37 protein-coding genes and 1 tRNA gene are annotated in these 42,610 nt (G+C 74.7%); 19 read left to right on the forward strand and 19 right to left on the reverse strand.

Annotation, left to right across the window (positions count from 1 at the left end; genetic code table 11):
• Nucleotides 1–1,071: 1,071 nt before the first annotated feature.
• From O4J56_RS19590 to O4J56_RS19600, 3 genes are all read left to right on the forward strand, one after another.
• Complete coding sequence (locus O4J56_RS19590) at nucleotides 1,072–2,538, forward strand: FGGY-family carbohydrate kinase (RefSeq protein ID WP_270687565.1); 1,467 nt, start codon at nucleotides 1,072–1,074, stop codon at nucleotides 2,536–2,538.
• 365 nt (nucleotides 2,539–2,903) lie between these two features.
• Nucleotides 2,904–3,191: a metal-sensitive transcriptional regulator gene (locus tag O4J56_RS19595; RefSeq protein ID WP_017541090.1), complete on the forward strand. Its 288-nt coding sequence runs from the start codon at nucleotides 2,904–2,906 to the stop codon at nucleotides 3,189–3,191.
• A gap of 31 nt (nucleotides 3,192–3,222) precedes the next feature.
• Nucleotides 3,223–3,429, forward strand: coding sequence for a heavy-metal-associated domain-containing protein (locus tag O4J56_RS19600; RefSeq protein WP_270687567.1), 207 nt, complete (start codon nucleotides 3,223–3,225; stop codon nucleotides 3,427–3,429).
• Nucleotides 3,430–3,536: 107 nt separating this feature from the next.
• On the opposite strand, the gene O4J56_RS19605 is transcribed toward O4J56_RS19600, so the two are convergent.
• Nucleotides 3,537–4,886 carry an NAD(P)/FAD-dependent oxidoreductase gene (locus O4J56_RS19605; protein WP_270687568.1) on the reverse strand — a complete coding sequence of 450 codons (1,350 nt, stop codon included), beginning with the start codon at nucleotides 4,884–4,886 and terminating at the stop codon, nucleotides 3,537–3,539.
• 267 nt (nucleotides 4,887–5,153) lie between these two features.
• Between O4J56_RS19605 and O4J56_RS19610 the strand changes: the two genes are divergently transcribed.
• The gene (locus O4J56_RS19610) at nucleotides 5,154–5,666 is read left to right on the forward strand and encodes a hypothetical protein (protein ID WP_270687569.1); all 513 of its coding nucleotides are present in this window, start codon (nucleotides 5,154–5,156) and stop codon (nucleotides 5,664–5,666) included.
• 315 nt (nucleotides 5,667–5,981) lie between these two features.
• On the opposite strand, the gene O4J56_RS19615 is transcribed toward O4J56_RS19610, so the two are convergent.
• On the reverse strand, nucleotides 5,982–6,563 hold the full coding sequence (locus tag O4J56_RS19615; protein ID WP_270687571.1) for an SACE_7040 family transcriptional regulator: 582 nt from the start codon (nucleotides 6,561–6,563) through the stop codon (nucleotides 5,982–5,984).
• A 144-nt stretch (nucleotides 6,564–6,707) separates the two neighbouring features.
• Here O4J56_RS19615 and O4J56_RS19620 point away from each other — a divergent pair, with 144 nt between their 5' ends.
• The 3 genes from O4J56_RS19620 to O4J56_RS19630 are packed head-to-tail and all read left to right on the forward strand — an operon-like array spanning nucleotide 6,708 to nucleotide 11,707.
• Complete coding sequence (locus O4J56_RS19620; RefSeq protein ID WP_270687611.1) at nucleotides 6,708–8,318, forward strand: carboxyl transferase domain-containing protein; 1,611 nt, start codon at nucleotides 6,708–6,710, stop codon at nucleotides 8,316–8,318.
• A 27-nt stretch (nucleotides 8,319–8,345) separates the two neighbouring features.
• On the forward strand, nucleotides 8,346–10,526 hold the full coding sequence (locus O4J56_RS19625) for an acetyl/propionyl/methylcrotonyl-CoA carboxylase subunit alpha (protein WP_270687573.1): 2,181 nt from the start codon (nucleotides 8,346–8,348) through the stop codon (nucleotides 10,524–10,526).
• A gap of 5 nt (nucleotides 10,527–10,531) precedes the next feature.
• Nucleotides 10,532–11,707, forward strand: coding sequence for an acyl-CoA dehydrogenase family protein (locus O4J56_RS19630; RefSeq protein ID WP_270687574.1), 1,176 nt, complete (start codon nucleotides 10,532–10,534; stop codon nucleotides 11,705–11,707).
• 174 nt (nucleotides 11,708–11,881) lie between these two features.
• On the opposite strand, the gene O4J56_RS19635 is transcribed toward O4J56_RS19630, so the two are convergent.
• The gene (locus O4J56_RS19635; RefSeq protein WP_270687576.1) at nucleotides 11,882–12,250 is read right to left on the reverse strand and encodes a hypothetical protein; all 369 of its coding nucleotides are present in this window, start codon (nucleotides 12,248–12,250) and stop codon (nucleotides 11,882–11,884) included.
• 200 nt (nucleotides 12,251–12,450) lie between these two features.
• Here O4J56_RS19635 and O4J56_RS19640 point away from each other — a divergent pair, with 200 nt between their 5' ends.
• Complete coding sequence (locus O4J56_RS19640) at nucleotides 12,451–13,311, forward strand: alpha/beta fold hydrolase (protein ID WP_270687578.1); 861 nt, start codon at nucleotides 12,451–12,453, stop codon at nucleotides 13,309–13,311.
• Between the two features lie 4 nt (nucleotides 13,312–13,315).
• Here the strand turns inward: O4J56_RS19640 and O4J56_RS19645 are convergent, their stop codons facing one another.
• The 9 genes from O4J56_RS19645 to O4J56_RS19685 all read right to left on the reverse strand — a co-directional run bounded on the left by O4J56_RS19645 (nucleotide 13,316) and on the right by O4J56_RS19685 (nucleotide 23,835).
• A complete protein-coding gene (locus O4J56_RS19645) occupies nucleotides 13,316–13,798 on the reverse strand; it encodes a GNAT family N-acetyltransferase (RefSeq protein ID WP_270687580.1) in 483 nt (160 codons plus the stop codon).
• A 43-nt stretch (nucleotides 13,799–13,841) separates the two neighbouring features.
• Nucleotides 13,842–15,653, reverse strand: a complete 1,812-nt coding sequence (locus O4J56_RS19650; RefSeq protein WP_270687581.1) for a vWA domain-containing protein — start codon at nucleotides 15,651–15,653, stop codon at nucleotides 13,842–13,844.
• Entirely contained in the window at nucleotides 15,650–16,711 is a 1,062-nt protein-coding gene (locus tag O4J56_RS19655; RefSeq protein ID WP_270687583.1) for an ATP-binding protein, read from the reverse strand. Before O4J56_RS19655 ends, O4J56_RS19650 begins: the two co-directional genes overlap by 4 nt.
• A gap of 286 nt (nucleotides 16,712–16,997) precedes the next feature.
• Nucleotides 16,998–17,783, reverse strand: coding sequence for a class I SAM-dependent methyltransferase (locus O4J56_RS19660; protein WP_270687584.1), 786 nt, complete (start codon nucleotides 17,781–17,783; stop codon nucleotides 16,998–17,000).
• Nucleotides 17,784–18,013: 230 nt separating this feature from the next.
• Complete coding sequence (phnE, locus tag O4J56_RS19665; RefSeq protein ID WP_270687586.1) at nucleotides 18,014–19,801, reverse strand: phosphonate ABC transporter, permease protein PhnE; 1,788 nt, start codon at nucleotides 19,799–19,801, stop codon at nucleotides 18,014–18,016.
• Nucleotides 19,802–19,815: 14 nt separating this feature from the next.
• Nucleotides 19,816–20,622 (reverse strand): phosphonate ABC transporter ATP-binding protein, encoded by an 807-nt coding sequence (gene phnC, locus O4J56_RS19670; protein WP_270687588.1) that lies wholly within the window; start codon nucleotides 20,620–20,622, stop codon nucleotides 19,816–19,818.
• A gap of 218 nt (nucleotides 20,623–20,840) precedes the next feature.
• Nucleotides 20,841–21,794, reverse strand: coding sequence for a phosphate/phosphite/phosphonate ABC transporter substrate-binding protein (locus tag O4J56_RS19675; protein WP_270687589.1), 954 nt, complete (start codon nucleotides 21,792–21,794; stop codon nucleotides 20,841–20,843).
• 395 nt (nucleotides 21,795–22,189) lie between these two features.
• Nucleotides 22,190–23,089: an SDR family oxidoreductase gene (locus tag O4J56_RS19680; RefSeq protein ID WP_270687590.1), complete on the reverse strand. Its 900-nt coding sequence runs from the start codon at nucleotides 23,087–23,089 to the stop codon at nucleotides 22,190–22,192.
• Nucleotides 23,086–23,835, reverse strand: a complete 750-nt coding sequence (locus O4J56_RS19685; RefSeq protein ID WP_270687591.1) for an SDR family oxidoreductase — start codon at nucleotides 23,833–23,835, stop codon at nucleotides 23,086–23,088. The genes O4J56_RS19680 and O4J56_RS19685 overlap by 4 nt, the downstream gene beginning before the upstream one ends.
• Nucleotides 23,836–23,906: 71 nt before the next feature.
• Here O4J56_RS19685 and O4J56_RS19690 point away from each other — a divergent pair, with 71 nt between their 5' ends.
• The 5 genes from O4J56_RS19690 (at nucleotide 23,907) to O4J56_RS19710 (ending at nucleotide 28,009) form a co-directional block, all read left to right on the forward strand.
• On the forward strand, nucleotides 23,907–24,671 hold the full coding sequence (locus O4J56_RS19690; RefSeq protein ID WP_270687592.1) for an enoyl-CoA hydratase family protein: 765 nt from the start codon (nucleotides 23,907–23,909) through the stop codon (nucleotides 24,669–24,671).
• A gap of 323 nt (nucleotides 24,672–24,994) precedes the next feature.
• Nucleotides 24,995–25,828, forward strand: a complete 834-nt coding sequence (locus tag O4J56_RS19695; protein WP_270687593.1) for a CoA transferase subunit A — start codon at nucleotides 24,995–24,997, stop codon at nucleotides 25,826–25,828.
• The gene (locus tag O4J56_RS19700; protein WP_270687594.1) at nucleotides 25,825–26,562 is read left to right on the forward strand and encodes a CoA-transferase subunit beta; all 738 of its coding nucleotides are present in this window, start codon (nucleotides 25,825–25,827) and stop codon (nucleotides 26,560–26,562) included. Before O4J56_RS19695 ends, O4J56_RS19700 begins: the two co-directional genes overlap by 4 nt.
• Nucleotides 26,559–27,668: an NAD(P)H-dependent flavin oxidoreductase gene (locus tag O4J56_RS19705; protein WP_270687595.1), complete on the forward strand. Its 1,110-nt coding sequence runs from the start codon at nucleotides 26,559–26,561 to the stop codon at nucleotides 27,666–27,668. The genes O4J56_RS19700 and O4J56_RS19705 overlap by 4 nt, the downstream gene beginning before the upstream one ends.
• A gap of 35 nt (nucleotides 27,669–27,703) precedes the next feature.
• Entirely contained in the window at nucleotides 27,704–28,009 is a 306-nt protein-coding gene (locus tag O4J56_RS19710) for a DUF6247 family protein (protein WP_270687596.1), read from the forward strand.
• Nucleotides 28,010–28,424: 415 nt separating this feature from the next.
• On the opposite strand, the gene O4J56_RS19715 is transcribed toward O4J56_RS19710, so the two are convergent.
• The 3 genes from O4J56_RS19715 to O4J56_RS19725 form a co-directional block, all read right to left on the reverse strand.
• Nucleotides 28,425–29,648: an acetyl-CoA C-acetyltransferase gene (locus O4J56_RS19715; RefSeq protein ID WP_270687597.1), complete on the reverse strand. Its 1,224-nt coding sequence runs from the start codon at nucleotides 29,646–29,648 to the stop codon at nucleotides 28,425–28,427.
• Between the two features lie 36 nt (nucleotides 29,649–29,684).
• Nucleotides 29,685–30,308, reverse strand: a complete 624-nt coding sequence (locus O4J56_RS19720; protein WP_270687598.1) for a TetR/AcrR family transcriptional regulator — start codon at nucleotides 30,306–30,308, stop codon at nucleotides 29,685–29,687.
• Nucleotides 30,309–30,428: 120 nt separating this feature from the next.
• Nucleotides 30,429–31,238: an SDR family oxidoreductase gene (locus tag O4J56_RS19725; protein ID WP_270687599.1), complete on the reverse strand. Its 810-nt coding sequence runs from the start codon at nucleotides 31,236–31,238 to the stop codon at nucleotides 30,429–30,431.
• Between the two features lie 87 nt (nucleotides 31,239–31,325).
• Here O4J56_RS19725 and O4J56_RS19730 point away from each other — a divergent pair, with 87 nt between their 5' ends.
• Together O4J56_RS19730 and O4J56_RS19735 are read left to right on the forward strand one after the other, a co-directional pair.
• Nucleotides 31,326–32,528 (forward strand): acyl-CoA dehydrogenase family protein, encoded by a 1,203-nt coding sequence (locus tag O4J56_RS19730; protein WP_270687613.1) that lies wholly within the window; start codon nucleotides 31,326–31,328, stop codon nucleotides 32,526–32,528.
• On the forward strand, nucleotides 32,528–33,592 hold the full coding sequence (locus O4J56_RS19735; protein ID WP_270687600.1) for an acyl-CoA dehydrogenase family protein: 1,065 nt from the start codon (nucleotides 32,528–32,530) through the stop codon (nucleotides 33,590–33,592). The genes O4J56_RS19730 and O4J56_RS19735 overlap by 1 nt, the downstream gene beginning before the upstream one ends.
• 79 nt (nucleotides 33,593–33,671) lie before the next feature.
• Here the strand turns inward: O4J56_RS19735 and O4J56_RS19740 are convergent, their stop codons facing one another.
• A complete protein-coding gene (locus O4J56_RS19740; RefSeq protein ID WP_270687602.1) occupies nucleotides 33,672–34,910 on the reverse strand; it encodes a phospholipase D-like domain-containing protein in 1,239 nt (412 codons plus the stop codon).
• Between the two features lie 146 nt (nucleotides 34,911–35,056).
• Entirely contained in the window at nucleotides 35,057–37,030 is a 1,974-nt protein-coding gene (thrS, locus tag O4J56_RS19745; protein WP_270687603.1) for a threonine--tRNA ligase, read from the reverse strand.
• Between the two features lie 228 nt (nucleotides 37,031–37,258).
• Here thrS and O4J56_RS19750 point away from each other — a divergent pair, with 228 nt between their 5' ends.
• Nucleotides 37,259–38,416, forward strand: a complete 1,158-nt coding sequence (locus tag O4J56_RS19750; RefSeq protein WP_270687604.1) for an FAD-dependent monooxygenase — start codon at nucleotides 37,259–37,261, stop codon at nucleotides 38,414–38,416.
• 224 nt (nucleotides 38,417–38,640) lie between these two features.
• Nucleotides 38,641–39,030, forward strand: coding sequence for a PGPGW domain-containing protein (locus O4J56_RS19755; RefSeq protein ID WP_333563814.1), 390 nt, complete (start codon nucleotides 38,641–38,643; stop codon nucleotides 39,028–39,030).
• A gap of 401 nt (nucleotides 39,031–39,431) precedes the next feature.
• Here the strand turns inward: O4J56_RS19755 and O4J56_RS19760 are convergent.
• Nucleotides 39,432–39,505 (reverse strand) — tRNA-Val (locus O4J56_RS19760).
• Nucleotides 39,506–39,948: 443 nt separating this feature from the next.
• On the opposite strand from O4J56_RS19760, the gene O4J56_RS19765 reads away from it, so the two are divergent.
• Nucleotides 39,949–40,368, forward strand: coding sequence for an SsgA family sporulation/cell division regulator (locus O4J56_RS19765; RefSeq protein WP_270687606.1), 420 nt, complete (start codon nucleotides 39,949–39,951; stop codon nucleotides 40,366–40,368).
• A 231-nt stretch (nucleotides 40,369–40,599) separates the two neighbouring features.
• On the opposite strand, the gene O4J56_RS19770 is transcribed toward O4J56_RS19765, so the two are convergent.
• Nucleotides 40,600–41,442, reverse strand: a complete 843-nt coding sequence (locus tag O4J56_RS19770; RefSeq protein ID WP_270687608.1) for an aminotransferase class IV — start codon at nucleotides 41,440–41,442, stop codon at nucleotides 40,600–40,602.
• A 398-nt stretch (nucleotides 41,443–41,840) separates the two neighbouring features.
• Here O4J56_RS19770 and O4J56_RS19775 point away from each other — a divergent pair, with 398 nt between their 5' ends.
• A complete protein-coding gene (locus O4J56_RS19775) occupies nucleotides 41,841–42,272 on the forward strand; it encodes a roadblock/LC7 domain-containing protein (RefSeq protein WP_270687609.1) in 432 nt (143 codons plus the stop codon).
• Nucleotides 42,273–42,610 lie beyond the last annotated feature (338 nt).

Raw genomic sequence — 42,610 nt, forward strand, 5'->3', positions numbered from 1 at the left:
TCGGGGAACCCGGGGTTAAACCGGACACGATAAGCCCGACTTCCCCGAGATCAACGACAGCGCGCCCCCGCACCGCTACCCCCTCGTTGATCTCGGGAGAAACGACGCTAAAGCCGGCCCGGTAGGGGCGTTTTTCCCGAGATCAACGAGGGGACGGCACCGGGGGTGCGGGCGCCACGAGCGCGGGCGGGCACGCGCCTCCAGTGCCGCGCTGCCGCCCGGACCGCGAGCGACCCGGCGGACGGCAGGCAGGGCCAGGGAACCGCCCGGCTCTGGCCGTCGCTGCCCATCACGGTCACCATGCACACGCGCCGCGCCCGACAGCGCTGCGGTACGGGCCGCTGACCTTCGTCGTCGCCGCCCTCCACCTCACACCCCGGCGGCCCGCCGCCCGGCCGGGGCCCGTAAGCGGGGTACCTGCTCAGCCGCCCCACCCGGACCGGGAGCAGCCAGACGGACGGCAGGCAGGGCCGGGGAACCGCCCAGCTCTGGCCGTCGCTGCCCATCACGGTGACCATGCATACGCGCCGCGGCCGACAGCGCTGCAGTGCGGGCCGCCGACCTGTCCTCGTCGCCGCCTTTGACGCCGCGCCTCGGCGGCCCGCCGCCCGGCCGGGGCCCCGTAAGCGGGGTACCTGCTCAGTCGCCCCGCTCTGGCCGTCGCTGCCCATCACGGTCACCATGCACACGCGCCGCGCCCGACAGCGCTGCGGTACGGGCCGCTGACCTTCGTCGTCGCCGCCCTCCACCTCACACCCCGGCGGCCCGCCGCCCGGCCGGGACCCGTAAGCGGGGTACCTGCTCAGCCGCCCCGCCCGGACCGCGAGCGACCCGGCGGACGGCAGGCACGGCCAGGGGAACCGCCCTGCTCTGGCCGTCGCTGCCCATCACGGTGACCGTGCACACGCGCCGCGGCCGACAGCGCTACCGCGTGGGTCCCCGCCCTCTCGTCGCCGCCCTCACTCCGAAGGGCGGGTGCGAGGCTTGACGTGACCTGGGGCATAACCGTACAAATAACTCGTCAACATTGATGTTAAGTTCACACACATTTTGATGGAGCGGTGGCGGCGGATGGACATCGGAGTGGACGTGGGCACCTCGCTCACCAAGGCGGTGGCGTTCGACTCCCGAGGGCGCGAGGTCGATACCGCCTCCGTTCCCACGGAGCTCGAACACCCCGCCCCCGGGCACGTCGAGCAGGACGCCGGGGCGGTCGCCGCCTCCGTCGGCACCGTCGTGCGCGCCCTCGCCGCGCGGTTGGACGAACCCGTCCGGCTCCTCGCCCTCACCGGGCAGGGCGACGGGCTCTGGCTGCTTGACGAGCGCGGCCACCCCGTCCGCCGCGCCCTGTCCTGGATGGACGGCCGCGCCGCCGGGATCATCACCGAATGGGAGCGCAGCGGCGCGGCCGACGACGTGTTCGCCGCCACCGGCGGCGCCCTGTTCCCCGGCGCCCAGGCCGCCCTGCTCGCCTGGGCCGACCGCCACGAGCCGGACGCTCTGGACCGCGCCACCACCGCCGCGTACTGCAAGGACATGGTGTTCCAGCGCCTCACCGGCGTCCGCGCCACCGACCCCTCCGAGGCCTCGATGCCCTTCGGCGGCACCCCCGCGGGCTACACCTCCGCCGCGCTGCGCGCCACCGGCCTGGAGCACCGCGCCGGCCTCCTGCCCCCGGTGCACACCGGGCCGCCGCTCGCCCCGCTCGACGCCGAAGGGGCCGCGCTGACCGGCCTGCCCGAGGGCACCCCGGTCTCCTCCGGCCCCTACGACCTGCCCGCCTGCGCCCGCGGGGCCGGGGTGGTCCGGCCCGGCGACGGCCTGCTCATCGTCGGCACCACCCTGGCCTGCCAGGTGGCCCGCACCGAGGTGGACACCACCGGCACCCGCGCCGGGATGTCGCTGGCCACGGGCGAGGGCTCCTACCTGCGCGCGATGCCCGCCATGGTGGGCACGGCCGGCCTGGACTGGGCCCTGCGCCTGACCGGCCGCCCCGTGGAGGACCTGGAGTCCCTGCTGGAGGGCTCGCCGCCGGGGGCGCGCGGCCTGCGCGTCCTGCCCTACCTGGCCCCGTCGGGCGAGCGCGCCCCGTTCGTGGCGCCCTATGCCCGCGGGGAGCTGGACGGCCTCAGCCTCCACCACGGCCCCGCCGACGTGGTCCGCGCGATGTGCGAGGGGATCGCCTTCGCCGCCCGGCACTGCCTGGAGGCCGCCGGCCTGGAGGGGCGCCTGACCCTGTGCGGCGGGGGCGCCCGCAGCCGCGCGTGGGTGGAGGTGTTCTCCGCGGTCCTCGGGCGGCCCGTGGCCCTGGCGCCGGGCGCGCAGGCCGGTGCGCGCGGGGCCGTCCTGGCGGGCCTGCGCACGCTGGGCGCCGACGTGGACGAGGCGGCGTGGACGGACGCCCCTGTGTCGGCCGATCCGCCCGGCGCCCTGGTCGACCACTATGACGCGGGCTACCGCCGCTACCTGGCCCGCCTGGAGGCGTCGCGCCCCCTGTGGGAGGAGGACGCGGCCACGGCCGCGGCCGCGCTCGGCTGAGATCCCTGGCCGAGGCCTCGGCTCTGGTCGGCCCCACCGCCGCTGCCGCGAGGAGGACGCGGGTACGGGCACGGGCACGGGCACGGCCGCGGTCGGCTGGGACTCCGGCCTCGACCCACCCCTGCCGCCGGCGCCCCGGGGAGGACGCGGACGTGGGCGCGGGCACGGCCGCGGCGGCAGCCGGCTGACGCCTTCGGCCGCCCCCGGCTCCGGTCGGCCCCGCCGCCCCGCGTTCGCCGGTATGTCCCGTTCCTCCTGGCGCCATAGGGTTGCACCGCGCGGAATGTCGGCCGACAACGCGAGGTTGAATACCGCGAGGGGGTATATTGATGGACGCAGTCACTGACGAGCAGGGGAGCACCCGGATGGCGACCTATGGCTACCACGATGACAAGCAGAGCCACATCAACCGGCTGCGCAGGATCGAGGGCCAGGTCCGCGGACTGCAGCGGATGGTCGAGGACGACAACTACTGCATCGACATCCTGACCCAGACCGCCGCGGTCAACAAGGCGCTGCGGTCGTTCGCCCTGTCGATGCTGGACGAGCACCTCAAGCACTGTGTCGGGCACGCCGTCGCCAACGGCGGCGAGGAGGCCGACGAGAAGGTGCGCGAGGCGTCCGAGGCCATCGCCCGCCTGGTGCGCTCCTGACCCCGGAGCCAACGGACTGAGGAGGCCCCCAATGGCCGGCACCACCATCACGGTCAGCGGCATGACGTGCGAGCACTGCGTGAGCTCGGTCAAGGAAGAGGTCGGCGAGATCCCGGGGGTCACCTCGGTCGAGGTCGACCTCCAGAGCGGGCGCGTGGACATCACCAGTGACGAGCCCATCCCCGCCGACCGCCTCGCGGCCGCCGTCGACGAGGCCGGGTACACCATCTCCGGCTGACCCGGCTCCCCGCGGCGACCGACCCGCGCGCCCGCCCGCCCGGCGGGCGCGCCGTCGTTTCGGGGGCCGGTGCGCCGCCCCCGCCCGTCAGGCGCCCGCCCCGCCCGTCAGGCGTCCGCCAGCCGCTTCGCCTCCGCCTTGGCCGTCGCACCGTCCAGGTAGTGGTCGCCTTCGATGTCCACGAACGCCGACGGCTTTCCGTGGTGGAACCCCAGGCGCGCCACCTCGCCGCCGAGGATCCCGTCGATCACCCAGTTGGCCAGCACGCGCGCCCGCGACGGCGCCGACGGCACCGCCGCCAGGTGGTAGGCGCGCGTAACGCCCAGCGCCGGTAGCCCGCTCAGCTCGTACCCCAGCGGCTTGGCCAGCGCGTCCTTGCCGCTCAGGTCGACCACCAGCCCCATGTCCTTGTGCACGAACGGGGTGAGCGGCCGCCCGAGCAGCGAGGCCACCACGTTGTCGGCGGCCACCACCCCCTGCCGCTGGGCGAACTGCGCGGTGGGCGGGCAGTAGGCGCCGCCCTCCTTCACCAGGTCGGGGACCGCGGCGGCGTCCCCCAGGGCGAACACCCCGTCCAGGCCCTCGGCCGCCATGTCCGCCCCCACGACCAGCCGCCCCCGGTCGGTCTCCCCGTCGAGGGTCCCCATCAGCGGGCTCGGCGTGGTGCCCGCGGTCCAGATGAGGGTGCGGCAGGGCAGCACCCGGTCGTCGGTGAGCGTCACCCGGTTCTCGGTGACCTCCTTGACCGACACCCCCAGCTTGACCTCGATGCCCATGCCGCGCAGCAGGTCCAGGGCCTCGTCGCCGAGCTTGGTGCCCAGCTCGGGCAGGATGTGCGGGGCGATGTCCACCAGGTGCCAGCTGATCAGCGAGCGCAGCTCGGGGTAGCGGCGCGCCATGTCCTCGGTGAGCCGCTCCAGGGAGGCGGCGGTCTCCACGCCGGTGTAGCCGCCGCCGACGACGATGAAGCGGCACCGCTCCTCGCGCTCGACCGGGTCGTCGCTGGCGTTGGCGAGTTCGAGCTGGGCCAGCACGTGGTCGCGCAGGACCACCGCCTCGGCCAGGTTCTTGTTGCCGAACGCGTGCTCGCGCAGCCCGGCGATGTCGAAGGCCCGGGTGAGGCTGCCGGGTGCCAGGACGAGGCGGTCGTAGCGCTCGGTGCTCTTCTCGCCGTTGATCTTCTCGATGACGACGGTGCGGTCGGCGGTGTCGATCCCCATGGCGGTGCCGGGCACCATGCGCGTGCGGCGCAGCACCCGGTGCAGGGACACCGCGATCGACTGCGGCGTGAGCAGGCCGGAGGCGACCTGCGGCAGCAGCGGACTGTAGAGCATGTAGTCGTTGGGCGCGACGAGGACGATCTCCGCGGCCGCCCTCGGGATGCGCCGCTCCAGGCGGCGCAGCGCGTGCAGGCCCGCGAACCCCGCGCCGATCACCACGATCCTGGGACGTGCCATAGCCGAACCACTCCCCCTTCGACGGCCCGCTGCCCGGGCGCCCCCCTGCCGAAACTAATCCCGTCGCGCGCCGCCGGGGAGGGCGACGCGCCAGCGGAGCACACCTTTTGGCCGTGATTTGCGGATGGTCGGATTCCGATACCGGAGGTTCAGCCTCAGATGACCCGTCTATGGTCACACAGAGTTACGATTTGATATCGGAACGTGATCGGTGGGCCCCGTTCCCGCCGATCTCCCGGATCCATACGACCCGAGATAGGGGAGACCATGAAGCGTGTCAGCAAGGCGGCGGCCGTCGCCCTGATGACCGGCGGCCTGGTGTGCGCGGGCGCGACCGTCGCATCGGCGGACGGGTACGACGGCTACGACGGCCACCGCACGCAGGCACCGGACACCGACCTGATCGCGGCGATCACCGCCGTCTGCGACGCTGCGGCGCAGGTGGAGGGCGAGGCCGGCGCCGAGGGTGAGGCCGCGGCCGACGCCGAGGGCGACGCCGGGGCCGAGGCGGGCGCCGAGACCGAGCCCGCCGAGGGCGACGCCGAGGCGGACGCGGGCGGCGACGCGGCCACGGACGCGGCCGGTGACGCCCAGGCCGAGCTGGACGCAGCGGTCAAGACCCTGTGCGAGGCCGCGGGCACGGCCGACCTCGAAGCGCTCGGCGACGCCCTGGGCACGGTGGAAGGCGCCACCGGCGGGGTCGACACCGGCGCGGTGGACGGCGTCACCGAGGGCGTGGACACCGGAGCGGTGGACGGCGTCACGGGCGCCCTGCCCTAACTCCGACCACAGCTGAGGGCCGACCGGGCGCGACCTGCGCCCGGTCGGCCGTCGTATGCCGGGGAACCGGTCGGCCGCCGCCCGACGCGGCGGGGAGGTTCGTCTTCGCGGGCGGCACTGAGGCAGGCGTTAAGACCCGCGCGGATAGGCGGGTGTGCTCGGCGTTGATCTCGGGGAAGTCGGGCTTATGCTGTCCGTTTTTACCCCGGCTTCCCCGAGATCAACGACACGGGGGCGGCGGTCGGCGGCGGAGGCGGCGGCGGACCCCTCCGCCCTCGGAGACGCATTGGGCGAGTCGCAGGCCCGCTACCCCCTCTACTCCCCCTCGTCGACCAGCAGGGCCGCCCGGCCCATGCGGAAGAGCAGTTCGGCCATCGCGTCCGGCGCCAGCTCGCCCGCGCTGTGCGGGGTCGAGTTGAGCAGCCCGAAGGCCGCGTGCACCGCCGCGCGCAGGGCCAGCCGCCCCCGGGCGGGCCGCAGGCGGGCGAGCACGCCCACCCATTCCTCGGCGTAGCCGCGCTGGAGCCGCCGGATCCGGCGCCGCTCCGGCTCGGGCACGTTGTCCAGCTCGCGGTCGTGCACGGTGATCAGCGCGGGCTCCCCCAGGGCGAAGGCGATGTGCCCGCGCAACAGCCCTTCCAGGGCCTCTTCGGGCCCGGCCGCGCCGGCCACCACGCGCTCGCCCTGCTCGGCCAGGCGCTCGCTGACCTCCAGCAGCATCGCCGCCAGCAGCGCCTCCTTGCCGGGGAAGTGCCGGTACAGCGCCGGCCCGGTGGTGCCGACCGCGCGCCCCAGGTCCTCGATGGAGGCCCCGTGGTAGCCGCGCGCGGCGAACAGCCCCGCGGCCGCCCGCAGGATCGCGGCGCGGCGGGAGCCCGCCGCCGCCCGCTCGGCCATGGCCCGCTCCCCTCGATCGCCGTCCGCGCCGGAGGATCGTACCGGCCCCGGACGGTGTGACGCTGGACACCGATGTTAGTCATCACTAACATCGACGATGTTAGCGGCCATTAACACAGAGGGGAACCGATGAGCAGGGCACCCGTGCTCTCCTCGGCGGTGGACACCGGCGGCGCAGCGTTCGCCGCCAACGCCGAGGCCAACCGCGCCCTCGCCGCCGAGCTGCGCGAGCGCATCGCCCGCGCCGCGCTCGGCGGGCCCGAGAAGACCCGCATCCGGCACGTCGAGCGCGGCAAGCTGCTGCCCCGCGAACGCGTGCGCGCGCTGCTCGACCCCGGCTCCCCCTTCCTGGAGCTGTCCCCGCTGGCCGCCTGGGGCCTGTACGGCGAGGACGGCCACGACGCCCCCGCCGCCGGGATCATCACCGGCGTGGGCCGCGTGGCCGGGCGCGAGGTGGTGGTCGTCGCCAACGACGCCACCGTCAAGGGCGGCACCTACTACCCGATGACCGTCAAGAAGCACCTGCGCGCCCAGGAGGTCGCCCGGCAGAACCGGCTGCCCTGCGTCTACCTGGTCGACTCCGGCGGCGCGTTCCTGCCCATGCAGGACGACGTCTTCCCCGACCGCGACCACTTCGGGCGCATCTTCTACAACCAGGCCACCCTCTCCTCCGAGGGCGTGCCGCAGATCGCCGCCGTCCTGGGCTCGTGCACCGCCGGGGGCGCCTACGTGCCCGCGATGAGCGACGAGGCGGTCATCGTCCGCGAGCAGGGCACCATCTTCCTCGGCGGCCCGCCCCTGGTGAAGGCCGCCACCGGCGAGGTCGTCAGCGCCGAGGAGCTCGGCGGCGGCGAACTGCACTCGCGCGTGTCCGGGGTGACCGACCACCTCGCCGACGACGACGCGCACGCGCTGTCCATGGTCCGCGACATCGCCGCCACCCTCGGCCCACGCGACGAGCCCGCCTGGGAGCGCCGCGAGTCCCGGCCCCCCGCACTGGACCCCGACGAGCTCTACGGCATCGTCCCCACCGACACCCGCACCCCCTACGACGTGCGCGAGGTCATCGGGCGCGTCGTCGACGCCAGCGAGTTCACCGAGTTCAAGGCCGAGTACGGCACCACGCTGGTCACCGGCTTCGCGCACATCCACGGCCACCCGGTGGGCATCGTCGCCAACAACGGCATCCTGTTCGCCGAGTCGGCCATGAAGGGCGCCCACTTCATCGAGCTGTGCGACCGGCGCCGCATCCCGCTGCTGTTCCTGCAGAACATCTCCGGGTTCATGGTGGGCCGCGACTACGAGGCCGGGGGCATCGCCAAGCACGGCGCCAAGATGGTCACCGCCGTGGCCTGCGCGCGCGTCCCCAAGTTCACCGTCGTCATCGGCGGCTCCTTCGGCGCGGGCAACTACAGCATGTGCGGCCGCGCCTACTCCCCCCGCTTCCTGTGGATGTGGCCCAACGCCCGCATCTCCGTCATGGGCGGCGAGCAGGCCGCCTCGGTGCTGGCCACGGTGCGCCGCGACCAGAAGGACGCCCGCGGCGAGGAGTGGACCGCCGAGGAGGAGGAACGCTTCAAGCAGCCGGTGCGCGACCAGTACGAGCACCAGGGCGAGCCCTACTACTCCACCGCCCGGCTGTGGGACGACGGCGTGATCGACCCCGCCGACACCCGCACCGTGCTGGGCCTGGCCCTGTCGGCCGCCCGCCGCTCCCCCCTGGAGCCGGTGGGCTACGGCGTCTTCCGGATGTGAGCGGGCGTGGACGATGAGAGGTGGACGATGACGACGACCGACCCCCGCGAGCGCTCCCGGGCCTGCCGGCCGGGCACCGCGCCGTCGGTCCTGGTGGCCAACCGCGGCGAGATCGCGGTGCGCATCATGCGCACGCTGCGCCGCCTGGGCATGCGCTCGGTCGCGGTCTACAGCGACGGCGACGCCGGGGCGCGGCACACGCGCGAGGCCGACGAGGCGGTGCGCATCGGCGGGGCCGCCCTGGCCGACAGCTACCTGAACGGGCCCGCGATCATCGACGCCGCCCGGCGCGCCGGGGCCACGATGGTGCACCCGGGGTACGGCTTCCTGTCGGAGAACGCCGCCTTCGCCCGCCGGTGCGCCGAGGCGGGGCTGGTGTTCGTCGGCCCGCCGCCCGAGGCGATCGAGGCGATGGGCGACAAGATCCGCGCCAAGGAGGCGGTCGCGCGGGCGGGGGTGCCGCTGCTGCCCGGCTTCGCCGAGGAGCCCGGGGCGCCGATGTCCGACGCCGACCTGGCCGCGGCGGCCGACAAGGCCGGGTACCCGCTGCTCATCAAGCCCTCGGCGGGCGGCGGCGGCAAGGGCATGCGGCTGGTGCGCGACCCGGCCGGCCTGGTGGACGCCGCCGCGGCGGCGCGCCGGGAGGCCGCGGCCGCGTTCGGCGACGCCACCCTGCTGGTGGAGCGGTACGTGGACCGGCCCCGGCACATCGAGGTGCAGGTGCTGGCCGACGCCCACGGCACCGTGCTGCACCTGGGCGAGCGCGAGTGCAGCCTGCAGCGGCGGCACCAGAAGATCGTCGAGGAGGCGCCCTCCCCGATGGTCGGCCCCGGCCTGCGGGCCGCCATGGGCGAGGCGGCGGTCGCCGCCGCCAAGGCCTGCGGGTACGTGGGCGCGGGCACCGTCGAGTTCATCGTGCAGGACGCCCCCTCCGGCGGTTCAGGCGAGGTGGAGTTCGCCTTCCTGGAGATGAACACCCGGCTGCAGGTGGAGCACCCGGTCACCGAGGAGGTGGTGGCCGTCGCCGGGCGCCGCGGGGTGGACCTGGTGGAGCTGCAGCTGCGCGTGGCCCAGGGCGAGCCGCTGCCGTTCGCCCAGGCCGACGTCGGCCTGGAGGGGCACGCGGTGGAGAGCCGCGTCTACGCCGAGGACCCGGCCCGCGACTTCCTGCCCACCGGCGGCACCGTGCTGCGCCTGGACGAGCCGGAGGGCGCGCACGTGCGGGTGGACTCGGGGCTGGACGAGGGCACCGAGGTCACCTCCGCCTACGACCCGATGCTGGCCAAGGTCGTCGTCTGGGCGGCGGACCGGGCCGCGGCGCTGCACCGGATGGACGCCGCCCTGAGCCGGTACACGCTGCTGGGCTGCGGCACCAACGTGGCGTTCCTGCGGGCGCTGGTCGCCCACCCGGCGGTGGCCGCCGGGGACCTGACCACCGGGCTGACCGAGCTGCTCCGCCCCGAGCTGGCGCCCGGCGGGGACGCCGCCGTTCCGGCGGAGGTGTACGCGGCCGCGGCGCTGGACCACCAGCTCGGCCTGGAGCCCGAGGGGCCCGGCGCCGACCCGTTCGACCTGCCCACCGGGTGGCGCCCCGGCGAGCACGCCTGGACCACCTGGCGGCTGCGGGCGCCCGGCCGCGACCCGGTCGCGGTCCAGGTGCGGCGGCTGTCCGGGCCGGACGCGGCGCCCGGCGCCCCGGTCGACTACGAGCTGCGGGTGGAGGGCGCCGGGCCCGGGGGTGGGACCGGCGCCGGGCCCGGGCGGGCCACCGCCCACCGGTCGCCGGACGGGCGGTCGCTGACCGTCGCCTCCGAGGGGCGCACCGTCCGCTACGAGCGCGCGTCGGCGGGCGGCGAGCTGTGGCTCGGCCGCGCCGGGGCCGCCTGGTCGTTCACCGACGCCCCCGCCATCGCGCCGATGCGGGGCCCCGCGGCGGCCGGGGACGGCACGCTGCGCAGCCCCATGCCCGGCACCGTGCTGGCCGTGCCCGTCGCCGTGGGCGACCGGGTGGAGGCCGGGAGCCCCGTCGTCGTCGTGGAGGCGATGAAGATGGAGCACGCGGTGACCGCCCCCGTCGACGGGACCGTCGCCGAAGTGGTGGTGCGCCCCGGCGACGCGGTGGCCATGGACGCCGTCCTGGCCACCGTCGCACCGGAAGCCGCGGAGACCCCGCGGGAGACCGACACCGACTCCCCGACCCAGGAGTGACCGCCATGACCAGCACGAGCAGCACCGGATCCGGCCCGCTCTCCGCCGAGCACGAGGAACTGCGCCGCACCGTCGAGGCCTTCGCGCGCGACGAGGTGGCGCCGGTCATCGGCGACTACTACGAGAAGGGGGCCTTCCCCTACGACATCGTGGCCAAGATGGGGCGGATGGGCCTGTTCGGGCTGCCGTTCCCGGAGGAGTACGGGGGCATGGGCGGGGACTACTTCGCCCTGTGCCTGGCCCTGGAGGAGCTGGCCCGCGCCGACTCCTCGGTGGCGATCACCCTGGAGGCGGGGGTGTCGCTGGGCGCCATGCCGATCTTCCGGTTCGGCACCGACAAGCAGCGCGAGGAGTGGCTGCCGCGCCTGTGCTCGGGCGAGGCGCTGGGCGCCTTCGGCCTGACCGAGCCGGGCGGCGGGTCGGACGCGGGCGCCACCCGCACCACCGCGCGCCTGGAGGAGGGGCGGTGGGTCATCGACGGCACCAAGTCCTTCATCACCAACTCCGGCACCGACATCACCGCGCTGGTGACGGTGACGGCGGTGACCGGCCGCAAGCCGGACGGGCGGCCGGAGATCTCGACGATCCTGGTGCCCTCGGGCACGCCCGGGTTCACCGTCGGGCAGAAGTACTCCAAGGTGGGCTGGAGCGCCTCGGACACCCGTGAGCTGGTCTTCCAGGACTGCCGGGTGCCGGAGGAGAACCTGGTGGGCGAGCGGGGGCGGGGCTACGCCCAGTTCCTGCGCATCCTGGACGAGGGGCGGATCGCGATCGCCGCGCTGTCGGTGGGGCTGGCCCAGGGGTGCGTCGACGAGAGCCTGCGCTACGCGGGCGAGCGGGAGGCGTTCGGCTCGGCCATCGGCGGCTACCAGGCGATCCAGTTCAAGATCGCCGACATGGAGGCCCGGGCGCACACCGCGCGGCTGGCCTACTACGAGGCGGCCCGGAAGATGCTGGCGGGCGAGCCGTTCAAGAAGGAGGCCGCCATCGCCAAGCTGGTGTCCTCGAACGCGGCGATGGACAACGCACGGGACGCCACCCAGGTGTTCGGCGGCTACGGCTTCATGAACGAGTACGCGGTGGGCCGCTTCTACCGCGACGCCAAGATCCTGGAGGTGGGCGAGGGGACCAGCGAGGTCCAGAGGATGCTCATCGCGAGGGAGCTGGGGCTTCCCGCGTAGGGGCCCACCAGCCCCGGTTCGGACCCGTCCGCCCCGGCGGGGTGTCGGCCGTGCCGCCGACACCCCGCCGGGGCGGCGACTGTGCCGGTACGGCCGCATTCATCCCGGGCCGCCCGACAACGGGCACCGGGTCCTCCGCCACCTCCTCAGCGGGGGGGCGGTGCGTCAGGTGCGTCAGCCGTCGCGTGGCCGCTCGACGTTCCGGGCGGTGGGGCTTTCGGCGCCCGAGGACCTCTTGGACCTCCGGCCGAACATCTGCCAGGCGCGGAATCCGATGCCCGCCACGACGAGCACGATGGTGCCCACGGCCGCCCAGGGGAAGGCGACGTCCTCGGCCTCCTCCCCGTCCCCGGTGCCGTCCACCGCCGCGAGGGCGGTGGCGCCCTCCTCATCGACCGCGGCTCCCCCGGTGGTGGCGGTACCGGCCGCAGGGACCACGGCCGGAGGAGCCCCGGCCGCCGAGGCCGGCGCCGGGACGGGCACGGTGAACGCCATGGCGACACCGAGGACCGTCGCGGCGAGGAGGAAACGCGGAGATGTCATACAACTGCGATGCGCGCGGGCCCACACGCGTTCCATCGTCTCCGCGTCACGCACGCCCGGCCACGCTGCGTGGCGGTGCGCGCCCGGGGCCGCGCCGGTCGCCCTGACCGACCCGGCGGCCCCCGCACGCACCCACGACTGCAACAATGGGCATTGACAACGTTTTCGCGGCACGTGCCGCTGGAAGGGAACAGGCGACCGTGTCCACTCCCGCCGGGACCGCCCCCGCGCCCGACCGCGCCGACGCGCCCCGCATCGCCTACGACCGCGTCGGCCGGGGCTCGCCCGTGGTGCTCCTGCACGGGATCGGCCACCGGCGCCAGACCTGGTACCCGGTGATGCGCGAGCTCGCACCGCACCACGAGCTGATCGCCCTGGACCTGCCGGGCTTCGGCCAGTCCACCGCGCCCGCCCCGGGCGCCCCCTACGACGTGGACTGGCTCGTCGACACCGTCGGGCGGATGTGCGCCGGGCTCGGCGTCGAGCGGCCCCACGTGGTGGGCAACTCCCTGGGCGGGGCGATCGCCCTGGAGCTGGGCGCGCGCGGGGCGGCGGCCTCGGTGACCGCGTTCTCCCCCGTCGGGTTCGCCCCCACCGGGAGCCACGCGGGCCTGCGGGCACTGGCGGCCGGTGCGCGCGTGGCCGGGCTGGTCCCCGAGCCGGTGCGGGTTGCCGCCGCCACCAGCCCGCCCGCCCGCTCGATCGCCCGCCGGGTGCTGCGCGGCGACCCCTCCTCGCCCGCCGCGCAGGGGCTGGCCTTCGACGCGACCCTGGTCAGCGCCGGGTCGCCGTTCGTGCGCCTGGTACCGCGGGTGGCCGGGTACCGGTTCTCCCACCGCGAGGTGCCGTGCCCGGTGACGGTGGCCTGGGGCGACCGCGACCGGCTGCTGCCCCCGTCGGGGGCGCGCACGGCGCTGCGCCGCATCCCGCACGCCCGCCTGGTGTCGCTGCTGGGCTGCGGGCACATCCCCATGGCCGACGCCCCGCGCCGGGTCGCCGCCGAGATCCTGCAGACGGCCCGGACGGCCGGAGGGCCCCGCCGGGAGGGCTGGGAGGGCTGAGAGGTCAGCCCAGTTCGAGCCCGTAGGCCAGCAGGGTGAGGCCGGGAAAGGGGTCCCAGTCGCGGTCCGGCAGCCGCCGGAACCCGCGCCGCTCATAGATGCGCTGCGCGGCGGCCATCGTGGGCTGGGTGGACAGCACCACGCGGTGCGCCCCCTGGGCCTCCGAGCGCTCCACGACCGCCTCCACCAGGGCCCGGCCCACGCCGCGCCCGCGCGCCGCCGGGGAGACCGCGAGCGCGCGCACCTCCGCCTCCTCCGGGGCGCGGGCGACGTCGCTCGAAGGCCGGTAGTCCTGCAGCATGACCGTGCCCAGCAGGGCGCCGTCGGCGTCCTCGGCCACCAGCACCTCCCCGCCGTCGGCACCGAGCCTGCGCAGCACCTCGGCGTAGTCCGGGCCGGCCTTGAGCATCCCGTCCGACTCGTAGGCGGCGACCCGCAGGTCCCCGACCGCCTCCCACTCCTCCGGACGCACACGGCGAATGATCATGCGGTCGAGTGAACCAGACGCCGGGGACAGGTGCGCACGGGGCTCACACCACTTCGAAAACCGGGCCATTGGGGCGGAACGGAAGCCGCTCCCCCTTCGGCACCAGGTAGGCGTGGTCCCTCCGCACCCGCAGCACGTCGCACGCGGTGTCGGTGACGATGAGGACCGGCGCCCCGGGCGGGAAGTCCTCCGCTGCGTGCAGCAGGTCCACCCCGGGCTGCAGCACGGTGCCGCCCCCGCCCTTGATGCGCACACGGCCCTCGATCTCGTGGGGCTGCAGGTACCCCGCGTCGTAGGGCGCCGCGTCGCAGAAGACCACGCGCGCGGCGGGCACGTCGCGCGCCTCGGCGTAGGAGGCGATCGCCCCGAGCGCCTTGCCCATGAGCCGGGTTCCCATCGACCCCGAGGTGTCCAGGACGACGCCGAACGTGCAGCGCGCGATCTCCTCCGGCGGGAAGTACCATCCCGCGCGCGGGATGCCGGGGGTGGAGGCCTGCCGACGCGCCGGGCGGGCGAAGCTGCGCACCGCCTCGGGGCGCGGCACGAACTCGTCGAACCAGCGCGCGAGCTGCACGTCCCACGGCGGCGGGGGGTGGGCGATGGCGCGGATCTCCGACTCCAGCCCGACCGGCACCAGCCCCCGGTCCTGGCTGACGTGCAGCTCCAGCCCTTGCACGAGGCCGCGGCGGTAGAAGTCGTCCAGGTCGACGTAGTCCTTGGGGCGGTGCGGCAGCGGCTCGCCCAGCACGTCGCTCCCGCCCTTGCCCCGGAGCGTGGCCATGCGCCGCATGCGCCGCCGGTCGGTGGCGATGCGGTCGTACACCTCCTCGGCCGACATCCCTGCGAGCCGCGGGTCGTACAGCAGCCCTTGGGGCATGTCGCCCACGCCCATCTCGACCAGCCACCCGTTGATGACGTAATCGCAGGCCACGTTGAACAGGAAGTGGTCCCTGGGGCCGCACCGGTCCGCGTGCCTGAGGGCCGCGTGCAGCATCTCGTGGGCGAGGATGAAGCGCCATTCCCCCTCGGTCTGCTGGCGCAGCGGATTGACGTAGATCTCGCCCGCGGAGGCGTTCACCGCGGCCACGGAGATGTCGTGGGCGCGCGCGAGGTCGGCGTCGGCCACGACCTCCATACCGGCGGCGATGCCGCCGAGCAGCGGGTAGGAGGACACGAACCAGCCCAGCGCGCGCTCCCAGGGGTCGCGCTCGTGCCGCCGCCTGGGGCGGCTCCCGGGGCGGGCCCCGGCGTCCTCCATCGCCTCGCCCATGGTGCGGGCCAGGCCGTGCGCGAACTCCTTGCCCCAGTCGGGCGGGTCGTACCAGGACCGCCACGGCACCAGCAGCTGGTCGTCGCCCGCGCCGGCCACCCCGCACGCCTCCAGCCCGGCGGGAATGCCGTCCCGGCGCCAGCGCTCGGCCAGCTCCTCCTCGTCGCCGCCGGGGACGGAGGGGGACGTCAGGAACGGCGAGGACCCCACGGAGAAGGTCGCCTGGAAGCGGACGACCACGGCGCAGCGCGCGGCGAGGGCGAAGCGGTCGGGCTGTTCCCGCTCCTCCGCCGCCGCGGGGACGTGCCCGAACCCCAGGTGCAGCAGGCAGTGCGCCAGCACCCAGGCCCATTCGCGGGGGTCGGCGAGGCGCCTGGGGTGGACGTGCACGGTGCCGTTGGAGTCGACCGCCGCCCAGCCGTCGGGCGGCACATCCCGGCAGTCCTCGCGGCAGTACCGGGGCTCCATCGACCCCAGCGCCCGGTTCGCGGCGACCATCCTGGCCCCCTCGAAGAACGCCTTGGCGGCCGGGTCGGGCCGTGCCCCGGCCTGGCCGCCCTTGCCGCCCCGGCCGCGCCTGCTCACCGCCGCGCCTCCGCCAGGCGCGGCATGTCGCGCGCCGCCTCGACCAGGAACCAGGACGGCAGCAGCGGCGCCCCGTCCGCGTCCTCGGCGACGACGGTGCGCGCCACCTCCACGGAGATCTCGGCGAGCTGCACCAGCAGCGACTTGGCGCGGTGGGCGAACTGCATCGCCGAAGGGGAGGCGTGCTCGCGGGAGGAGGGCAACTCCTTGGCCAGGCGGCCGCGGAACGACTCCGCCAGGAAGTACAGCAGGTCGCGGTCCTCGACCGAGGAGGGCCAGCGCGCGTCGCCCTTGATGACGGCCTCCAGGCCGTACCGGCTGCGCACGATCTTGGCGTAGCCGCAGAACGCGGTGGCGTGCGCGGGGGTGAGGGTTCCGTGCGCGACGACCTGGAGCGTCTCCTCGTCCAGGTCCTCACCGAAGGAGTGCAGCGCGTCGGAGAGCATGTGCCAGGAGCGCGGCGTGGAGAACGGCTCCTCGCTCTTGGGCGGTGCCGACCACAGGTGGTCCGGGCGGTCGGTGATGTAGTCCGTGATCCAGGGGTGGATGCCGTTGCCGAACGCCCAGGCGAGCCAGTCGGTGGCCGAGGCCCGCAGGTGCACGTGGGTGAGCCGGTTGACCAGGGCCGAGGCGATCGGGCGCGCCAGGGCGTTGTCGGAGGCGCGGTTGCCCGCGCCGATGACGATGCTGCCGCGGGGGAGCTCGTAGCCGCCGATGCGCCGGTCGAGGATCAGCGAGTAGAACGCCTTCTGCACGTCGGGGGTGGCGGCGTTGAGCTCGTCGAGGAACAGGCAGTAGGGCTCGTCGCGGGCGATGGCCTCGGGCGGGCAGAACACCGAGCGGCCGTCGCGGATCTGCGGGACCCCGATGAGGTCCTCCGGGGCGAGCTGGGTGCCGAGCAGGCTGACGCACTCCAGGCCCAGCGACTCGGCGAAGGACCGCACCAGTGAGGACTTGCCGATGCCGGGCGCGCCCCACAGGAACACGGGGCGCACGGTGGCCAGGCCCAGGAGGAGTTCGGGAACGCGCGCGGGCGTGACGGTGACGGCGGCCTGCAAGCAAGGGCTCCTTGTCGTGTGCGGAGGAGGCAGAAGGGCGGAGGGTGGACGGAGTCGGGAGGGGCGGCCCGGAGCATGGGGGCGCGCCTCAAGCGGCGTGGGCCGGACGCACACGGGCGCCCTGCGGCCCGCACAAGGGTGCGGCGGCAGGGCGCCCGGGCACAAGCGGTTTTCGCCCCTCCCGGCAGAGGTGAGGGGGGCAGGACATGCGGGTGGGCGTGCGGGGACGGCCCGTCCGGCCCTCAGGCGACCATCAGGCGGCCGTCATCGCGCCATCACGGTGGCGTCACTCCGCGCTGACGCGGATCTTGGACTGGCCGTGCGGCAGCTCCTCCCAGTCGTCCATGAACCGGGCCGACAGGCCGTGCTTCTCCGCGAGCGCGACCAGCGTCTCGGTCCGGTAGTAGAAGTCCTCCCTCAGGACGTGGTGCTCGGCGCCCTCGGTGCGGTCGAAGGTGAAGTCGAAGAACCCCTTCGGGGCGAGGATCCGCCCCACGTTCGCCAGGGCCTCGTCGATGACCTCGATCGGCGAGTGCGAGAAGACGCTGTGCGCGTGGACCACGTCGAACCTGCCCTCGGGCAGGAAGGAGAAGGTCAGGTCGCGGGTGAGCGTCAGGTGCGGCAGCTTGGCCTGCAGCCCGCGCTCGGCCAGCACACCGGTCGCCGAGGCCAGGATGTCCGGCGAGATGTCGATCCCGTAGTAGTTGCCCTCGTCGAGGTACTCGATGAACCGCCAGCCCGCCCGCAGGTTCCCGCAGCCGATGTCCAGCAGCCGGTGCTCCGGGCTCAGCCCGTGCCCGACCAGGTAGTCGAACTGCATCTGGCCCAGCGCCAGCCACCGCTTCTCCGACTGGCTGCCCACGGCGGCCTTCGGGTCGCGCGCGGCGTCCGAGGCCATCACGGCCCGGTAGTAGGAGACGTGGTCGCCCCGGTGGCGGACCCTCAGGACGGCGTCGCGCAGGGCCCGCGAGGCGTACGGCACCACCCGCGCCGGGTTGCGCAGCGCGTAGCGCAGCTTGTGCACGAGGGAGGACCGGTTGGCGGTCAGCGCTCCCGCCTTCTTTTGGGGCATCACTCTCAACTCCTCTTACATGCTCACTGCCCACCGGATCCCGTATCCGATCCTCCACCGCGGACCCGGCACAGGCCCGCAGTGACACGGGCCGGATGCGCGCGCGTCGGAGGGGACGGGCGGCGCGCAGTGCGTGGGGGAGGGCGCGGAAGGCGGGCGCTGGCCGTGACCCTACTCGCCCCCGCCCCGTGTCCGGAATCCCTTGGGCGCGGGACATTTCGGGCCGCACCTCAGGCGGCGGCGCGGCGCAGCCGGACCGCCAGGGCCTCGACCGCCATCACCACCGCGAACACCATGAGCGTGATGAGGGTGACGGTTCCGAACTCCTGCACGCGCGCCGCGTTGAGCAGTTCGTAGCCGATGCCGCCCGCGCCGACGATGCCCAGCACGGTGGCCGACCGGATGTTCACGTCGAGCTGGTACATCAGGTGGCCGATGAACGCGGGAAGCGCCTGCGGGAGCGTCGCGGACAGGAACACCTGCGGCCCGGACGCCCCGACCGCCCGCAGCGCGCGCTCCGGGCCGGGGTCGACCTCCTCGACCGAGTCGGCGACGAGCTTGCCCAGCAGTCCGACCGCCCCGATGGACAGCGCCAGCGTCCCGGCGACCGGCCCGAGCCCGATCATCACCACGAACACGATGGCCAGGATGAGCTCGGGCACCCCCCGGACCACCACGATGAACATGCGGCAGGCCTGGGCGACGCCGGAGTTCGGGGCGACGTTGCGCGCGGCCAGCACCCCGACCGGGAGCGCGAGCAGGGCGCCGAGGAGCGTGGCGGCGAAGGCGATCTGCACGGTCAGCAGCAGCCCCTCCAGCAGGCGGCCGCCGATGCCCCCGGCCTCCGGGGGCCAGAACAGCGCCAGCGCCTCCAGCGGGGCGCGGGATCCCCCCGCACCGGCCTCTGCGGCCACGGCCGCGACCGAGGCCGCGACGGCGGCCGCGGCGGCCCCGACGGCGAGGGCGCGGCGTACCCGCCCTGCGGTCCAGCGGGGGGTGAGCCGGCCGGACGCCAACGCCGCGGCGGAGGCGGCGCGCGGGTCGGCCCCGGCGGCGGCCGCCCCTTCCGGCGCCTCGGCGGCGTCGCGCGCCCCGGCGCGGCGGGCGCGCAGCGCGGGTGCGACCCGGGCGGCCAGGCGGGCCAGGCCGCCGGCCCGCTGCTCGGTCCCGGGCAGCAGGGCGCGGCGGGCGGCGACCGACACCAGCTCCACGGCCACGCACAGCGCCAGCACCACGACCGCCAGGGCCATGCCGCGCTGGTAGTCCAGGCGCCCGAGGGCGTGGCTGATCTCCTGCCCGATGCCCGCCACCCCGACGAACCCGAGGATGACCGAGATGCGCAGGTTCACGTCGAAGCGGTGCAGCGCGGTGGCGATGAAGGCGGGAAGCACCTGCGGCAGCACCCCGCCCACCAGCTCCTGCAGGCGGCTCGCGCCCGCGGCGCGCAGGGCGGTGCGCGGCCCCTCGTCGATCTGCTCGACGGCGTCGGCGTAGAGCTTGCCGACCATGCCGACCGAGTGCAGGCCCATGGCCAGCACCCCGGTGAGGGCGCCGAAGCCCAGGATGCGGAAGAAGAGCACGGCCAGCACCACGTCGGGGACGGCGCGGGCGACGACGATCGCCGCACGCGCGGCGGCGCGCGCCGGGCGGCCGGGGGCGGTGTTGCCCGCCGCCCACACCGCCAGCGGGACGCTCAGCACCACCGACAGGACGGTGGCGGCGGTGACGATGGCCAGGGTCTCCAGCAGCGGCGGCGCCAGCTCGGCCAGGGGCGGGAAGTCCAGCGGCAGCATCCGGGACAGGAAGTCGGCGGCGTTGCCCGCGCTGTCGGCCAGGGTGGCCACGTTGATCCGCAGGTCGATGAGCGACCAGACGGCGGCGGCGAGCAGGGCGGCGCCGGTCAGCGCGGCCGCGGCGGAGGCCGGGCGCGGGCGCGGCAGGGTGCGCGGCCCGGGCCCTCCGGCCGGGGCGCCGCCGGGCGGGGGCGCCGGAGCGGGCGGGGCGGGTGCGGTCGCCATGGCAGCGCCGCCCCTCAGGCCGCCGGGGCGGGCGCCGGGGCGCCGACCCGGGAGTAGACGGCCATGGCGTCGTCGCGGCCCAGCCCGGCGGTGGGCGCGTCCATCACCACGCGGCCGCTGCGCAGGCCCACCACCCGGTCGCCCCAGGACAGGGCCAGGTCGACCTGGTGCAGGCTGCACAGCACGGTCAGGCGCTCCTCGGCCGCCACGGCGCGGATCAGCTCCATGACCTGGTGGGCGGACTCGGGGTCGAGGGAGGCCACCGGCTCGTCGGCGAGGAGGATCTCGGGGCGCTGCAGCAGGGCGCGGGCGACGGCGACCCGCTGCTGCTGGCCGCCGGAGAGGGTGTCGGCGCGCTGGAAGGCCCGGTCGGCCAGGCCCACCCGGTCGAGCTGCTCCAGCGCGGCGCGCCGCACGGACCGCGGGTAGAGCGGCAGGCCCAGGCGGGGCGCGCGTAGACCCCCCAGCGCGCCGTGGCACGCGTTCTCCAGCACGGTGAGCGGGCCGACCAGGTGGAACTGCTGGAAGACGAACCCGACCCGGCGGCGGAGGCGCCGCAGCTCGCGGGAGGAGGCGGCGCCCACGTCGGTGCCGAGGACCCGGACCCGGCCGGAGGTGGGCGCCTGGAGGCCGTCGACGTGCCGGAGCAGGGTGGACTTGCCCGAGCCGGACAGGCCGAGCAGCACGACCACCTCTCCGGCGCGCGCGGTGAGCGAGACCTCGTCGAGGGCGGGGGCGTCGGCGCCGAAGGACTTGGTGACCGCGTCGAATTCGACGACGGCCCCGTCGGCGGCGGCCTCGGGGCGGGTGTCGGGTTCCATGCTGGTGCTTCCTTGTCGGGGTCGGTCCGCGGGGTCGGTCCGCGGGCGGGCCGGGTGGCGCCCGCGTTCAGGGAGGCACGGGAACGGCGCCCGGTGATGCGGGGGTGGGGGGCCGTGCCCGGCGGTTCGAGACCACGGGGGCGGCGGGCGTGCGGGGGGACGTCCGCTCACCGCCCCCGTTCCGGCGGGGCTTCAGGGAGCGCTCGTCGCGTCGGCCGTCAGGCGTCGGCCGAGGAGCACTGCTCGGCCTCGGTGGTCGCGCAGATCTCGTCCAGCGGCGCGTAGAAGTCGTCGGGGACGCTGGTCCAGCCCCAGATCCGCTCGTCGGTGAGGTCGCAGTCGCCCTCCTCGCAGTAGCCGTTCTCCACCAGGTAGTCCTGGTTGCCCTTCTCGGCGATGGCGGAGACGACCGTGTCGAACAGCTCGGGCTCCAGGCCGTTGGAGACGGTGATCGGGGAGCTGGTGATGGTCTCGGACTCCCAGACGACCTCCAGGTCGCCCTCCTCGATGGAGCCGTTCTCCACCAGGGTCTCGTCGACCATGGAGTCGAAGGCGAACCCGGCGTCGCACTCGCCCTCGGCCACGGCGATGGCGGAGGAGTCGTGGCCGCCGGCGAAGGTCTCCTCCCAGTCGCCCTCCTCGATCCCGGCGTCCAGCAGCCCGGCGAGCGGGTAGAGGTAGCCGGAGGTGGAGTTGGGGTCGACGAAGCACAGGTGCTTCCCGGCGAAGTCGTCGATGGACTCGATGTCGGAGCCGGAGGGGACGATGCCGTAGGAGGTGTAGCCGGGCTCCTCCCCCTTCTCCTGCACCATGGCCCCGGCGACGGTGATGTCCGAGCCGCTCTGGTCGGCCAGGTAGTAGGAGAACGGGCCGTACTGGGCGATGTCGATCTGCCCGCTGCGCTGGCCCTCGATGACGGCGGCGTAGTCGGTGGCGGTCTGGAACTCCACCTCCAGGCCGGTCTCGTCCTCCAGCATCGCGATGAGGGGCTCATAGCTGTTCTTCAGGCCGGTGGCCTCTTCGGCGGGGACCGCCCCGATGACGAGGCTCTCAGGGGCCCCGCCGCCGTCCCAGCCGCCGTCGGCGGCGCTGGGCCCGCACCCGGCGAGCACGGTGGCGGACGCGGCCGCCGAGGCGAGGACGGCAGCGGTGCGGCGGTGTCTGATCTGCATGTACGGGGGACCTCCGGTTCACCGTCCGCCGGGGGGCGTGCGGACGCCTTGACGTGCGCCCCCATGCTCGAACAGGACCTTTGGGACGGACCGACCGCGAGATGACCCGCAAAAGAATTCGAGCTTTCCGTTCATAGCGCGGATGATTGGATGAATCGCGCCCCGTCGGCCCCGGGGAGGTCCGGGCGGTGGATGAGGGGGGGCGGCCGCCAGACGCATCCTGTGTCGTGGAATCGACGCTTTCACGCGGATCAGGCGTCGATTCCACCACCCGATCCGCCCCCGCACCCCGACGCCCGGCATGCCCGGCATGCAGCGCTCGGCCGCTCCCACCGTGATGACCTCGGAGCGGCATCGGCCCGACAGGGCGCGGAGTCACACCGCCCTCCGCCCTCTCACGCCCCGTAGACCGGTTCCGGCGGGGGCGCCTGGGACAGGAGGTCCGCGACGGCTCCGCCGACGTCGGAGGGGTCCCACCGGGTCGGGCGCACGGCCTCCGGACCCGGGCGGTAGCCGTCCATCAGGCGGATCCGGCCGCCCTCCGCCTCGAAGACCCGGCCGGTCACCCCCTCCGCGCCGTCCGCCCCCAGCCACACCACCAGCGGGGAGACGTTGGCCGGGTCCATGGCGTCGAAACCGTCCTCGGGCGCGGCCATCCGGTCGGCGAAGACGCCCTCGGTCATCCGGGTGCGCGCCGCCGGGGCGACCGCGTTCACCCCCACCCCGTACCGCCCCAGCTCGGCGGCGGCCACCAGGGTGAGCGCGGCGATGCCCGCCTTGGCCGCCGCGTAGTTCGCCTGCCCGACGCTGCCCAGCAGTCCCGCACCGGAGGACGTGTTCACCACGCGCGCCCGGGGCCGCCGCCCCGCCTTGGCCTCGGCCCTCCAGTGCACGGCCGCCTCCCGCAGCACGAGGAAGTGCCCGCGCAGGTGCACCCGCACCACGGCGTCCCAGTCGTCCTCGGTCAGGTTGACCAGCATCCGGTCGCGCACGAACCCGGCGTTGTTCACGATCGTGTCCAGGCGACCGTAGGCCTCCAGGGCGGCGCGCACCGCTCCCGCGGCCCCGTCGGCCGAGGCGATGTCGCCGGTGCAGGCCACGGCCTCGCCGCCGCCCTCCCGGATCTCGTCGGCGGTCTCCCTGGCGGGCCCGTCGGCGCCTCCGGTGCCGTCGGGGCCGACGCCCAGGTCGTTGACGACCACGCGGGCGCCCTGCCGTGCGAACTCCAGCGCGTGCGCCCGCCCCAGCCCGCGCCCGGCCCCGGTGACCAGGACGGCCCTGCCCTCGCAGATCACGGCCGCTCTCCTCCCTCCGGACCCCGCGCCGCCAGGTAGGCGGGCGGCTCACCGCCGCCGTGGACCGGCAGGCAGGCCCCGGTGATGTAGGAGGCGGCGTCGGAGGCCAGGAAGACGCACGCCTCGCCGATCTCGCGCGGCTCGGCGGGCCGCCCCAAGGGAACGGTGCGCCCGGCGCCGGCCAGTCCCCCTTCGTCGCCGAAGTGCTGCGCGATGCGCTCGGTGCGCACCATCCCGGCGCGCACGCAGTTGACCCGTACCTCGGGCGCCCACTCGGCCGCCAGCGAGGCGGTCAGGCTCTCCAGCCCGGCCTTGGCCGCCGCGTAGGCGGCCGTGCCCGGCGACGGGCGGACGGCGGCGACGCTCCCGATGAACGTCAGGGTGCCGCCGCTCTCGCGGAGGGGCCCATGGAAGGCGCGCGCGAGCAGGAGCTGCGCGGTCAGGTTCAGCTCGATGATCCTGGCGTGCGTGTGGGCCCACCCCTCGGCCGCGCGCAGCGGCGGGGAGCCGCCCGCGTTGCCGACCACGGCGCGCACCGGCCCGGTCTCGGCGGCCAGGCGCTCCAGGTCGCCGGGGTCGCGGATGTCGGCGCGGACGAACCGCACCCCCGGGGGCGGGTCCTCCGGCTCGTGCCGGGCGCACGCCACGACGTGGGCGCCCGCGTCGGCGAAGGCCGCGCACACGCCCCGGCCCACCCCGCGCACACCGCCGGTGACCAGCACCGTCCCACCGTCCCGACCGGTCATCTGGGCCCCTTTCCGCCGCCGCGGACCGCTGCTACGTTCTTTCTAACAAACGTTTGGTGGAAAGGTAAGGCATGGAGATCTCCACCGCCCTCCACCCGGACGGGACCGCCGAGGTCGCGGTCGACGCCCCGCCGGTCAACGCGCTGACCGCCGAGGGGTGGCACCGGCTCGCGGCGGCGGTGCGCGCGGCCGGGGCGGCCCGGCGCACCCGCGCGGTGCTGCTGCGGGCCGAGGGGCGCGGCTTCAGCGCCGGGGTCGACATCAAGGAGGTCCAGCGGGGCGGCGGCACCGCGCTGGTCGAGGTCAACCGGGGGTGCGCGGACGCCTTCGACGCCGTGTACGCCTGCCCGGTGCCGGTGGTGGCCGCCGTCCAGGGGTACTGCCTGGGCGGCGGGGTGGGGCTGGCGGGCAACGCCGACGTCGTCCTTGCCGCCGAGGACGCCTACTTCGCCCTGCCCGAGGTCGACCGGGGCGCGCTGGGCGCGGCCACCCACCTGAACCGGCTGGTCCCCGGGCACCTGGCGCGCGCGATGGTGTACACCTGCCGCCCGGCGACCGCCGCCCAGCTGCACGCGTTCGGCTCGGTGCTGGAGGTGGTGGAGCCCGGGCGGCTGCGGGAGGCCGCCCTGGAGGTCACCGGGGCCATCGCCGCCAAGGACCCGGAGGTGGTCCGGCGCGCGAAGGAGTCCCTGAACGGCATCGACCCCGTGGACCCGCGCCGCTCCTACCGCTTCGAGCAGGGGTTCACCTTCGAGCTGAGCCTCGACGGGTCGGGCGACCGGCTGCGCGACGCCTTCGTCAGGCACGGGACCGCCCCGGACGGCGGCGAGGGGTGAAGGCGTGTCCGGCTCCTCCCCGGCGACCGGAGCGGCGGCCCGGCAGGGGCCTACGAGGGCGGTCGAAGGCCGCCGGTCACCCCCTTGGAGGACGCTGTCGGCGGCTTCGGTGTCGCGGGTGGTGGTCCCCACGGCCGACGACGGGCCACGTACGCGGCCGGCGCCGGGGCGCCCGCCCCGGCCACTTCGGGGCTGAGTCGTTCGGGCGCGCAGGCTACTCGGACCCCGGCGTCCCCCGTCACATACGAGATCCCCGACCGCACAACGCGTGCGGGCGCCCGCACGCCCGGCTTCCCGTGGAGGGCCGAATCCTGGACAAGCGCATGACGCCCGACGACATCGCCGCTTCGATCCCCGACGGCGCCGTGCTGGGCATCGGCGGGTGGGGGTCCCGCCGCAAGCCCATGGCCCTGGTGCGTGCCCTGTGCCGCGCCCCCGCGCGCGACCTGACCGTGGTCTCCTGTGCCGGGCCCGACCTCGGCCTGCTGTGCGCCTACGGGAAGGTGCGCCGGGCCGTCGTCCCCTTCGCCACGCTCGACAGCATCCCGCTGGAACCTTGGTTCCGCCGCGCGCGCGAGGAGGGCCGCATCGCGCTCACCGAGTACGACGAGGGCCTGTTCATGTTCGGGCTGCTGGCGGCGGCGCACCGGCTGCCGTTCCTGCCGACCCCTGCGGGGCTGCACTCGGACGTCATGCGGGTCAACCCTGAGCTGCGCACCGTCCGCTCCCCCTACCCCGCCCCCGGCCATCCCGGCGGAGAGGAGCTCACGGCCGCCCCCGCGCTCCGGCTCGACGCGGCGTTCGTGCACGTCAACCGAGCCGACCGGCGGGGCAACGGGCAGTACCTCGGCCCCGACCCCTATCTGGACGACCTGTTCGCCAAGGCCGCCGACCGGACCTACCTGTCCTGCGAACGCCTCGTCGAGGGTTTCGACGGGCCGCCGCAGACCCTCCTCATCAGCCGGGCCACCGTGGCGGGGGTGGCCGAGACGCCGGGCGGTGCGCACTTCACCTCCTGCGAGCCCGACTACGGGCGCGACGAGGGGTTCCAGCGCGTCTACGCGGCCACCGCCAAGGACCCCGACGCCTGGGACCGGTTCCGCGCCTGGGCCGTCGACGCCGGAGAGGACGCCTACCGGAGGGAGGCCCAACGGTGACCGCTCCCCCCACCCGCGCCGAGGTGGCCGTGGCCGCCTGCGCCGACGCCTGGCGCGGCGACGGCGAGGTGCTCGCCGCGGCCATGGCCCCGTGCCCGGCCCTGGGCGCCCGGCTGGCCCGCTCGACCTTCGCCCCCGACCTGCTCACGACCGACGGCGCGGCCGTGCTCACCCGCGAGCCGGTCCCCCTGGGCGCCGACGGCGAGGCCGAGGGCTGGCTCCCCTTCCGCGACCACCTGTGGCTGGTGCTGCACGGCCGGCGGCACGTGATGCTGGGCGCCTCCCAGATGGACGCCGAGGGCAGGACCAACATCTCCTGCGTCGGCGACTGGGAGCGACCGACGGCCCAGCTTCTCGGTGTGCGGGGCTGCCCGGGCAACACGGTGCGCAACACGGTCAGCTATTGGGTGCCCCGGCACTCGCGCCGGGTGTTCACCCCGAAGGTCGACATGGTCAGCGGCGTCGCCGCCACCGACGCGCACGAGCTGCGGCGGGTGGTGACCGACCTGGCGGTGATGGACTTCGGCGGGCCCGGCCGCACGCTGCGGCTGGTGTCGGTGCACCCGGGGTGCACAGTGGAGCAGGTGTGCGACGCCACCGGGTTCGACCTCGCCCTGCCCGAGGGCGGTGCGGCGGCGGTCGCCGGGACCCGCCGCCCCACGGGTGAAGAGCTGCGGCTGCTGCGGGACGTCCTCGACCCGGGCGGGGTCCGCGACAAGGAGGTCCCGGAATGACGCCGGCCGTCCCCTCTCCTCCCGCCCCCATGGACACGCCGCTCACCCGGCTGGCCGGGTGCCGCTACCCGGTCGTGCAGACCGGCATGGGGTGGGTGGCCGGGCCCGGCCTGGTGGCAGCGGTCGCCGAGGCCGGAGGGCTGGGCATCTTGGCCTCGGCGACCATGTCCCTGGAGGAGACGGCCGCCGCGATCCGCTCCGTGCGGCGCAGGACGGACGCACCCTTCGGAGTGAACCTGCGCTCGGACGCCGCCGACGCCCGCGAGCGCGCCGAACTGCTGGTCTCCGAGGGGGTGAGGGTGGCCTCGTTCGCCCTGGCCCCGCGCCGGGACCTGATCGCCCTGTTGAAGGAGGGCGGCGTCGCCGTCGTGCCGACCGTGGGGGCGCCGCGCCATGCGGAGAAGGTGGCTGCGTGGGGCGCGGACGCGGTGATGGTGCAGGGCGCGGAGGGCGGGGGCCACACGGGGTCGGTGGCGACGACGGTGCTGCTGCCGCGCGTGCTGGACGCCGTGGACATCCCGGTGGTGGCCGCGGGCGGCTTCCGCGACGGGCGCGGGCTGGCGGCGGCCCTGGCCTTCGGGGCGAGCGGGATCGGCATGGGGACGCGGTTCCTACTGACGTCGGACAGCTCCGTCCCCGAAGCGGTGAAGCGGGCGTACCTGGAGTCCGACGAGACCGTGGTGACGCGCGCGGTGGACGGCATCCCGCACCGGGTGCTGCGCACCCCGGCCATCGATGCCCTGGAGCGCGCGGGAACGGCGCGGCGCCTGATCCTCGCCCTCCGGAACGCACGCGCCTTCCGCGCGGAGGCGGGGACAGGGTGGGGGGCGATGCTCCGCGAGGGCTGGTCCATGCGCCGCTCCCAGGGGAGCGGGATCGCTCAGACGATGTCGGCGGCGAACACCCCGATGATGCTGCGCGCCGCCATGGTGGAGGGCAGGACGGACGCCGGGGTGATGTCGGCGGGCCAGACCGTCGCCGCGATCACCGACCTCCCGAGCTGCCGCGAGCTGATCCACCGAACCGTCGAAGAGGCGAGGCGGGCCGTGGCGGGTCTTTCACGGACATGCGCAGAACCACCGGACACGGCCGCCTCGGGACCCTAGGCTGACCCCATAGCCGTACCCGGGGAGGCCTGCACATGGCGTTGCCATCGGAGCTCACACCGACGGCCGTGCGGGCCGCCATCGCCCGGCTCCGCGATCCGGAGCTGCTCCGGCGATTCGACGAGGACCTGGACGCCGCCTTCGAACGGGCACGGCGGGAGTCCGACCTCTCCGTGCTCATCGACACAGTGCGCCGCTGGTGGTTCGAGGCGGACGCGCGGAAGGACCCCGAGCGGTACCGCGAATTCACTCACCGGGTCCAGCGCTACCTCGATGAGGGCCCTCCGCCGCCCGAAGAGCGGGTCGGCCGGGCCGAGATCCTCGAACGGTTCGGCCTGTGACCGCGAACCGGCCCCGATCGGCACTGATCGTGCAGCCCCCGCCCGACGTCGCGGCCCTCCGGGCGGCGCTCGCGCGGATCGCCCCGTCCCGGCTGGCCGAGTTCCGTTCGCAGCTGGCAGAGGCCACGGTGAATGCCGAGAGCATGGACTCAACCGCCCCGATCCGCTGCTTCATCCACCACTGGTCGGTCTGGTCGCCATCGCACGCTTCCCCGAGCGGGAGCGCCGCCTCCATGAGCTGGAGGCGGTCGTCGACAGCGGGTCCCCCGACTCCCGGGACGCCATCAGGGAGATCAGCTCTCTGCTCCGCCAGGCGGAGGCGGACGCGGGCCTGCGTCGTTGATCTCGGGAAAAGCGCCCCTAAAAGCGGCCCGGTAGCGTCGTTTCTCCCGAGATCAACGCGGAGCGCACCCGCCTATCCGCGCGGGCTCTTAGGCCCCTGCCTCCCGCCGACCCTCTCGATCACCGTCACGTTCGCCTGGCCGCCGCCCTCGCACATGGTCTGTAGGCCCCACCTGCCCCCGGTGCGCTCCAGCTCGTGCAGCAGGGTCACCATCAGCCGCGCCCCGGTCGCGCCCAGCGGGTGGCCCAGCGCGATCGCTCCCCCGTTCGGGTTCACCCGCTCCGGGTCGGCGCCGGTCTCCTTCAGCCATGCCAGCACCACCGCCGCGAACGCCTCGTTCACCTCGATCGCGTCCATGTCGCCGATGGCCATCCCGCACCGGTCGAGCGCACGCGCCGTCGCCGGGATCGGCGCCGACAGCATCCGGATCGGGTCCTCCCCCAGCGCCGACATGTGGTGGATGCGTGCCCTGGGCACCAGGCCGTGCTCCTCCAGCGCGCGCTCGCCCGCGATGAGCAGCGCCGCCGCACCGTCGGTCACCTGGGAGGCCGTCGCGGCCGTGTGAACACCCCCGGGGACCAGCACCGGCAGCCCGGCCATCCTCTCCGGTGACGTGTTCCGCCGCGGCCCCTCGTCGACGGCCACCCCGCCGACCGGGGCCACCTCCCGCAGGAACCGGCCCTCGTCGGCCGCGCGCACTGCCCGCCGGTGCGACTCGGCGGCGTAGTCCTCCAGCTCCCGCCGGGTCAGCCCCCAGTCCCGGGCGATCATCTCCGCCCCCGCGAACTGGGACACCGGCGCGTCCCCGTACCTGTCACGCCAGCCGAGCGACCCGCTGAAGGGTCCCTCGGCCCCGGGGCCGCCCGGGTCACGTCCGTCGGCCTGCGCGAGCGCCTGTCCGGCCCGCATGGCCGCGCCGATCGGCACCGCCGACATGCTCTGCACCCCGCCCGCGACCACCAGGTCCGCCGTGCCCGCCAGCACCGCCTGCGCCGCGAAGTGCACCGCCTGCTGCCCCGACCCGCACTGGCGGTCCACCGTCACACCGGGCACGTGTTCGGGCAGCCCGGCCGCCAGCCACGCCGTGCGCGCGATGTCCCCCGACTGCGGCCCGAGCGCGTCCACGCACCCGAACACCACGTCCTCCACGGCCCCGGGGTCGGCCCCCGAGCGCTCCATGAGGGCGGAGAGCACACGGGCGCCCAGGTCGGCCGGGTGCACACCGGCCAGGGCGCCTCCCGCGCGCCCCCGCCCGACCGGGGTGCGGACAGCGTCGACGATGTACGCCTCGGGCATGGTGCGCTCCTTAAGGGGGCGTGGCGGGGGCGGGCGTCACTCGCCGGGCGCCTGGATGCCCTCCAGGACCATGGCGAGGTACTGCTTGGCGATGTCGGAGGCGGGCAGGCGGCCGTGCGGGTCGTACCAGTTGGCCGCGACCCACACGGTGTCGCGGATGAACCGGTAGACCAGGGAGGCGTCCAGGTCGGCGCGGAACGCCCCCTCGTCCGCGCCCCGGGTGAGCAGGTCCATCCACATGGAGCGGAACCGGGTCTGGGACTCGTCGAGGTAGGCGAAGCGCGGGTTGAGCGCCAGGTGGCGGGACTCGTTCTGGTACAGCACGACGGCGGGGCGGTGCCGGTGGATCGACGCGAACGACGCCTCGACCAGGCGCTCCAGGGTGGCGCGTGCGTCCCCGCCCTCGGCGAGGATCGCGTCGTAGGAGGTCCACAGGTCGTCCAGGAAGCCCGACAGGATCTCGTCGGCCATCGACTCCTTGGAGTCGAAGTGGTAGTAGAGGCTGCCCGCCAGCATCCCTGCGGCGTCGGCCACCTGGCGGATACTGGTGGCCGCGTACCCCTGCCGGGCGAAGACCTCGGCCGCCGTCTCCAGGATCTCGGCCCGCCGCCGCTCCCGTGCGGCCGCGGTGCGCTCGGCGTCCCTGCGCCGTGGGCTCATCGTTCGTCGCCTTCTCGTCCGTCGTCATCGGTGACCGTGTTGATCTCGGGGAACCCGTTCTCATGACGTCCGTTTCAACCCCGACTTCCCCGAGATCAACGAGGCGGGCCGTGCGGGTCCTCACGCGCGCTGGCTGGAGACCGGGACCACCTCCCCCGTCATGTACGACGCGTAGTCGCTGGCGAGGAAGACGATCACGTTGGCCACCTCCCACGGCTCGGCCGCCCGGCCGAACGCCTCCCGCCGGGCCAGCTCCTCCAGCAGCTCCGCCGGCGCCGACTTGGCCAGGTTCTCGTGCACGGCCAGGCTCGGCGCGACCGCGTTGATCCGCACGCCGTGCGGCGCCGCCTCCATCGCCGCGCAGCGGGTCAGGGCCATCACCCCCGCCTTCGCGGCGGCGTAGTGCGCCTGCCCGGGCTGGGCCCGCCACCCCAGCACCGAGGCGTTGTTGACCACGGCACCGCCGCCCCGCGGCACCATCCGCCGCATCGCGGCCCGGGTGCAGCGCATGGTGCCGGTGAGGGTCACCTCCAGCACCCGGGACCACTCGGCGTCCTCCATCTCGGCCAGGGGCGCGGTCCCGCCGAGCCCGGCGTTGTTCACCACCACGTCCGGCGGGCCGAACCGCCGCTCTGCCGCGTCGAAGGCGGCCTGCACGTGCTCTTCGTCGGTGACGTCGCAGCGCACCGCCGCCACGCGGTCGGCGCCGAACTCGGCGGCCAGCGCGCGCTCGCACTCGGCCAGGCGGCGCTCGTGCGCGTCGCTGACCACCACGCGCGCCCCCTCCTCCAGCAGGCGCCGCGCCGCCGCCCCGCCGATGCCGGTCCCGGCCGCGGCGGTGACCAGCGCCGTGCGGCCCCGGAGCAGCCCGTGGCCGGGGCGGGGGACGGCGCCAGGGGCCGCAGGGCGGCCCTGCTCGGGGTTCATCATGGGTGCTACCCTACCAAACGATTGTTAGAAAGAATGAGCGGAGCCGCCCCGGCGCCCCGGGGCGCCGGCCACCGGGAGGGCCCACCCGTGGACCTCGACCTGACCCCCGCCCAGCGCGCCTTCCGCAATGAGGTGCGCGACTGGCTGCGCCGCAACGCCCCCGCCGACCCGCTGCCGCCCATGGACGGCGCCGAAGGGTTCGAGGCCCACCGCGACTGGGAGCGCACCCTGGGGCGGGCCCACCTGTCGGCCGTCACCTGGCCGACCCGGTACGGCGGCCGCGCCGCCGGAGCGGTCGAGGGGCTGCTCTTCGACGAGGAGTACCACGCGGCCGGCGCGCCCGAGCGCGTCTCCCAGAACGGCATCGGCCTGCTGGCCCCCACGCTCCTGGCCCACGGCACCCCCGAGCAGTGCGCGCGCGTACTGCCCCCGATGGCCGCCGGGGAGGTCGTCTGGGCGCAGGCCTGGTCCGAGCCCGGGGCCGGAAGCGACCTGGCCGCGATCCGCTCCCGCGCCGAGCGCGCCGAGGACCCCGAGCGCGGCCCCGGCTGGCTCCTCCACGGCCAGAAGACGTGGAGCTCGCGCGCCGCCTTCGCCGACCGCGGCTTCGGGCTCTTCCGCACCTCCCCCGAGCGCCACCGCGGCCTGACGTACCTCATGTTCGGCCTGGACGCCCCCGGCCTGACCCGCCGCCCCATCGGCCGCCTGGACGGCCGCCCCGCCTTCGCCGAGCTGTTCTTCGACGGGGTGTTCGTGCCCGACGCCGACGTCATCGGCGCCCCCGGCGACGGGTGGCGGATCGCCATGGGCACCGCCGCCGGGGAGCGCGGGACCGGCTTGCGCGGCCCCGGCCGGTTCCTGGCCTCCGCCCACCGGCTGGCGGCGCTGCGCCGCGAGCGCGAGCACCGAGGCGGGCGCGGAGCCGGGCTCAGAGCCGGGCACGGGGGCGCGGCCGGGAGCGAAGGCACGGAGGCGGCCGACCGGGTCGCCCGCGCGTGGATCGGCGCCCAGGCCTACCGCCTGCACGCCTATGCCGCCGCCTGCGCGGACGGGCCCCCGGACGCGGGCGAGGCGAGCATGAACAAGCTCTTCTGGTCCGAGCTCGACACCGACCTGCACGAGACCGCGCTGGACCTGCTCGGCCCCGAGGCCGAACTCGACGGGCCGTGGATGCGCGGCCACGTGTTCTCCCTGGCCGGGCCCGTCTACGCCGGGACCAACGAGATCCAGCGCGACATCGTCGCCGAGCGCGTGCTGGGCCTGCCCCGGCCCCGGAGGAGTGACCGCTGATGCGCTTCGCCCCCACCCGCGAGCAGCTCCTGTTCTCCCGCACCCTGGACGACCTGCTGGGCGCCGGCGCGCCCGGGGCGGCCGCGCGCGCCTGGTCGCGCGGCGACCGCGGCCCCGGCGAACGCCTGTGGCGCGGGCTCGCCGAGGCGGGCCTGTTCGGCCTGGCCGTGCCCGAGGAGCACGGCGGTGTGGGCCTGCGGCCGGTCGAACTCGCCCTGGGCATGGTCGAGGCCGGGCGGCACGCCGTCCCCGGCCCCCTGGTCGAGACGGCGGCCGCGGCGGTCCTGCTCGGCGGGGCGGGCCCGGTCCCCGGAACCGGCGGCGCACACCCCGCGGCGCGGATCGCCGACGGCGGGCTGGCGGTCTCCCTTGCCGTCCCGCCGTGGACGCCGCACGCCCTGGACGCCGACTGGGCCGGAGCGGTCATCGTGCTGGAGGGCGGGGCGGTACACGCCGCCGAGCCGGTAGAGCCCCTGGAATCGCTCGACCCGGCCCGAAAGCCGTGGCGGGTGCGGGCCGCCGCTCCCCTGCCGGGCGGCCCGCCAGGCGCCCCGACCGGAGACGCGGCTGACGCCCCCCACGGCGGAACCGCCGCCCTCGCCTTCGACCTGGCCGTGCTGTGCTGCGCCGCGCAGGCGCTCGGCGCCGGGGAGCGCCTGCTGGAGGCCACCGTCGAGCACGTGAAGACCCGGCACCAGTTCGGCCAGGCCGTGGGCGGGTTCCAGGCGGTGCGCCACCGGCTGGCCGACACCGCGACCGCCCTGCACTTCGCCCGGCCGCTGGTCCTGGGGGCCGCCGCCGCGTTCGGGGCCGGTACGGAGGACCCGGCCACCGCCCTCCTGCGCGCCCGCGACGCCTCCGCCGCCAAGGCCGCCGCCTGCGACGCCGCCCACACCGCCGCGCGGACCGCCCTGCAGCTGCACGGCGCCATCGGCTACACCGACGAGTTCCCGCCCTCCCTGTGGATCCGCAAGGCGCACGCGCTCCGGCGCGCCTGGGGTTCCCCGGCCGCGCACCGCGCCCGCGTCCTGGAGGCCCTGGACCACGCGGCCGCCCACCGATGATCTCGACGGAAGTGCTGTCAAAACCGCCGGAATGACAGCACTCCTGTCGAGATCATCGCCGAGAAGGCGGAGGCCGGCCTCAGAAGAACGGGCGCAGCGGCCCGATGATGCGCTCGGTGAGCTTGGCCAGGAGCGGCCTGCGGCTCCACGCCGCCTCGCTCAGCGGCGTGGCGTTCGCGATGTCGTTGGCGAAGATCTCCTCCAGGTGGCGGGCCATCCCGTCGTCGAAGATCTCCACGTTGATCTCGTGGTTGCCGGTCAGGCTCAGCCGGTCCACGTTGGCGGTTCCCACGGTGGACCACCGCCCGTCGATGGTCGCGGTCTTGGCGTGCACCATGGCGTCCTGGAAGCGCCACAGCGTCACCCCGCCCCGCAGCAGCGACGCGTACAGCCCCCGGGACAGCCAGTCGGCGATCACGTGGTTGGACTCGTCCGGGACCAGGACCCGCACGTCCACCCCGCGCCGGGCCGCCGCCGCCAGCGCGTCCAGGATCTCCCGGTCCGGCAGGAAGTAGGCTTGGGTGATGTAGATGTGCTCGCGCGCCCGGTCGATCGCGTCCAGGTACATCCCCCGGATCGGGTAGACCAGCAGGTCGGGCTGGTTGCGCTGGGAGCGCACCGACGGCGTCCACTGCGCCCGTCCGAACGCCGACAGCCGCGGCGCCCCCGCCCGCCGGTGCCGGTTCCAGAACTCGCAGAACGCGTTCTCCAGCTCCCAGACCGCCGGACCCACCAGGCGCAGGTGGGTGTCGCGCCACTCGGTGGCGTAGGCCGCCCCCACGTTGTAGCCGCCGACGAAGCCGACCTCGCCGTCGACCGACAGGATCTTGCGGTGGTCGCGCCCGAGCTTGCGCACGTCCAGCAGCAGCACGCCGGGGTGCACCACCGGGAAGCGCAGCACGTGCACCGACGGCGGGAAGCGGAAGAAGGAGCGCGGCACCACCAGGTTGGCGAAGCCGTCGTAGACGACGTACACCTCCACGCCCCGCTCGGCGGCGGCGATCAGCTCCCGCTTGAACCGCCGCCCGACCTGGTCGCCCTTGATGATGTAGGACTCGAACAGGATCCGGGTGCGGGCGCCGCGGATCGCCTCCAGCATGTCGGAGAACAGGTCCTCGCCGTAGGTGTAGGTGGTCACCAGCGTCTCGCCGACCGGCAGCTCCTTGGGCGCCGTCCGGGGGAAGTTCGCCCGGCGCGGGCGCACCCGCTTGCGCCACAGGTCGATGCCGACCAGCCCGAGGACCGCGGCCGCCTGGGCCGCCAACAGCGCCGCGACCACCCGCTTGACGACGGTGATGACCGTGGATCTTCGTACCATTGCGTCAGTCTCCGGTCCCTGCCCGACCGGCGTCGGACGGGCACCAAGCTACCGTTCCGGCCCCCTCTGCGCCGCGCACCGCGACACGGCCGTGTCCCCCGCCGCCGCGCGGCAGGGGACACGGATGCGGTGCGCCGGAAGGAGGGCTACCGCCGCTCGCGCACGGCGGCCAGGATCTCCTCGGCCGCCTCGTCCAGCGGCACCCCGTTCTTCTGCGAGCCGTCCCGGTAGCGGAAGGAGACGGCGCCCTTGGCGATGTCCTCGTCACCGGCCAGCAGCATGAAGGGGACCTTCTGCTTCTGGGCGTTGCGGATCTTCTTCTGCATCCGGTCGTCGCTGGCGTCGACGTCGAACCGGACGCCCTGCCCGCGCAGCCGCTCGGCGAACCGCTCCAGGTAGGGCACGTGCTCGTCGGCGATGGGGATGCCGACCGCCTGCACCGGGGCCAGCCAGGCCGGGAACGCCCCGGCGTAGTGCTCCAGCAGCACGGCGAAGAACCGCTCGATCGAGCCGAACAGCGCGCGGTGGATGACCACCGGCTGCTGCCGGGTGCCGTCCGCGGCGGTGAACTGCAGGTCGAAGCGCTCGGGCATGTTGAAGTCGACCTGGATGGTCGACATCTGCCAGGTGCGGCCGATGGCGTCGCGGGCCTGGACCGAGATCTTCGGGCCGTAGAAGGCGGCCCCGGCCGGGTCCAGGACCAGCTCCAGGCCCTGCTTCTCGGCGGCGGCGCGGAGCGCCTCGGTGGACTCCTCCCACACCTCGTCGGTGCCGACGAACTTCTCCGGGTCCTTGGTGGACAGCTCCAGGTAGAAGTCGTCCAGGCCGTAGTCGCGCAGCAGGTCCAGCACGAAGGTCAGCAGCGAGTCGAGCTCGCCGGCCATCTGCTCCCTGCTGCAGTAGATGTGCGCGTCGTCCTGGGTGAAGCCGCGGGCCCGGGTCAGGCCGTGCACCACGCCCGACTTCTCGTACCGGTAGACGGTCCCGAACTCGAACAGGCGCAGCGGCAGCTCCCGGTAGGAGCGCCCGCGCGCGTCGAAGATCAGGTGGTGCATCGGGCAGTTCATCGGCTTGAGGTAGTAGTCCACCCCGTCGTCGAGCTGCATGGGGGGGTACATGCCGTCGGCGTACCAGTCCAGGTGGCCCGACTTCTCGAACAGCCTGGCCTTGGTGGCGTGCGGGGTGTTGACGAACTCGTAGCCCGCCTGCTCGTGCCGCCGGCGCGAGTAGTCCTCCATCTCCTTGCGGATCACCCCGCCCTTGGGGTGGAAGACCGCCAGGCCCGACCCGATCTCCTCGGGGAAGGAGAACAGGTCCAGCTCGGCGCCGAGCCTGCGGTGGTCGCGCTTCTCGGCCTCCTCCAGGAAGGCGAGGTAGGCCTTGAGGGCGTCCTTGGTCTCCCACGCGGTGCCGTAGATGCGCTGGAGCTGGGGGTTGGTCTCCTTGCCGCGCCAGTAGGCGGCGGCCGAGCGCATCAGCTTGAAGGCCGGGATCGCCTTGGTGGTGGGCAGGTGCGGGCCCCGGCACAGGTCCTTCCAGCACAGCTCGCCGGTGCGGGGGTGCACGTTGTCGTAGATGGTCAGGCCGCCCTCGCCGACCTCCACCGAGGCCCCGTCGGCGGCCTGGCCGGCGCCGCCCTTGAGGCCGATGAGCTCCATCTTGTAGGGCTCGGTCGCCAGCTCCTCGCGGGCCTGGTCGTCGGTGACCTCGCGGCGGTCGAAGCGCTGGCCCTGCTTGACGATCTCCTGCATCTTCTTCTCGAGACGCTTGAGGTCGTTGGGGGTGAAGGGCTCGGCGACGTCGAAGTCGTAGTAGAAGCCGTTCTCCACGGGCGGGCCGATGCCCAGCTTGGCCTCGGGGAACAGCTCCTGGACGGCCTGCGCGAGCACGTGCGCGGCGGAGTGGCGCAGGATGGAGCGGCCGTCCTCGGAGGAGATCTCCACGGGCTCGACCACGTCGCCCTCGGACAGCTCCCAGGCGAGGTCGCGCAGCTCCCCGCCCACGCGCGCGGCGATCACGGTCCGGCCGTCCGCCTCCAACGCCTGGCCGGCCGTCGTCCCCGCCGCCACCGAACGCTCGGTTCCGGCGAGGGTGATACGCAGCTCTGGCACGGCGGACACGGTGGCTCCTTGTCTCGGTGTTCGTGGGCGGGGAGGGGCCGGGTGCGCTGTAACGGCCGCGCGCCGCCTCCCACGCCCGATGCTATCGGTTGGCCGGGCCCGGACCGGCCGCCGCGCGCTGATCGCGGCGGGGTACCGCGAGCGCCCGCACGGGTATGCAACCCGCGGAGGTGGAAACCGGACACCGGTGGACACTCGGCAGGAACAGGGGGGCGCGGAGTGCGCATCGTGATCGTTGGGGCCGGCATCGCCGGGCTGGCGCTGGCGCTGGCGCTGCACCGCTCGGGGCGGCGCTGCGTGGTGCTGGAGCAGTCCCGCGGGTTCGCGCCGGTCGGGGCCGGGGTGCAGCTGGCCCCCAACGCCTCCCGGCTGCTGCTGCGGCTGGGCCTGGGCGACCGGCTGGCCGAGGTGTCGGTGCGCCCGGCCCGGCGCGAGGTGCTGGAGGGCACGGACGGGCGGCTGCTGCACTCCACGCCGTTGGGCGAGGAGATGGAGAAGCGCTACGGCGCCCCCTTCTACACGCTGCTCCGCTCCGACCTGCACGCCCTTCTATTGGAGGCGGTGCCCGAGGGGACGGTGCGCACCGAGCACTACGTCACCGACATCCTGGAGAACAGCGACGAGGTGGCGCTGCACTGCGCCGACGGGCGGCAGGTGCACGGGGACGTGGCGGTCGGCGCGGACGGGGTGCACTCGTCGGTGCGGGCGCTGCTGAGGCCCGAGCACCACCGGCCCTCGGGGCAGACCGTCTACCGCGGCCTGGTCCCCGGGTCGGCCGCGCCCGAGACGGCGGCCGACCCGGGGGTGCGGGTGTGGATCGGGCCGGACCGGTACTTCGCCCGGTACCCGGTGTCCGGGGGGCGGCGGATCAGCTTCAACGCGATGGTCCCCGGGCCCGGTCCGGGTCCGGGGTCGTGGACGGCGGGCGGGCGCGTGGAGGTGCTCAACCGGGCCTTCGAAGGGTGGGCGCCGGAGGTGCTGGAGACCGTCGCCGCCGCCCAGTGGGTCGGCGAGTGGGGGCTGCAGGACCGGGACCCGGTCCCGGCGTGGACCAGCGGGCGGGTGGGCCTGGTGGGCGACGCCGCGCACCCGATGCTCCCCTTCTTCGCGCAGGGGGCCGACCAGGCGGTGGAGGACGCGGTGGTGCTGGCGCGCTGCCTCCGCGGGGCCACGGCGCTCACGGCGGGGCGGGCGCTGGCGCGGTACGCGGCGTCGCGGCGCGCGCGCACGGACCGCATCCACGCCCTGGGGCGCAGCGCCATGGAGGTGCTGGCACGGGAGGGCGGCATGCCCGACGGGCGGCCCGGCCTGCTGGCCGACGTCGAGATGGAGAACGCCGACTGGGTGTTCGGGCACGACGCGGACGAGGAGGCGCCGCCGGCGTGAGGGCCGGGGCTGCTGATCCGCCGGGGACGCCAGGGGCACGGGAGACGCCGGAGGCCCGGGGCACGGCAGAGGCGGCGGGGGGTTCAAGGGGACGCGCGCCGGTACCGGTACCGAACCCGGAGGGGCCCAGACACGCCGAATCGTGACGGAGTCCCTCCCGGTCAGCGTCCGATTCAAGGTCACGGCCCGATACCCGGGCTTGATCAGGCCGATATCCTCTGCGCATGCCCAAGACCCCACTGACCGGCCTCGAAGACCAGCCGGATCCGTCGGGATCGCGCCCTTCGCCCGCCCGCACGCGCCGCTGGCGCCGTTTCAGGGCACGACTGCGCGTGTGGCGGATGCGTATGCATGCCCACCCCGTCCTCCATGTGACCTGGCGGACCATCGTGACGATCGTCGGCGGGGCCGTGCTCACCGCCGGGATCATCATGTGTGTGACGCCGGGGCCCGGTGCCGCGGGCATCGTTCTGGGCCTGGCGATCCTCGCCACCGAGTACGCCTGGGCGCGGGGGCTGCTGCACCGTGCGCGGATGTGGGCGCGCCGCGCCAAGGAGGCCGCGCTGGAGGCGGACCGCAGACGGCGGGAGAAGCGCGCCGCCCGGCGCAGGTGAGCCTTCCGACCGCTGACGACCCCGTCCATAGGGCGCCCGGGAGACGCTTCTCCCGGGCGCCCTATGGACGTATCACGCGGGCTCAGGGCGCCCGGGAGGAGTGTCCGGGGATTCGGGCCGCATGTTTCGGGGAGGCATCCGCCCCCAATGGCCCGCGGACCGCCTCTGGCTTCTCAGGAGGCGTGTTGCGCACCTCACCCGGGCCAAGGCCGAACCGTTCGGCTCCGGCGCTGGTCCGAACGCATGGAAGGAACCGTCGGCGGACCCGCGCCCGGCGGCCGCCCCGGGCCCCGGCAGACGCCGTCCGGGGGCGGTCCCGTCGGCACGGTGTCCGGCGGGCAGGCCGAAACCCCAACGAAAAAGGCCGACTCCGTGGGAACGGAGCCGACCTTGATCCGGAGTGGGCGATACTGGACTCGAACCAGTGACCTCGTCGGTGTGAACGACGCGCTCTAGCCAACTGAGCTAATCGCCCCGGGTGTCTCCCCGCCTGTCCGGCGGGGCGAACAATGAAAACTCTAGCGCATCCGACGGGGTGCTCGTGCAACCCGAGCACCCCAGGGGAGCGGCCCGGGCTGTGATCGAGGTCTCATCACCGGTGCCGCCCGGCCGCTCCAAGGGCGCGCAAAACGTGAAACCCCTTCGGTAAAGGGGATGTGAACGGCCGGTGGCTGCGGGGCCCACCCGAGACGCCCCCGCACGTGACGCGGCACACAGATCATCCGGAAATTCCTGGTTTCCGCAGCTCATTACAGTGACGGAGGATCGGCGAGGCTCGGCTTGGGCATCTCTTGGCGATCCGATGGCAAAAAGTCCCGCGGTTACGCGTCATACATCGCGGACGGCCGCGTTGGAGCGGGTGAGACGGCACTACGGACCCGCATCCCGCGGGGCCGGACGAGAAAAGGTTTGGCGAACATGAACAGTAGCGGCACCACCGCCAGCGCCGAGCTGGGCCTGCGGCTCGTGGTCCCCGACCGCACCTCGGTCCCCCTGGTCGCGCGGCTGGACTACACCGCCGACGACCCCTACGCGATCAAGGTGGCCTTCCACACCGGCGAGGACGAGCCGGTCGAGTGGATCTTCGCCCGCGAGCTGCTGACGGTCGGCATCGTGCGCCCCGTCGGCGAGGGCGACGTCCAGGTGTGGCCCTCCAAGAGCGGCGACGAGCGGACCGTCAACATCGCGCTCTCCTCGCCCTTCGGCCAGGCGCAGTTCGACGCCCCGGTGGCCCCCCTCGCCGAGTTCCTCCACCGCACCTACGAGATCGTCCCGGCCGGGGAAGAGGGCGGCCACATCGACCTCGACGCCGAGATCGAGCGCCACCTGTACTCCTGACGTCCGGCCCGCGCCCGCCGCCCCGGTGCCTACGGGAGCGGTTCCGGGCCACTGCGGGCGCGCCCGGACGCGCCGGCGACGCACATGCCGCCCGTGGTTTACCCACGGCATTGCATGACAAACGCGCCGCAGGGGGGACCATCTCCCTGAAATACGGACGAGTGCCGCGGGCCCACGGCCCGCGGCACTCGCGTGTCCCGCCCCGTCCCGGGCGGCCGGAGGGCCGGCCGGTCAGGGGTCCATGTCCGCGGCGGAGCGCTCGGTGAAGACGTCCATGGCCTTGCGGGTGACCGGCCCCGGGGCGGCGGGCAGGTCCCGGCCGTCGATGGCGCTGATCGCCTGCACGTCGCGCCCCGTGGAGGTCAGGAACGCCTCGGAGACCCGGTCGAGGTCGGCCATGGGGACGTCGGCCTCCTCTCCCCCGGCCCACTCCAGCACCAGCTCGCGGGTGATCCCCGCCAGCGGGCCCGCCGACAGCGGCGGCGTCACCAGGCGCCCGTCGAGCACCACGAACATGTTGCTGCCGGTGCCCTCGCACAGGTTCCCCTGCGTGTTCGCGAAGACCGCCTCGCTGGCGCCGCGCTCGTTGGCGTACTTGAGCGCCAGCACGTTGTCGGCGTAGGACGTCGTCTTCAGGCCCGCGAGGGCCCCCGTCTCGTTGCGCGGCCAGGGCACCGTCTGCACGGGCACGGACGGCGGGATCGGCGGGAACGGGCCGACCCCGACGATGTAGGTCGGCTCCCCGGCGCCCCGCTCCGAGCCGAGCGGCGCCGGGCCGCCCGTCATGGTGATCCGGATCCGCGAGGGGTCGGTGTCCGCGTTGGCCTCGACCGCGCGGGCGACCCCTTCGGCGAGCAGCTCCAGGTCGGGCTCGGGCAGCCCCAGGCCGGCCGCCGACCGGGCGAGCCGGCGCAGGTGCCGCGAGAGCGCGAACGGGCGGCCCGCCACCCCCTTGACGGTCTCGAAGACCCCGTCGCCCACGGTGATCCCGTGGTCCAGCGCGGGGATCCTGGCCTCCTCTTCGGCGAGCACCTCGCCCCGGCCGAAGCCCGCACCCGCGATCCACACCCGCATGGAATCCACCCCCGAAGTCGGCATGTCCTGTGCGGCCGATCCTGCCACGCACGGCCCCGGAGCGCGCGGGGTCGCGGCCCCCGGATCCGGGCGCCCCCGCCGCCCTCCCCCTCTTCCGGCTACGACCGCCCGCGCGGCGGGCGCAAGCCCCGTGTCCGGCATTGGCCGGACCCTCGGCACAGAGCACCCCGGTCAGTACCGTGACCGCTGGGTAACCGGTGTCTCCGCCGTCTCCCGCGGCACCGCGCCCCACTCCGGCACGGCGGCGGAAACCGGCCCCACGGGTTACGAATGGCTATCATCTGGGCAACGCTTATGGGGATCCCCACCCACGGGCGCCGCCCGGTGGGCCGGGACGGACGGCCCACGAACCCACCCCACGACAGAGCTTGAGAGTTATGACGACACGGAGCACCGCCCCTGGCGAACTGAGCTGGCTGCTGGACGACCTGCTCACCCGCGCGCAAGGAACACGGCACGCCATCGTCCTGTCCACCGACGGCCTGCTGATGGCGGCGTCGAGCGGGCTGGACCGTTCCGCCGCCGAGCACCTGTCCGCCATCGCGTCCGGACTGCACAGCCTCGCCGGAGGAGCGGCGCGGCAGTTCCAGGCGGGGGAGATCCGGCAGAGCATCATCGAGATGGACGGAGCCTTCCTGTTCGTCGCCGCCGCCGGGGAGGGCGCCTGCATGGCGCTGCTGTCCGACACCGACAGCGACGTGGGGCTGATCGCCTACGAGATGAACAAGGTGATCGAGAGAGTGGGCCAGTACCTGTCCGCCCCGCCGCGCCCGGACATGCCGGGCGCCCCCGCGCGCGCGGAGCACTGACGGCACCGCCGGCAGTGGCGGCGCCGAGGGGACACCGAACGGCGACCGGTGCACCCCCGCCCGCACCGGCCCGCGCACACGTGCACGGGCGCGCCCGCCCCCACAGGCGCGCCCGCACTCCCCGCACCCGCTCCCCCACCGCCCCGCCCCCGCCCGCACCGTCCGAGGCCCGGCCCACACTCCCCGATTCCGATTTCGCGCTGGCGCCGATATCCGCTAGAGTTCAAGACATCGCAGCGAGGCGGACCGGCCGGAACACCGGCCCGGAACGACTCCCTCCGATGCGGACGTGGCTCAGCTGGTAGAGCATCACCTTGCCAAGGTGAGGGTCGCGGGTT

It is taken from the genome of Nocardiopsis endophytica, assembly GCF_027706725.1.
GTDB classification, from domain to species: domain Bacteria; phylum Actinomycetota; class Actinomycetes; order Streptosporangiales; family Streptosporangiaceae; genus Nocardiopsis_A; species Nocardiopsis_A endophytica.

Coding starts and splice junctions, on each gene's coding strand:
- O4J56_RS19590 (WP_270687565.1), top strand. CDS start 1,072: ATGGACATCGGAGTGGACGTGGGCACCTCGCTCACCAAGGCGGTGGCG.
- O4J56_RS19595 (WP_017541090.1), top strand. CDS start 2,904: ATGGCGACCTATGGCTACCACGATGACAAGCAGAGCCACATCAACCGG.
- O4J56_RS19600 (WP_270687567.1), top strand. CDS start 3,223: ATGGCCGGCACCACCATCACGGTCAGCGGCATGACGTGCGAGCACTGC.
- O4J56_RS19605 (WP_270687568.1), bottom strand. CDS start 4,886: ATGGCACGTCCCAGGATCGTGGTGATCGGCGCGGGGTTCGCGGGCCTG.
- O4J56_RS19610 (WP_270687569.1), top strand. CDS start 5,154: ATGAAGCGTGTCAGCAAGGCGGCGGCCGTCGCCCTGATGACCGGCGGC.
- O4J56_RS19615 (WP_270687571.1), bottom strand. CDS start 6,563: ATGGCCGAGCGGGCGGCGGCGGGCTCCCGCCGCGCCGCGATCCTGCGG.
- O4J56_RS19625 (WP_270687573.1), top strand. CDS start 8,346: ATGACGACGACCGACCCCCGCGAGCGCTCCCGGGCCTGCCGGCCGGGC.
- O4J56_RS19630 (WP_270687574.1), top strand. CDS start 10,532: ATGACCAGCACGAGCAGCACCGGATCCGGCCCGCTCTCCGCCGAGCAC.
- O4J56_RS19635 (WP_270687576.1), bottom strand. CDS start 12,250: ATGACATCTCCGCGTTTCCTCCTCGCCGCGACGGTCCTCGGTGTCGCC.
- O4J56_RS19645 (WP_270687580.1), bottom strand. CDS start 13,798: ATGATCATTCGCCGTGTGCGTCCGGAGGAGTGGGAGGCGGTCGGGGAC.
- O4J56_RS19660 (WP_270687584.1), bottom strand. CDS start 17,783: ATGCCCCAAAAGAAGGCGGGAGCGCTGACCGCCAACCGGTCCTCCCTC.
- phnE (WP_270687586.1), bottom strand. CDS start 19,801: ATGGCGACCGCACCCGCCCCGCCCGCTCCGGCGCCCCCGCCCGGCGGC.
- phnC (WP_270687588.1), bottom strand. CDS start 20,622: ATGGAACCCGACACCCGCCCCGAGGCCGCCGCCGACGGGGCCGTCGTC.
- O4J56_RS19675 (WP_270687589.1), bottom strand. CDS start 21,794: ATGCAGATCAGACACCGCCGCACCGCTGCCGTCCTCGCCTCGGCGGCC.
- O4J56_RS19685 (WP_270687591.1), bottom strand. CDS start 23,835: ATGACCGGTCGGGACGGTGGGACGGTGCTGGTCACCGGCGGTGTGCGC.
- O4J56_RS19690 (WP_270687592.1), top strand. CDS start 23,907: ATGGAGATCTCCACCGCCCTCCACCCGGACGGGACCGCCGAGGTCGCG.
- O4J56_RS19695 (WP_270687593.1), top strand. CDS start 24,995: ATGACGCCCGACGACATCGCCGCTTCGATCCCCGACGGCGCCGTGCTG.
- O4J56_RS19705 (WP_270687595.1), top strand. CDS start 26,559: ATGACGCCGGCCGTCCCCTCTCCTCCCGCCCCCATGGACACGCCGCTC.
- O4J56_RS19710 (WP_270687596.1), top strand. CDS start 27,704: ATGGCGTTGCCATCGGAGCTCACACCGACGGCCGTGCGGGCCGCCATC.
- O4J56_RS19715 (WP_270687597.1), bottom strand. CDS start 29,648: ATGCCCGAGGCGTACATCGTCGACGCTGTCCGCACCCCGGTCGGGCGG.
- O4J56_RS19720 (WP_270687598.1), bottom strand. CDS start 30,308: ATGAGCCCACGGCGCAGGGACGCCGAGCGCACCGCGGCCGCACGGGAG.
- O4J56_RS19725 (WP_270687599.1), bottom strand. CDS start 31,238: ATGATGAACCCCGAGCAGGGCCGCCCTGCGGCCCCTGGCGCCGTCCCC.
- O4J56_RS19735 (WP_270687600.1), top strand. CDS start 32,528: ATGCGCTTCGCCCCCACCCGCGAGCAGCTCCTGTTCTCCCGCACCCTG.
- O4J56_RS19740 (WP_270687602.1), bottom strand. CDS start 34,910: ATGGTACGAAGATCCACGGTCATCACCGTCGTCAAGCGGGTGGTCGCG.
- O4J56_RS19755 (WP_333563814.1), top strand. CDS start 38,641: ATGCCCAAGACCCCACTGACCGGCCTCGAAGACCAGCCGGATCCGTCG.
- O4J56_RS19765 (WP_270687606.1), top strand. CDS start 39,949: ATGAACAGTAGCGGCACCACCGCCAGCGCCGAGCTGGGCCTGCGGCTC.
- O4J56_RS19770 (WP_270687608.1), bottom strand. CDS start 41,442: ATGCGGGTGTGGATCGCGGGTGCGGGCTTCGGCCGGGGCGAGGTGCTC.
- O4J56_RS19775 (WP_270687609.1), top strand. CDS start 41,841: ATGACGACACGGAGCACCGCCCCTGGCGAACTGAGCTGGCTGCTGGAC.